The 57,671-nt window shown below is 43.7% G+C and carries 55 protein-coding genes and 1 pseudogene (1 of these 56 running past the window's edge); 28 read left to right on the top strand and 28 right to left on the bottom strand.

Annotated elements, in window-relative coordinates:
• The 3 genes from AB4513_RS07580 to AB4513_RS07570 all read left to right on the top strand — a co-directional run.
• Positions 1-129, top strand: partial view of a Cof-type HAD-IIB family hydrolase gene (locus tag AB4513_RS07580; protein WP_102258288.1) — the 3' end only. It extends 669 nt beyond the left edge of the window; the window shows 129 of its 798 coding nt (coding positions 670-798); its start codon lies off the left edge, out of view; the stop codon is at positions 127-129.
• A gap of 181 nt (positions 130-310) precedes the next feature.
• The gene (locus tag AB4513_RS07575; RefSeq protein WP_032555160.1) at positions 311-958 is read left to right on the top strand and encodes a DsbA family oxidoreductase; all 648 of its coding nucleotides are present in this window, start codon (positions 311-313) and stop codon (positions 956-958) included.
• Between the two features lie 34 nt (positions 959-992).
• The gene (locus AB4513_RS07570) at positions 993-2,201 is read left to right on the top strand and encodes a winged helix-turn-helix domain-containing protein (RefSeq protein WP_102258289.1); all 1,209 of its coding nucleotides are present in this window, start codon (positions 993-995) and stop codon (positions 2,199-2,201) included.
• 65 nt (positions 2,202-2,266) lie between these two features.
• Here the strand turns inward: AB4513_RS07570 and AB4513_RS07565 are convergent, their stop codons facing one another.
• Positions 2,267-3,205, bottom strand: coding sequence for a LysR substrate-binding domain-containing protein (locus AB4513_RS07565; RefSeq protein WP_009845910.1), 939 nt, complete (start codon positions 3,203-3,205; stop codon positions 2,267-2,269).
• Positions 3,206-3,311: 106 nt separating this feature from the next.
• Here AB4513_RS07565 and AB4513_RS07560 point away from each other — a divergent pair, with 106 nt between their 5' ends.
• The 5 genes from AB4513_RS07560 to AB4513_RS07540 all read left to right on the top strand — a co-directional run bounded on the left by AB4513_RS07560 (position 3,312) and on the right by AB4513_RS07540 (position 9,662).
• Positions 3,312-3,635, top strand: a complete 324-nt coding sequence (locus AB4513_RS07560) for a putative quinol monooxygenase (RefSeq protein WP_102258290.1) — start codon at positions 3,312-3,314, stop codon at positions 3,633-3,635.
• 3 nt (positions 3,636-3,638) lie between these two features.
• Positions 3,639-4,613 carry a Gfo/Idh/MocA family protein gene (locus AB4513_RS07555; protein WP_009845908.1) on the top strand — a complete coding sequence of 325 codons (975 nt, stop codon included), beginning with the start codon at positions 3,639-3,641 and terminating at the stop codon, positions 4,611-4,613.
• A gap of 199 nt (positions 4,614-4,812) precedes the next feature.
• On the top strand, positions 4,813-5,151 hold the full coding sequence (locus AB4513_RS07550) for a Fis family transcriptional regulator (RefSeq protein WP_102258291.1): 339 nt from the start codon (positions 4,813-4,815) through the stop codon (positions 5,149-5,151).
• 308 nt (positions 5,152-5,459) lie between these two features.
• Positions 5,460-7,028, top strand: coding sequence for a hypothetical protein (locus AB4513_RS07545; RefSeq protein ID WP_009845906.1), 1,569 nt, complete (start codon positions 5,460-5,462; stop codon positions 7,026-7,028).
• Between the two features lie 402 nt (positions 7,029-7,430).
• Positions 7,431-9,662 carry a hypothetical protein gene (locus AB4513_RS07540; RefSeq protein ID WP_009845905.1) on the top strand — a complete coding sequence of 744 codons (2,232 nt, stop codon included), beginning with the start codon at positions 7,431-7,433 and terminating at the stop codon, positions 9,660-9,662.
• A gap of 53 nt (positions 9,663-9,715) precedes the next feature.
• Here the strand turns inward: AB4513_RS07540 and AB4513_RS07535 are convergent, their stop codons facing one another.
• From AB4513_RS07535 to ulaR, 3 genes are all read right to left on the bottom strand, one after another.
• Positions 9,716-9,958: a hypothetical protein gene (locus AB4513_RS07535; RefSeq protein ID WP_009845904.1), complete on the bottom strand. Its 243-nt coding sequence runs from the start codon at positions 9,956-9,958 to the stop codon at positions 9,716-9,718.
• Between the two features lie 68 nt (positions 9,959-10,026).
• Positions 10,027-11,094 carry an L-ascorbate 6-phosphate lactonase gene (ulaG, locus tag AB4513_RS07530; protein WP_009845903.1) on the bottom strand — a complete coding sequence of 356 codons (1,068 nt, stop codon included), beginning with the start codon at positions 11,092-11,094 and terminating at the stop codon, positions 10,027-10,029.
• Positions 11,095-11,214: 120 nt separating this feature from the next.
• Positions 11,215-11,970 (bottom strand): HTH-type transcriptional regulator UlaR, encoded by a 756-nt coding sequence (ulaR, locus tag AB4513_RS07525; RefSeq protein WP_009845902.1) that lies wholly within the window; start codon positions 11,968-11,970, stop codon positions 11,215-11,217.
• Between the two features lie 339 nt (positions 11,971-12,309).
• Between ulaR and AB4513_RS07520 the strand changes: the two genes are divergently transcribed.
• The 6 genes from AB4513_RS07520 to AB4513_RS07495 all read left to right on the top strand — a co-directional run bounded on the left by AB4513_RS07520 (position 12,310) and on the right by AB4513_RS07495 (position 17,853).
• Positions 12,310-14,148, top strand: coding sequence for a PTS ascorbate-specific subunit IIBC (locus AB4513_RS07520; protein ID WP_009845901.1), 1,839 nt, complete (start codon positions 12,310-12,312; stop codon positions 14,146-14,148).
• Between the two features lie 66 nt (positions 14,149-14,214).
• A complete protein-coding gene (locus AB4513_RS07515; protein ID WP_009845900.1) occupies positions 14,215-14,682 on the top strand; it encodes a PTS sugar transporter subunit IIA in 468 nt (155 codons plus the stop codon).
• Positions 14,683-14,698: 16 nt separating this feature from the next.
• Entirely contained in the window at positions 14,699-15,391 is a 693-nt protein-coding gene (locus AB4513_RS07510; RefSeq protein WP_032555158.1) for an L-ribulose-5-phosphate 4-epimerase, read from the top strand.
• Positions 15,392-15,489: 98 nt separating this feature from the next.
• Positions 15,490-16,311, top strand: coding sequence for a pyridoxal phosphatase (locus AB4513_RS07505; RefSeq protein ID WP_009845898.1), 822 nt, complete (start codon positions 15,490-15,492; stop codon positions 16,309-16,311).
• A gap of 4 nt (positions 16,312-16,315) precedes the next feature.
• Entirely contained in the window at positions 16,316-16,963 is a 648-nt protein-coding gene (locus AB4513_RS07500) for a 3-keto-L-gulonate-6-phosphate decarboxylase UlaD (protein WP_009845897.1), read from the top strand.
• An 8-nt stretch (positions 16,964-16,971) separates the two neighbouring features.
• Positions 16,972-17,853: an L-ribulose-5-phosphate 3-epimerase gene (locus AB4513_RS07495; RefSeq protein WP_009845896.1), complete on the top strand. Its 882-nt coding sequence runs from the start codon at positions 16,972-16,974 to the stop codon at positions 17,851-17,853.
• A 162-nt stretch (positions 17,854-18,015) separates the two neighbouring features.
• Here the strand turns inward: AB4513_RS07495 and AB4513_RS07490 are convergent, their stop codons facing one another.
• Entirely contained in the window at positions 18,016-18,225 is a 210-nt protein-coding gene (locus AB4513_RS07490) for a hypothetical protein (protein ID WP_009845895.1), read from the bottom strand.
• Between the two features lie 246 nt (positions 18,226-18,471).
• Here AB4513_RS07490 and AB4513_RS07485 point away from each other — a divergent pair, with 246 nt between their 5' ends.
• The 3 genes and pseudogenes from AB4513_RS07485 (at position 18,472) to AB4513_RS07475 (ending at position 19,685) form a co-directional block, all read left to right on the top strand.
• Entirely contained in the window at positions 18,472-19,101 is a 630-nt protein-coding gene (locus AB4513_RS07485; RefSeq protein ID WP_009845894.1) for an HAD family phosphatase, read from the top strand.
• A gap of 4 nt (positions 19,102-19,105) precedes the next feature.
• A pseudogene (locus AB4513_RS07480) lies at positions 19,106-19,309 on the top strand (ribulose phosphate epimerase); the annotation flags it as partial.
• A 238-nt stretch (positions 19,310-19,547) separates the two neighbouring features.
• Positions 19,548-19,685 carry a hypothetical protein gene (locus AB4513_RS07475; RefSeq protein WP_009845892.1) on the top strand — a complete coding sequence of 46 codons (138 nt, stop codon included), beginning with the start codon at positions 19,548-19,550 and terminating at the stop codon, positions 19,683-19,685.
• Between the two features lie 217 nt (positions 19,686-19,902).
• On the opposite strand, the gene AB4513_RS07470 is transcribed toward AB4513_RS07475, so the two are convergent.
• The 13 genes from AB4513_RS07470 to yiaK all read right to left on the bottom strand — a co-directional run bounded on the left by AB4513_RS07470 (position 19,903) and on the right by yiaK (position 31,307).
• Positions 19,903-21,102: a sugar MFS transporter gene (locus AB4513_RS07470; RefSeq protein WP_009845891.1), complete on the bottom strand. Its 1,200-nt coding sequence runs from the start codon at positions 21,100-21,102 to the stop codon at positions 19,903-19,905.
• Between the two features lie 89 nt (positions 21,103-21,191).
• Entirely contained in the window at positions 21,192-21,515 is a 324-nt protein-coding gene (locus AB4513_RS07465; protein WP_009845890.1) for a hypothetical protein, read from the bottom strand.
• 10 nt (positions 21,516-21,525) lie between these two features.
• Positions 21,526-22,395: an L-ribulose-5-phosphate 3-epimerase gene (locus tag AB4513_RS07460; RefSeq protein ID WP_009845889.1), complete on the bottom strand. Its 870-nt coding sequence runs from the start codon at positions 22,393-22,395 to the stop codon at positions 21,526-21,528.
• A gap of 9 nt (positions 22,396-22,404) precedes the next feature.
• Positions 22,405-23,163 carry an IclR family transcriptional regulator gene (locus tag AB4513_RS07455; protein WP_009845888.1) on the bottom strand — a complete coding sequence of 253 codons (759 nt, stop codon included), beginning with the start codon at positions 23,161-23,163 and terminating at the stop codon, positions 22,405-22,407.
• A gap of 7 nt (positions 23,164-23,170) precedes the next feature.
• On the bottom strand, positions 23,171-23,815 hold the full coding sequence (locus AB4513_RS07450; protein ID WP_102249457.1) for a 3-keto-L-gulonate-6-phosphate decarboxylase UlaD: 645 nt from the start codon (positions 23,813-23,815) through the stop codon (positions 23,171-23,173).
• Entirely contained in the window at positions 23,808-25,301 is a 1,494-nt protein-coding gene (locus AB4513_RS07445; RefSeq protein WP_009845886.1) for an FGGY-family carbohydrate kinase, read from the bottom strand. The genes AB4513_RS07450 and AB4513_RS07445 overlap by 8 nt, the downstream gene beginning before the upstream one ends.
• On the bottom strand, positions 25,301-25,789 hold the full coding sequence (locus tag AB4513_RS07440; protein WP_009845885.1) for a YhcH/YjgK/YiaL family protein: 489 nt from the start codon (positions 25,787-25,789) through the stop codon (positions 25,301-25,303). The genes AB4513_RS07445 and AB4513_RS07440 overlap by 1 nt, the downstream gene beginning before the upstream one ends.
• A 48-nt stretch (positions 25,790-25,837) precedes the next feature.
• On the bottom strand, positions 25,838-26,701 hold the full coding sequence (locus AB4513_RS07435; RefSeq protein WP_009845884.1) for a Cof-type HAD-IIB family hydrolase: 864 nt from the start codon (positions 26,699-26,701) through the stop codon (positions 25,838-25,840).
• Positions 26,702-26,711: 10 nt separating this feature from the next.
• A complete protein-coding gene (locus AB4513_RS07430; protein ID WP_009845883.1) occupies positions 26,712-27,422 on the bottom strand; it encodes an L-ribulose-5-phosphate 4-epimerase in 711 nt (236 codons plus the stop codon).
• A gap of 94 nt (positions 27,423-27,516) precedes the next feature.
• Positions 27,517-28,491 (bottom strand): DctP family TRAP transporter solute-binding subunit, encoded by a 975-nt coding sequence (locus tag AB4513_RS07425; protein WP_009845882.1) that lies wholly within the window; start codon positions 28,489-28,491, stop codon positions 27,517-27,519.
• A gap of 21 nt (positions 28,492-28,512) precedes the next feature.
• Positions 28,513-29,793: a TRAP transporter large permease subunit gene (locus AB4513_RS07420; RefSeq protein ID WP_009845881.1), complete on the bottom strand. Its 1,281-nt coding sequence runs from the start codon at positions 29,791-29,793 to the stop codon at positions 28,513-28,515.
• On the bottom strand, positions 29,793-30,281 hold the full coding sequence (locus AB4513_RS07415; RefSeq protein ID WP_009845880.1) for a TRAP transporter small permease: 489 nt from the start codon (positions 30,279-30,281) through the stop codon (positions 29,793-29,795). Before AB4513_RS07415 ends, AB4513_RS07420 begins: the two co-directional genes overlap by 1 nt.
• Positions 30,282-30,305: 24 nt before the next feature.
• Positions 30,306-31,307 carry a 3-dehydro-L-gulonate 2-dehydrogenase gene (gene yiaK / locus AB4513_RS07410; RefSeq protein ID WP_009845879.1) on the bottom strand — a complete coding sequence of 334 codons (1,002 nt, stop codon included), beginning with the start codon at positions 31,305-31,307 and terminating at the stop codon, positions 30,306-30,308.
• Positions 31,308-31,729: 422 nt separating this feature from the next.
• On the opposite strand from yiaK, the gene AB4513_RS07405 reads away from it, so the two are divergent.
• The 3 genes from AB4513_RS07405 (at position 31,730) to AB4513_RS07395 (ending at position 35,655) form a co-directional block, all read left to right on the top strand.
• On the top strand, positions 31,730-32,899 hold the full coding sequence (locus AB4513_RS07405; protein ID WP_102258292.1) for a glycerate kinase: 1,170 nt from the start codon (positions 31,730-31,732) through the stop codon (positions 32,897-32,899).
• Between the two features lie 201 nt (positions 32,900-33,100).
• Positions 33,101-34,552: a catalase gene (locus AB4513_RS07400; RefSeq protein ID WP_017102305.1), complete on the top strand. Its 1,452-nt coding sequence runs from the start codon at positions 33,101-33,103 to the stop codon at positions 34,550-34,552.
• A gap of 230 nt (positions 34,553-34,782) precedes the next feature.
• Positions 34,783-35,655 (top strand): patatin family protein, encoded by an 873-nt coding sequence (locus AB4513_RS07395; protein WP_102258293.1) that lies wholly within the window; start codon positions 34,783-34,785, stop codon positions 35,653-35,655.
• 118 nt (positions 35,656-35,773) lie between these two features.
• Here the strand turns inward: AB4513_RS07395 and AB4513_RS07390 are convergent, their stop codons facing one another.
• The 3 genes from AB4513_RS07390 to AB4513_RS07380 all read right to left on the bottom strand — a co-directional run bounded on the left by AB4513_RS07390 (position 35,774) and on the right by AB4513_RS07380 (position 38,187).
• Positions 35,774-36,766: a 2-hydroxyacid dehydrogenase gene (locus AB4513_RS07390; protein WP_102258294.1), complete on the bottom strand. Its 993-nt coding sequence runs from the start codon at positions 36,764-36,766 to the stop codon at positions 35,774-35,776.
• 222 nt (positions 36,767-36,988) lie between these two features.
• Positions 36,989-37,321, bottom strand: coding sequence for a DUF1971 domain-containing protein (locus tag AB4513_RS07385; protein ID WP_102258295.1), 333 nt, complete (start codon positions 37,319-37,321; stop codon positions 36,989-36,991).
• Between the two features lie 62 nt (positions 37,322-37,383).
• On the bottom strand, positions 37,384-38,187 hold the full coding sequence (locus AB4513_RS07380) for a ferredoxin--NADP reductase (RefSeq protein WP_102258296.1): 804 nt from the start codon (positions 38,185-38,187) through the stop codon (positions 37,384-37,386).
• Positions 38,188-38,528: 341 nt separating this feature from the next.
• Between AB4513_RS07380 and AB4513_RS07375 the strand changes: the two genes are divergently transcribed.
• Entirely contained in the window at positions 38,529-39,473 is a 945-nt protein-coding gene (locus AB4513_RS07375; RefSeq protein ID WP_009845873.1) for an acyltransferase, read from the top strand.
• Between the two features lie 149 nt (positions 39,474-39,622).
• Here the strand turns inward: AB4513_RS07375 and AB4513_RS07370 are convergent, their stop codons facing one another.
• The 3 genes from AB4513_RS07370 to glgX form a co-directional block, all read right to left on the bottom strand.
• Positions 39,623-40,366, bottom strand: a complete 744-nt coding sequence (locus AB4513_RS07370) for a tRNA (adenine(22)-N(1))-methyltransferase TrmK (RefSeq protein ID WP_009845872.1) — start codon at positions 40,364-40,366, stop codon at positions 39,623-39,625.
• Between the two features lie 153 nt (positions 40,367-40,519).
• Complete coding sequence (locus AB4513_RS07365) at positions 40,520-42,262, bottom strand: diguanylate cyclase domain-containing protein (protein ID WP_009845871.1); 1,743 nt, start codon at positions 42,260-42,262, stop codon at positions 40,520-40,522.
• 264 nt (positions 42,263-42,526) lie between these two features.
• Positions 42,527-44,500: a glycogen debranching protein GlgX gene (gene glgX / locus AB4513_RS07360; RefSeq protein ID WP_009845870.1), complete on the bottom strand. Its 1,974-nt coding sequence runs from the start codon at positions 44,498-44,500 to the stop codon at positions 42,527-42,529.
• A gap of 432 nt (positions 44,501-44,932) precedes the next feature.
• Between glgX and AB4513_RS07355 the strand changes: the two genes are divergently transcribed.
• The 3 genes from AB4513_RS07355 to AB4513_RS07345 all read left to right on the top strand — a co-directional run bounded on the left by AB4513_RS07355 (position 44,933) and on the right by AB4513_RS07345 (position 48,297).
• Complete coding sequence (locus AB4513_RS07355) at positions 44,933-46,336, top strand: carbohydrate porin (RefSeq protein ID WP_009845869.1); 1,404 nt, start codon at positions 44,933-44,935, stop codon at positions 46,334-46,336.
• Positions 46,337-46,414: 78 nt separating this feature from the next.
• Entirely contained in the window at positions 46,415-47,296 is an 882-nt protein-coding gene (locus tag AB4513_RS07350; protein WP_009845868.1) for a MalM family protein, read from the top strand.
• A 173-nt stretch (positions 47,297-47,469) separates the two neighbouring features.
• A complete protein-coding gene (locus tag AB4513_RS07345) occupies positions 47,470-48,297 on the top strand; it encodes an alpha/beta hydrolase (RefSeq protein ID WP_009845867.1) in 828 nt (275 codons plus the stop codon).
• A 116-nt stretch (positions 48,298-48,413) separates the two neighbouring features.
• Here AB4513_RS07345 and AB4513_RS07340 read toward each other — a convergent pair whose 3' ends face one another.
• The 3 genes from AB4513_RS07340 to AB4513_RS07330 all read right to left on the bottom strand — a co-directional run bounded on the left by AB4513_RS07340 (position 48,414) and on the right by AB4513_RS07330 (position 54,504).
• The gene (locus AB4513_RS07340) at positions 48,414-51,296 is read right to left on the bottom strand and encodes an amylo-alpha-1,6-glucosidase (RefSeq protein ID WP_102258297.1); all 2,883 of its coding nucleotides are present in this window, start codon (positions 51,294-51,296) and stop codon (positions 48,414-48,416) included.
• A gap of 30 nt (positions 51,297-51,326) precedes the next feature.
• Complete coding sequence (gene malE / locus AB4513_RS07335; RefSeq protein ID WP_102258298.1) at positions 51,327-52,505, bottom strand: maltose/maltodextrin ABC transporter substrate-binding protein MalE; 1,179 nt, start codon at positions 52,503-52,505, stop codon at positions 51,327-51,329.
• A gap of 367 nt (positions 52,506-52,872) precedes the next feature.
• Positions 52,873-54,504, bottom strand: a complete 1,632-nt coding sequence (locus AB4513_RS07330; RefSeq protein ID WP_102258299.1) for an alpha-glucosidase — start codon at positions 54,502-54,504, stop codon at positions 52,873-52,875.
• Between the two features lie 194 nt (positions 54,505-54,698).
• Here AB4513_RS07330 and AB4513_RS07325 point away from each other — a divergent pair, with 194 nt between their 5' ends.
• The 3 genes from AB4513_RS07325 (at position 54,699) to AB4513_RS07315 (ending at position 56,388) form a co-directional block, all read left to right on the top strand.
• Complete coding sequence (locus AB4513_RS07325) at positions 54,699-55,616, top strand: LysR family transcriptional regulator (RefSeq protein ID WP_009845863.1); 918 nt, start codon at positions 54,699-54,701, stop codon at positions 55,614-55,616.
• Positions 55,617-55,789: 173 nt separating this feature from the next.
• A complete protein-coding gene (locus AB4513_RS07320; RefSeq protein ID WP_009845862.1) occupies positions 55,790-56,038 on the top strand; it encodes a prevent-host-death protein in 249 nt (82 codons plus the stop codon).
• A gap of 11 nt (positions 56,039-56,049) precedes the next feature.
• A complete protein-coding gene (locus tag AB4513_RS07315) occupies positions 56,050-56,388 on the top strand; it encodes a type II toxin-antitoxin system RelE/ParE family toxin (protein ID WP_009845861.1) in 339 nt (112 codons plus the stop codon).
• Between the two features lie 165 nt (positions 56,389-56,553).
• Here the strand turns inward: AB4513_RS07315 and AB4513_RS07310 are convergent, their stop codons facing one another.
• Positions 56,554-56,799: a hypothetical protein gene (locus AB4513_RS07310; RefSeq protein WP_009845860.1), complete on the bottom strand. Its 246-nt coding sequence runs from the start codon at positions 56,797-56,799 to the stop codon at positions 56,554-56,556.
• Between the two features lie 360 nt (positions 56,800-57,159).
• Between AB4513_RS07310 and AB4513_RS07305 the strand changes: the two genes are divergently transcribed.
• On the top strand, positions 57,160-57,528 hold the full coding sequence (locus AB4513_RS07305; RefSeq protein ID WP_102258300.1) for a phage protein: 369 nt from the start codon (positions 57,160-57,162) through the stop codon (positions 57,526-57,528).
• The last annotated feature ends 143 nt before the right edge of the window (positions 57,529-57,671 follow it).

Genomic DNA, 57,671 nt, shown 5'->3' with positions numbered 1-57,671 from the left:
CTAAAAGAGAGCTACCACTCTTACGCGATGGAAAACGCACATCCAAAGTTAAAAGAGATCGCACGTTTTGCTGCGCCAAGTAACGTTGACGCGGGTGTGTTCCAAGTACTTGAGAAGTTGCTAGCGTAACGCTCTTAAGCTCGACCCGATTTTTGTCAAAGCCAACTCGTGAACATAAGTTGGCTTTTTTGTTCGTTAATGTTGAATTTAGTTAAATTTGAACGATTGTTCAGGTTGTTGTAGTCTGAAGATAAATTGGATGCCTGCTTTTACTGCAGACATGCCTTATCAATGAGCATTTGGAATGACGATGAGCAAGAAACTTCAACTTGATATTATTTCTGACGTAATGTGCCCATGGTGCGTGGTCGGCTACAAAAACTTAGAGCAAGCAGTTTCAGAACTTGGCTTAGCAGAGCAAATTGAACTTGAATGGCAGCCGTTTGAGCTTAACCCTGATATGCCGCAAGAAGGCGAAAACCTGCGTGACCACATCATGAGAAAATACGGCTCTAGCGCAGAAGAGAGTCAAAGTTCACGCGAACAGCTTGCGGCGCGTGGCAAAGCGGTAGGGTTCGATTTCAATTTCTATGACAGCATGAGAATGGTGAATTCACGTCACCTGCATGTGCTGCTCGATTTCGCGTTGGCGCATGGCAAACAGACTGAGTTAAAGCTACGCTTCTTTACTGCTCATTTTTCAGAGCAGAAAAATCTTGCTGATCTTGAGGTTATCGCGCAAGAACTTGAAGCAGTTGGCTTAGACTCAACGAAGGCACTGAAGCGCCTAAAGAACATCGATAACTTGAAGCAAATTGAAGCGCAAGAGTTTGAATGGCAACACATGGGAATCTCAGCGGTTCCTACCGTGGTATTCAACCGCAAGAGTGCGGTCACTGGTGCGCAGACGGTCGAAACGTACAAGCAAATTCTTCAAGAACTTATTGCTGAATCATAAGCCGATTATTGGTATCAATTAGAGTCTGAATTACATGGAATCACTGTCACTCGCTCAAGCGCAAAAACTGGTATTGCTTTCGCAAAAGCTGCCGCCTAAGAAGTTACCACCTAAAAAGCAACGCAATGGGGGCACTTTGGCGAACACGCTGTCTGCGATTGAAAACCTTGGGTATGTTCAAATTGATACCATCTCTGTGATTCAGCGAGCTCACCACCATACGCTGTGGAATCGTAATCAAGACTACAAGCTTGATCATCTCGACAAGCTGCTAGAGCGTCGAGAAGTGTTTGAGTATTGGTCGCACGCTGCTGCTTATCTGCCTATGCGCGACTACCGCTTCAGCCTGCATCGAAAGAACGGGTTTGCGACCGGTAAGCTTAAGCATTGGTATAAAAAGGATGATGCACTGATGGCGCATGTTCTCAAACGCATTGAGAGCGAAGGGCCATTAATGGCGAAAGACTTTGAAGGGGATAGACCAAACCCCGGCGGATGGGGCGGTAAACCTGCCAAACAGGCACTAGAGACTTTGTTTATGCAAGGTGACTTAATGGTGCCGAGCCGAGTGAACTTCCATAAGGTGTATGACCTAACCGAACGAGTTTTGCCGAGTGCTATTGATACCTCAGAACCAACGGAACAAGAGTACATCGAGCATCTAATTACGCGTTATTTAGAAGCTAATGGTGTGGGAATAGCGTCGGAAATGAGCTATCTACTCAAGAACACAAAACCTCTGATTCAGACAACACTCCAGCAGATGCTTGAAGATAAACAAGTCGTGAAGGTGGATGTTCAAGGTGCTGATTATTATGTGTTGCCTAATGCGTTTGAACTGCTGAATCAGCCTCTATCTCGAACTAAGTTAAAGATACTGTCTCCGTTCGATAATCTGTTGATTCAACGTAAGCGAATGCAATCACTGTTCAATTTTGATTACCTTCTTGAGTGCTATGTTCCAGAAGCCAAGCGTCAGTTTGGTTATTTTAGCTTACCGATTCTCTGGCAAGGTGAGCTGGTGGCACGAATGGATTGCAAGGTCGACAGGAAGAGTGGTTTGCTCAATATCCGTAACTTGGTTGTGGAAGAGCGAATTAAAAACCATGAGTCTTTGGTTCATGCTTTATGCGATGAACTAAAACACTTCATGGTGTTCAACCAATGTGATGAGATGATCGTCCATAACACCACACCCTCTGATCTTGGTAAGCGCTTGATGAGCCATTGGCAAACAGTCTAGCGGTTTTGTTGTTAAAAAAACTCTTCGTTACTTAGAAGCCTCTTTGCTAATTCGTCAGCGCTTAGTTACTCAGAAAGAGTGGCTAACAAGAATTCGACAAAGGTTCGGTTCTTCAACGACAGTTGCTTGGTTTTGTAGAGCAAGTGAATCGGTTTAGGTAACGGTGCCATGCCGGGCAAGATCTCCAATAGCATTCCACGCTCAATTTCTTCTGCGACTAAGATAGTCGGCTGTAACAACACGCCTACGCCTTGAAGGGCAGCATATCGCAATACATCCCCATTGTTCGACATCAAACGTACTTGTCCTTTGTTCCCCGCAGTGTGAGTTGCTTGGTGACTCTGAGGATCTCGGGATTGAGGTTCACTATTTTGGATATGACGGATGTGAGTATCACGTCCAATAATATCACGACGACTGCTATAGCTGAATCCAAGCGATGGGTGTTGTGCAAGGTCTTCCAACACACGAATCTCAGCATGTTGGTTAAGGTACTCAGGAGCCGCGCAGTAACACATCTCATAATCCCCTAAGTATCTGGCGACTAAACTGGAGTCAGACAGGTCACCGATTCGCACAATCAAATCAATATCGGATGAATAAGGATCGACAAGGTCGTTGTTCAGCACCAGTTCGACATTAATCGTTGGGTGATGCGCGAGGAACTTAGCCACAATCGGGGCAAGCACCTTGTTTCCGTAGGTGACCGGGCAGTTTATCTTTACCGTGCCTTGAGGCTGGTTTTCCAAGGTTTGAATCAGGTTCTCTGCATTGCTGATGTCTTCGAGAATTCGCTTACATTCTCGATAATAAAGCTGACCTGAATCGGTTAACGATTGCTTACGCGTGGTGCGGTGGATCAGTTGAGAGTTGAGGCTCGATTCAAGGTGGTGGACATGTTTACTGATCATGGTCGCCGACAAGTTGAAGTGGTTGGCGGCGCTACGAAAGCTGCCTTGCTCGACCACGTAAACGAAGACCTTCATGCTAGTTAACTTATCCATTAAACACTCTCGGTTGATAAACAATAAACAAAACGTGAGTTTATCAATTATTAGGGGTTAATTATATTAATGGCAAACCGATAATTAACTAAAATAAGAGCGTGAAATGCCTCAGACGAATGAAACCATCTTTGTTACTGCAGAAATTAAGATTAAAACCAACATTGATCGTGAGGCTGCGATTGAAGCTATCGAGCAATTTTGCCGAGACATGCAAAGTGAGCCGGGCTGCCTACAAGCAATTGCAAGCTATGATCAAAACCAAAGCGATCGCGTTGTCTTGCTTGAGCAATACGCAAACCGCGAGGCGATCAATCAGCACTTTGTGATGCCTCATACGCAAGCGTTTATTGAGCGTGATATAACGGAATTAGTACAAGCATTTGAAACGCAACGTGGACCTATCAAAACACAAGAGCAGGAGATCTAAGCCATGAAATGGGGAATCCTAGGAACCAGCTTTATCTCAGGTGTAATGGCGGATGCGATTAAAGGCGATGCTCAAAGCGAGCTGTATGCCGTCGCTGGTCGTACTGAAAAAACACTTAACGAGTTTGCAGCCCAATATCAACCAACACTAACCTTCAACAGCTATGGAGCCCTGATTGAAGATGAGTCAGTCGACATTATCTACATCGCTCTACCAAATCACGTTCACCACGAATACGTGATTAAAGCGGCTCAAAAAGGCAAAGCGATCCTGTGTGAAAAATCGCTGTCGGTTGATATGGAAAAAACCGAGCAAGCTCTGCAAGCGGTGAAAGCATCTAGCGTGTTCTTCGCAGAAGGTTTGATGTACTTGAATCATCCATTGTTCGCCAAGCTTCATCAAGAATTAGCGACAGGTGAGATTGGCGAAGTGCGCTCAATTCAAGGTTCCTACGTTTCGGCGATTGATCAGTTCGTTAACCCTGCGAGCAAAGGCGCGCTATACAACCTTGGCTGCTACCCAATGTCGCTGATTCACTCTGTTGCGCAGCAGCAATTTGGCGAGAGTGTGTTCGATGATGTGCAGATCTCGGCAATCGGCCGACGTGGCCAAGATGGCAATATCTGTGAATCGTCGGCGATGATGCGTTTCAACGGCAGTTTTACCGCGCAAATCCATACTGCTGAAGATCACGGCTTAAAGCATGGTTTTACGATTCTAGGCAGCAAAGGCTGTATCACACTCGACACCAACCCATGGCTACCGACCGAAGAAAATACGTTTACGGTAGAGATCTATGAAACGTCGAAACGTGAAGTGAAAGTCGAAGCGCAAGGCGATGGCTTCCATTATCAAGTGCGTAATATCCGCCAAGCAGTTGAGCAAGGTGACACACAACTTGCTGCGCCGATGGCGACGCATCAAGACTCTCGCGTGATCATGAAGTTACTGACTGATTGGGAACAAGCGGCGAGCTAACATCTTCGTAAATCCTATATTCGCCTCATGCTTGATTGCTTCGTCAGTGATCAAGCATGAGGCGTTTCCTCTATATCTTCCAGTAGACTCTTCCCAATAAATACTTTGCATTTGAAACAGCCACAGTGTCCAATGTCGGTTAAGACAACATTGACCGAAAAACCTTATTTTTTAAGGTGTTAAATAGGATGCTTATTTCATGCGTAAATCAGATAAGAAGATCGAAAATCAAATCAGAGACGTGTTAACGGACGTGTGTGAAGACACGTTAAAAGGCTTCGATGGTTTTCTGTGGGTGACTCATACGGTCAATTTCTCTTCATTCCCGCAAAGTTTGAAAATCGTCTGCGTATTCGATACCAATCAGGATAGAACGAACTTCTTAGAGGTGGGAGGTCAGCAGGAGGTCTTTGTTGCTATCCAAAAGGCGTTTAGTCAGGTTGGGATTACATTGAAGAGCATCGATAAGCACGTCAGTTACGATACACAAGAAAATTGCGATCGCGACCATCAAGGGAAGTGGGACAAGAGGTTGTAAATAGGTTTGGGGGATCAGTGACCTGAGTGCTTAGGTAATGTAATGGCTGGGGGGCTATTTAGTTTATTTTAATCAATGGGGAAAGAACCGGGAATTATTAAATTTCGGTCAACCTAATATTAACAATACTTGTCTTTTTAAGCGCATGAGTTAACTCTATTTTTGAGTAAATATAATTGAGGTGAATGGGTGTCACGTATATAAGTATCGCTAATTGAAGTTGACGTATTTTTATGATTAATAGGTAATAAATACAGCTAGTTACTGATATATGAGTCTAGGTGCGCTTAAATTTCAATGGTGTTTAAATGAACAAAAATAAAATTACCCTAACAACACTCGCAATTTTACCTTTGCTTTCAGCATGTGGTAGCGATAGTAAGAGTACCGCCGCCACCACTCCTAAGCCTACCCCTCCTCCCGGATATACCTTGCCAAGCGAATCGAGTTTGATCACCAATTACAATGTCGACAGTGCTTTTAATACGGTATTCCCAAGTAACTACCAGATAGCGAAAGATGCAGGTTTTGATTACTTTATTAAAATACCGTTACGCTCAGATTCAAGTATTAGTATTACCATTCTTGCGACAAAAGGTAGTGATGAGGATCTGCGTCAAGCCATTGGTGTGTGGACTTCTCTTCTGTCCGAAAATGGAGCGAATACAGAACTGAGTAAGCTTGATGTCTTTAAATCGATAAGTCAGCGTCAGGGTACGCTTCTTATGGCATCGTCAGAAGGTGATATTGGTAATCTTCAGCAAGAGCTACTGAGGTTGTTGAAAGCGCGTGAGCCTAAACTTGCCTCAGCTACAGCTGATAACTACCTGCAGCTGATAGCTTCAGATAATGATCTATTCAAAAAATATGGTTGGTTTGTTCATAGCCAAGCGCTTGGTTATAACGAAACGACATACGTTGGTGAGACAGAGTATTTCACTGGTTATAATTCCGTTACCAATGTAGGTAAAAGAGATGCTTCAATAGAAGAAATTCTTCATATAACTCAAGCTCAAGGAATTGCCCCTTTGACCGGTGATGGTAGCAAAGGCGGATTGCAAAAAAGAATTACTGCCCATAGCTTGAGTATTTTCAAAGATTATCGGTATGACAGCACAACAGGCTTATATGTTTACGAGGATAAAGACACTAGCAAAGATTATGTGGCTAAAAGTTCCATTTGGAGTCCACAAGCAGCAGGCGCAACTCTTGATGAAAAACGTGAAGAACAATGGGATGGCGATTGGGGCGGTGACGATATAGGTAAAGACCTAGGAATGCCTGAGCAGTATAAGATGGGGCAAACCTTTTCTCACGAGTATTTTGCCGCACTAGCAGACACGTATTACGGAATGTATGGTGGGTTTAATTCAGAGTTTGGAGGAATGGATAACTACCGTTACGTTACCCGAGAAACTTTGCCTAGTGATAGTACTGGTTTTGCTATCGTCAAAGAATTCTTGCCTGAATATCATCAATATACGGCAAGGATTGATAGTGCAAAGGTCGATACGTATTTGAAAGCGAATCCGTCTTTAAATAATACATTTAAGATCCAAATTTCTTCTGATGATAAAGAAAAGTACACCTTTAAATCTCAATATATTAAAAATTTGAAAATCGTAGGTTCTGAGGCTTTAGATATACTTGGAAATCCTCAGGATAATTATTTTGAGGGGAATTCTGCTAACAACACTTTCGATGGATCTGATGGTACCGATGTATTGAAGATTAATGGTAACAAAAACGATTATTCGATTGAAAAGCTGGCTGGTGGTGTGACAAAAATTTCTGGTAAATCGATTGGAACGGACAAGATTTCCAATGTGGAATACATTAAATTTAACGATGAGGTTGTTAAGGTAGACAAAATCTAGTTAAAGCGACTCAAGCACCTAAATATATCCCTTCTATTTATTCCGGCAAAAACCACTTACATCCGTAGGTGGTTTTCATCGATTGATACTGACACAGCAAGCCTAATCCCCCTCTCATTTGGTTTTTATAACGACCAACATAATCATTTCATCCCGAACTCAAATGACCTTAGAGGTGAAGCTGTCATTTCCCTTTTAAGCTGGCGGTAGTTTCAGATTGTCTTCATTCGGGCATTCGATGGCACACTTAAATGCTCGTCGAACCGGGGGGCTTAACGCTTGAACTATGAACTTTTCTAGACGATACTTTTTTCTTACATTGCTCCCTAATTTGACGCGTAATATGTTGATTTTGAATGAGGTATTTTGATTGGCAATAGTATCGATTAGGAAGTTTGAATCATGAAAACTTACATTTCTGGGCTGCTCACACTCATTCTTTCATATTTAATTACCGGCTATTCTTTTGCTGTTGGTACAGCGATTGTACTGCCAGGGCAACATGAATCCGGCGCTGATCTTTCGGGCTCCCCAATGTCTGCGAATGCTGTCATTGATTGGGAAATTGCGAACAGTGACCTCGTATTTGGCTCTTATGCAGATAAAACCGACAATAAGCGAGCTACGACAATTGGGTATATGTATAACCAAAAAATGGAGCTCAATTCTGGTTGGTTGGAGAATGACCTTCGTAATAACGCAGAATTACATGGCGTTGATTTTGAAGACTTCTTTCTCCATTTTTCTGAAGATACAGTGCTTGCAGAAGTTGATAACACCCACGGTGAAAATACTCTCTTAAGTGGAAAGCCTATGACCTTGGGCTATACAGCCAGTGAAGATCATGCGGGCTTTTGGCTGTATCAAGAGCCTCCTTGGGATGCTGATGTGTTTGAGAATTTCGAACAGGGCGGGGCTTTGTATGTCTATCATGCTGAACAGTTCGAACGTCTGACCTTTAAGTTCTCACAGTTTGCTGTCAGCGGCGAATTCTGGATTGAATACCCAACAGCTATTGACTCTCACGGAAGGGTTTCACAGTGGGAAAGGCTCGATGTAAAGAAAGACAAAACGCTCAATATGACCAGAAACCAATCGGTGATTTGGAACCTTCCGGGTAACTGGGTAAGAGCCACAACTCATGATGGCAGTGGGGTGAGTTATGGTGGCGGCCAGTATTTTGGTTCAACCTTTTTGAGAGAGGGTGGCCGTTTATACGTTGTGAGAGTTCGTTGGCAAAGTGAGAACGCAGACGACAGGCCGCGGTTAAAAGAAGTAAAACTCAAAAATAGCTTTCCAACCGTTAAGTTAACCGACGCTCCGACCACAACTCCGGATGGCAATGCTATCAGCCAATGGCGAAAAATTCGTGGCTTTGACGTGTCTGCAGACCTGAATGGCGATAACTACTTGTCGCCAAGCGAGTATCGAAATCGAACCAATAAGAATGCGACAGCGCGTTTTCGTTGGGAATCAAGAGTGGTGCCATTTGGTCGAATGTGGAGCACGAATTCATCTTGGTCGTTAACGAACGTCGCAAACGCGGATTATTTATTGGCCATTCATCGCTACTACAAGCAAAGCTGGGCAAGCCAAGGTTTGAATGGTGCATACAACGACGACACAAATAAACTCATTGGCTCGAACCAGTTCTATGTCCATTCTGGCGGACATGTTCAAGAGTTAGGATCTGTTGCGGGTTCAAATCAAGCGGATGATCTCTACAAGCAACAATTTTCAGCGTTTCTCCAAAATCTATCTGTTTTAGAAAGTGATGCGTCTATTGGGTTGAACATTGGTATGGCGAACTTGCTGGGTCGAAATGGGCAGTCTCATCTTAGCGAAGCCGGGTCTTTGTATCTGAGAGAGCATTACATTTTTCCGTCTACTGGATTTAGTGGTTACTCGGGGATCTCTAAGTTCTGGGATAATTCTGCGCTCGCCTACAATGGACAAAGAGTTATTTTTCAGGCGACAACGCGTTACGGGCGAGTCCAATATCTAGGAAATAGTGAAGAGAATTGGAAGAAAGACCAATACTCGACCCTAGCGATTTACCACCTCAATCGACATGCTCAACACAGCTATTTTAATCAGTGGAACAATAGTTACGTCTATGGGAGTGATAACACGACTGCAGACACTTTCTGGCAAAGTGGTGTCCCTAAAAATATCGCTTATCAACCAAGTTCGTTATTAGCCGTTGATTTGGGAGAGGCGAGTCATCAGGCCCTACAGGGATTTGAGCCAATTCCTTTGATGTTGTCGACAACGACACCTCAACCCGCAGACTACACCATCGTTGGTGATTCATCGATGAGTGAAGTGGTGCATGCTGATCTGCCTAATGGTATGACTCACGTTCTACCTACGTTCACGTACTTTATGTATCAATCTAAAAATCAGGTGGCCGCGGGTGGCCCTGAAGATATGGTGTTAGCGAGAGAGTTCAGCAATGGTCGTGTGTTGTACCGCACGGATTTCCACGGTAAGAATTCGAGCTTTTATGAGGCAGAGAAGCTGATGATTGTATTGGACGTGCCGATGAAGCCTGTCGATGAAAACGGCAACATCGGAGAGTATGTGACTGAAATTCATATTGGCGGTTATGAAGGGCTGTTCTTGCTTTATTAGAATTATTTAGATAGACGAAGGGGAGCATTTGATAGAGCAGGAGGCAGAAGGCTCTAGAAATTTTGCATATCGACTGATTGATGACTGAAGCCAATTGATTTTGCCGCATTTAGTAGAGCTTGTTGGGTCTTGAATACCCTTGGTTTCAGCTTTCGGTCGGACTCTAAGAAACTATTTATTCCCCACTTGCTGCTTAGAACCATCAAGTAATAGCCATCATTGTTTGGAGAGTTTACGGCAATTGCTGATTCTAAATCGCCACGTTTGAAATGCTCCTTAAATTCGCGTAATACCATATCAATATCCTTATTCGATGATTAAAAAAGGGAGCGAATCGCTCCCTAGTTAATGTTGGTACTAATGATTACAAGAATGCGCGGTATGGCAGTTCTGGGTCATTTTTAAAGATATCTGCAAAACCACGGAAGTGTTGGTAGTGCATGCGACTTTTATCTGTAGGGTAAGTGTATCGGCCACCGACTTGCCAGAAGAAAGGTGCGAAGCCGTATTGCAGACGTTCTTTCTTCATGTTCCACAGCATTTCAATTTCACGTGGGTCATTTTGGAAGTTAGCCCAGATATCGTGGTGGAAAGGAACAACGACTTCACAATCCAAAGATTCAGCGGCACGTAAAATGTCTGAAGACGTCATTTTGTCAGTTACGCCACGTGGGTTTTCACCGTAAGAAAGCAGTGCAACGTCGATCTTGTGGTCATTACCGTGCTTAGCGTAGTAGTTTGAGTAGTGAGAATCACCAGAGTGGTAAACTGAACCGCCTGTCGTTTCTACTAGGTAGTTCACTGCACGATCGTCCATGCCACCTAAGATATCAGTGTCTAAAGAAGAAGTGCCTTCAGGAAGTGTCACTAGAGCAGTACGGTCGAATGCATCAAGAACCTTAATATTGACGTCTTTGATCTTAATCTCGTCGCCAACTTTCGCGATAACACAACGATCTTCTGGCACACCCCATTTCATCCATAAATCAACACACGCTTTAGGACCAATGAATTTAACGTGCTCGCCACAGTTTTGTAGAACGGCTGCAGCAACGTTGATGTCAATGTGGTCGCCGTGATCATGAGATGCCATAACCGCATCGATCTCTTTAATAGCGAAAGGGTCCAATGGGAAGATTGCAGTACGTAGGTTTGGCTGAAGTGCTTCAACACCGCCCATACGCATCATTTGGTGCTGGTTTTTCATTTTTTGAACAGCTTGTGTTTTTTTACCAGTACCACACCAGAAGTCCATTGATAGGTTTGCACCACCTTCTGATTTTAGCCAAATACCTGTACAGCCAAGCCACCACATAGAAAATGTATTCGGTTGCACGACGGTTTGCTCGATCTCTTCATTTAACCATGTGCCCCACTCAGGGAATGTATTTAGGATCCAAGACTCGCGAGTGATTTCGTTTACGTTGCTCATGATAATACCTTTTATTTCAATAATTTGATTAATTTTGGATGTAGGGAGCCGAGCGCCTTAATTTTGATTAAGGCACTGAGCTAAATTTATTATTATTGGTGGGCTAGTTAGCCCTTCGATTTAAACTAGGATGACTTGCGTCCCTTGAGCTTCAATCCGCTTGACGACTTCGGGGTTGGCATCTTTACCAGTGATGACGATGTCTATTTGCTTGGTGCTGCAAAAGAGCATTCCGGTACGTTGTCCAACCTTTGAACTGTCGACAACAACAACGAGTTTATCGACCTGTTCAAGCATTTGCTGCTCTGCTACAGCAGTTAACATGTCGGCTTTGTAGAGGCCAGCATCGGTTAAGCCTTTACCAGAGGTAAACATCCAGTTTCCAGCATAGCCTCCCAGTGAATTGGGCGCGGGATTTAAAAAGATGTTCTGCGCTTTGTTGTATTGACCGCCAATGATGATGACATCGTCATGATCTTCGTTGATCAAGTAGCTTGCGAGTGGGAAGTAGTTCGTTACGATCTGTACATCTTCCCCACATAACTGTTGTCCAAGTAGGAACGCAGTAGAACCACAGTTGATCACAACTGTATCTCCAGCCTCGCAAAGTCCTGCTGCTGCTTGCGCAATCTCTGCTTTCTCTTCATAGAACTCAGTGCTGTTGATATTGAGTGGTGACCACTTTCTCTTCTGATTCTCTACTCGCTCAGCGCCATTTCGAACTTTTCTAAGTCGGCCAACTTCATCTAATTTAGCGATGTCACGTCTTGCAGTAGCAGGTGAAACACTAAATTTATCAATAATATGTGAGACGTTTATTGTCTGCATATCTTCTAATAGCGACACGATGCCGTTATGTCTTTGTACTTCATTCATATTTATCACTCTTTATGTCGTTGTGACAATTTGATGATTACTTTTGATTTGTTTTGATTCTAATAATCACCATCATGATTGTCAAACTACATTGCTATAAAAACTAGATCTTAATCACAATGATTTATAAGTTATTGATTTTATTTGATTTGTTGTTTTTTGGTGTGATCCGAAGCTCAATTAGGCACATTCTGGGTGTGGTTAATTGATATAAATCAAAGTAATCACAAGTGAGCATTGAATGATTACTTTTGATTGGTAAAGTCTAATTCGTGAGCAAAAATAGACATCATCACATCCTACATACCATTAAAATTAAAATTAATCAGGGGTAAAGATATGGAATTCTTATACGATATTTTCTATATTTTTTACAGTCAGGTAATGACCAAAGCACCTTTGCTACTCGGTCTTGTTACTTGTCTGGGTTACATTCTACTCAAGCGTGACGCAACAACTATTATCTCCGGCTCTATCAAAACCATCGTTGGTTTCATGATAGTGCAGGTAGGTGCAGGAACATTGGTAGCGGGTTTCAAACCAGTGATTCTGAAAATGAGTGAGATTCATGGATTGACGGGGTCAGTGATAGATCCGTACACAACCATGATGTCTACCATGGAGACCATGGGAGACAATTATTCTTGGGTTGGATATGCCGTATTACTGGCACTTGGTCTCAATATTCTTCTTGTTGCCTTCCGCCGCATCACGGGCATCAGAACCATCATGCTTACGGGACATATCATGTTCCAACAAGCTGGCCTCATTGCTGTTTTCTACTTCGTGCTTGGTGCAGGTATGTGGGAAACCATCATCTATTCAGCAATATTGATGGCGTTGTACTGGGGTATCTCGTCTAACATCATGTTCAAGCCTACCCAAGAGGTTACTGGCGGGGCGGGTTTCTCTATTGGTCACCAACAACAGTTTGCGTCATGGGTAGCGACAAAGGTTGCTCCTAAGCTTGGCGACAAAAATGACAGCGTTGACCACATCAAACTGCCTAAATGGTTACACATTTTCCACGACAGTATCGCAGCGACAACGCTAGTCATGACTGCTTTCTTCGGCATTATTCTTCTTTCATTTGGTCTTGATAACCTTCAAGACATGGCAGGAAAAACACACTGGTTTATCTATATTTTCGAAACTGGGTTGAAATTCGCAGTGGCTATTCAAGTTATCGTCACCGGCGTCCGTATGTTCGTAGCGGAATTGTCTGAGGCATTTAATGGTATTTCTCAACGCCTTATTCCTAACGCTGTGTTAGCAATCGATTGTGCGGCTATCTACGCATACTCTCCAAATGCAATGGTGTTCGGTTTCATGTGGGGCGCTGTTGGTCAATTCACAGCCGTTCTTGCAATGTTAGCCTTTGATTCTCCTATCATGATCATTCCTGGCTTTATCCCAATGTTCTTCTCGAACGCGACGATTGGTGTGTTTGCGAACCACTTCGGTGGTTGGAAAGCGGTAATGAAGATCTGTTTCGTGATGGGCATCATCGAGGTGGTTGGTTCTGCTTGGGCAATTCATATCTTTGCTCAATCGGGAGCAGAGTTTAATGGCTGGATGGGTATGGCTGACTGGGCTCTCGTCTTCCCACCTATCATGCAAGGTATTTCGAGCTCTAACATGTTCTTCTTCGGGATTTTGGCTTTAGCTGGTGTCTACATGTACTTCGCTTCTAAACAACTACGAGCTGAAGAAGACGCAGAAGCTGCCGCTGAAACAATGACCGCAGTAACACCTGAGGGCATTGAGGTTGAAGTCGCAGTACCACAACAATCAACAGCAACTGCTCAAGCTCCTTCAGCTTCTGCAACGGCAGCTTCTACAACATCCGAAAATCGAGTCTCACCAGCAGCTGACCAGAAACCGGTTCGTGTCTTAGTGTGCTGTGGTTCAGGGCAAGGTTCTTCAATGATGTGCTCTAAGAAAATCAAAGAGTACTTGGACAAGAAAGGCATTCCTAGTTCGACCTTTAACAGCGCTATCACTGATTACAAATCGCACCTTGGTTCATTCGACATCATCGTTACTTCGGTTGCGCTTGCAGCGAAGATTACGGGTCTGCCGGAAGGTAAGCAACAGTTAGCGGTTAAGAACATGATTATGGTGAAAACTTTCGGCGACGAGCTTGTTTCCATCATCGAGAACAACTTCCACAAATAATGATAAACGGCTCAGTGGTATCGCACTGCTGAGCCAATAAAAACAATTATATAAGTGAGCAATAACATGAACTTAAAAGAATCTCTTATCAAGAATAACTCTATCCTACTGAACGCAAAAGCAACTGACTGGAAAGCGGCGATCAAGCTAGGTACTGACGCATTGGTTAAAGCCGGTGTTGCTGAAGAGCGTTACTACGACGCGATTACCAAAGCGATTGGTGAAGAAGGCCCTTATATCTGTATTCACGATGCGTTCGCTCTGCCTCATTGCCGGCCTGAAGATGGTGTGATTCGTACCGGGTTTGCGTTAACCGTGCTTGAAACGCCCATTACGTTTGAAGGTGTTGATGAGCCAGTTGATGTACTGATCACGCTAGCGGGTAAAGATTCAGAAGAACACATCGACGGTACCATGCAAGTGGCGAACTTGATTGAGTTCGATGAAGATTTCTCAAAACTTCGCGCATGCAAAAGCCCAGAAGAAGTGGCGCGTTTAATTGATGCTGCGTTACTGCAAGCGGAAGCAGCGTAAGGAGACAACTATGTCTATATATAGCCAACTGAAACAACGCGTCTTAGAAGCCAATTTGCAGCTTCCGAAGTATCGTTTGGTGACATTCACTTGGGGCAATGTCTCTGAGTTTGACCGTACTAATGGCGTGATAGCGATTAAGCCATCAGGTGTCGAATACTGCGATATGACAGCTGAAGATATGGTGGTCGTCGATCTAGAAGGCAACATTGTTGAAGGGAAACTTAATCCTTCAAGTGATACCGCAACTCATTTAGAGCTTTATAAAGCTTTCCCGGAAGTGAGTGGCATTGTTCACACGCATTCACGCAGTGCCACAATTTGGGCACAAGCTGGTATCGATATTCCGGCCTTGGGTACTACTCATGCTGACTATTTCTACGGTGACATCCCATGTACTCGTCGATTGTCTCACTCTGAAATTGCTAAAGAGTACGAGAAAAATACCGGCTTGGTGATCATTGAAGAGTTCAAGCAGCGTCGAATCGATCCAATGGCCGTTCCCAGCGTGATTGTTGCAGGACATGCACCTTTCTCTTGGGGCAAAGATGCCAACGATGCGGTTCACAACGCGGTGGTATTAGAAGAAGTTTCTGCAATGGCCTTGGCAACCCGCACCTTGAATAGCGGTATCAAAATTCAGCCAGAACTATCCGACAAACACTACTTACGTAAGCACGGTGAAAATGCTTATTACGGCCAACAGTAAATCGGTTGTTCGTTTAAGTAAGCCGTTTAACGAGCTTCGACTCTAAGTAGTTTCAATATTGATTAGGCCCGACTTCAGGGAATAAGTGAGAGGACTCTATGTATAAAGTGCTGGCGTTAGATCTCGATGGAACCGTGTTAAAGGATGATCACACGATTCATCCAGAACTGAAAAAGGCGATCCAAGAAGCCAAACAAAGTTGTCATGTCGTGATTGTGACTGGTCGACACCACACAGCAGCACGACCTTATTACTACGAATTGGGGTTAGATACGCCAATCATCTGCTGTAACGGCACTTATGTTTACGACTATCAAACTGAAACGGTACTGACTCAAAACGCGATAGATAAAGACAAAGCACTGACCTTCATCGATATGGCAGAAGAGTTTCAGCTCAAAATGGTCATGTACATCACGCATGCCATGACGTACTCACACTACAACCCATTTGCCTACATGTTGGCATTGGAAAGTTGGGCAGAAACGGCACCAGAGCAACATCGCCCTCAAATTTACCAAGTGGAATCATTCATTGAAACGGCTCAGCAAGCCGAACACGTTTGGAAGTTTGTGGTGGAAGGTAGCCAAGACTCAGTAGACCGTTTAATGCAACACCCATGGATAGAAGAGAACTTCAACGGTGAGCGCTCTTGGTCAAACCGAATCGACTTTGCTGCGAAAGGTAACAGTAAGGGCCTACGCCTTGCTGAATACATCGCAGAACTCGGTTATCAAGCCGATGACGTCATTGCCGTCGGTGATAACCACAATGACATTTCCATGCTCAAGTACGCCGGGTTAGGCGTAGCGATGCTCAATGCTGATGACATCGTCAAGTCACACGTTCAATGCGTGTGCTCAACAGATAACAACCATGATGGCTTAGCCCGTCTAATACGTGAACAAATTAAAGGATAACAACATGACTAAACCAATGATTCAGATCGCCCTAGACCAAACAAATCTTCCTGCAGCAATTGAAGTGGCAAACAACGTTGAAAGCTTCGTTGATGTGATTGAAGTGGGCACTATTTTGGCTTTCGCAGAAGGCATGACGGCGGTTTCTACGCTTCGTAAAAACCACCCAGACCATATCCTTGTATGCGATATGAAAACCACCGATGGCGGTGCTATTTTGGCTCGTATGGCATTCGAAGCGGGCGCTGATTGGATTACCGTTTCTGCTGCTGCACACATCGCAACCATTGGTGCATGTAAGAAAGTCGCTGATGAATTTAACGGTGAAATCCAAATCGAAATTTATGGTAACTGGACAATGGACGATGCTCAATCTTGGGTCGACCTAGGTATCTCTCAAGCTATCTATCACCGTTCTCGTGACGCTGAATTAGCTGGTGTGGGCTGGACTGAAGAAGATCTCGTGAAGATGCGTGCATTGTCTGAAATGGGTATCGAGCTTTCTATCACAGGTGGCATCGTGCCTGAAGACCTATACCTATTTGAAGGCATTAAGGCGAAAACCTTTATCGCGGGTCGCGCACTTGCGGGTGACAAAGGTAAAGAAACAGCAGAAGCACTAAAAGCTCAGATCGATCGCTACTGGAACTAGGAGGCGTTATGTATCAAAACTTGTTACGCCACCGTGTAGGGCTTTATGAAAAGGCCCTACCTAACGAACTCAGCTGGGAAGATAAACTTAAGCAAACCAAAGAACTCGGCTTTGATTTTCTTGAGATATCGGTAGACGAATCAGACGAGCGTCGCAGTCGACTAGATTGGAATGACGAAGAAGTGTATGCCTTGCGTCGTCTTTGTGAAAAGCACGGCGTACCGCTGCAATCCATGTGTTTAAGCGCGCATCGTAAGTTCCCATTCGGTTCAGCAGATCCGGCGGTTCGTGAACAAGCGGTTATCCATATGGAGAAAGCGATCTCGTTGGCTTATAAGTTGGGTATTCGTACCATCCAACTGGCTGGCTATGACGTTTACTACGAACCTGCTGATAAAGTGACTAACCATAGGTTCATTGAAGGCATGAAGCTTTCGGCGCAGTTGGCGGAAAGAGCGGGCGTAATGCTTGCTGTGGAAATAATGGACACCGATTACTTGAACTCTTTGAGTAAGTTCGAAGTGCTGAGTCGCGAAGTTAATTCACCGTATTTCACGGCGTATCCTGATGTGGGCAATATCTCTGGTTGGAATTACGACATAGTGACGGAGCTAAAACTGAGTAAGCCTCATATCACTCAGATCCACCTCAAAGACACTTATAAAGTGACTGACGAGTACAAAGGGCAGTTTCGAGACTTAGTGATTGGTGATGGCGAAGTTGACTTCAATGCTATTTTTGAAACGTTGAAAGAGACTGAGTGCGTTGTACCACTCGTGATCGAGATGTGGGCTCAAGATGAACGCTGGAAAGAGAATATACTGACGGCACAAAAACGTTTGAATGAAGTTTGTGTTCAAACGGGTGTTCCGAGATTGTTTGACCACTAACTCTACCTAGAATAATTAACCAGTTTCTCTTTGCGTTCTCGATGCTCATAACGAAAAGAGAAAATGCAGCATATTGCCCCCAATATGCTGCATTTTTATATCAACATGTCGCTCTAAACTGCTGAAGCTGAGGTTATGTCAATTTCGAAATAGTGGCGGTTCTTAAACAGCGATCGTCACATGATCACGGCCCACTTCAGCCATCTGAATCAGGTAGTCCGTGTGGTATTTCTTCTTGATGACGATTTGGCTACCGATTTCAGCAACAATCTTTACCACTTCCAACGCATCAGAAGGATGTAATGAAGAGTCTTTTGAAATTTCGATATTAACGCCTAAATTTGCCAATTTGATGATGTCGCTAGAATGCATGGTCGTGTCCAAGGTATTTGATTTTCGTGGACTATATCATCTTCAATTTATGCAACTCTACTTGGTTTAAGTAAAAATGGGTGAGATGTGTTCAAAATATGATTTCAATAGTAAAACAACGGCTTTTATTGCATCAATTCGTTTAATTGTCGGATTGTTGAATAAGATCATATTAAGACGATCATGAATAGGTTTTATGTATGGTGATTAGTAGTATGAGTCTCAAAACAATATGAGAGATTGACTATGCCAAAGTTAGATAAATATAAAGGAATTATTTTTGATCTCGATGGGACTCTGGTCAATTCTATGGTTGCACACGCTCATGCATGGGAACAAACTTGTCAGAAGTTTGGTATTCCCTACGACAAAGAGTGGCTCGATCAACTTGGTGGGATGCCATCGCGAAAAGTGACTCAAGAGATCCTTAAGCGTTACGATCTAACTCTTGATGCTCAACAAATTACTTCGGACAAAATTGCCAACTTTGAAGCCATTGAGCACAAAGGGGATGTTATTCCAGAAACCTATGCACTCTTACAGCAACAGTATCAGTTGAAAAAGATAGGCATCGGCACTGGTGCTCAAGCCAAGCATGCAAGGGCGATTTTAAAGACGACCGATATCCCATCAATGATACGTACGATTGTGACTTCAGATGACGTAGAAAATCACAAACCTAACCCGGATACTTTTCTGAAAGTCGCTAGCCAGTTAGAGCTTGAACCGAGCGATTGTGTGGTGTTTGAAGATACGATTATAGGCCAGCACGCAGCGACATCGGCAGGCATGGATTGCTACATGGTTGAAAACGGGCAGATAACTAAATTTGTTCCAGCGAATGGTTTGGAAGTGGGTAGCGGACCTGAGCTCTGAAACTAAGCTGCGTTCAATCAGATCGCGCATTAATGAATCAGGCCGAAATATTCGTTTAGAAGTCGACGGTGGTGTGAAAGTTAACAACATAAAAGAGATTGCTGAAGCGGGTGCCGATATGTTCGTTGCGGGCTCTGCTATTTTTGATAGTGAAGATTATCAACAAGCTATCGATTCAATGCGAGCGGAGTTAGCTCAATTGAATTAAGTCGAGTATCGACTGCTGTATAAAGGCTCGAAGTATTCTGTAGATCAGGCTTCGGGCTTTTTTGTATCTAATAGATGTTGATTTAATGGAAAACTACGTGGAGTCAGGGGAGGTTGCGTTGTTGGAGTTCTCTTCAGTTATAGATTTTTCATTGTGTAATAAAACTACAGTTATTATTGACTTTGGTCACATAACGGCGCAAAATTTACCTTAGATCACACAACGATGAGAACACAGTATGAACGCTACAGTAATCACAAATGAAAACAACGCATCACTAGCAAAACCTTCAGTAATGAATGAAGTTCTATTTTTTGCTAAGTCTACCGTTATCATGGGTGCAATTATCCTACTTGTTGCTTCTGCTTGGGTTTAATTTCTTAAATAACCCGCGTTAAGTGTGATCAGTGGTGGTGATTAGCCACTCACTGATTCAAACTAACGTCAGAAGCACTAAATTTATTTACCTTCCCCATTCCACCTTCCCTTTCTCCACCCTGACTTTTAGGCCAATCAGGCCGACTTTCTAGTCATCGACTTAGTTACTGAATCAAGTGATTGACTAAACCAAGTTACCTATCTAAACCAACAGTTTAAACACGATGCTTTAAACTAGACCAGTACAAAACCATCATTAATACATACGCTAATGCGGGCGCAATATAACTCGTACTCAGCGAAAGCTCATCAATCAAACTCGCCTGTACGAATGGTAAAACAACCCCTCCAATTGAACACATAATGAGAATTGCTGCCCCTTGTGAGTTTTGCTTACCTGATGCATGTAGCGCTTGTGCGTAAATGATAGGGTAGAGTGCTGAATTACATAACCCTACGACAAGCATCAAATAGCCAATCCAAACATAATTTTGATAGACCGCAACGGCACTAATCAAAGCTGCAATAACGCAAGACAGTGAGAAGAGATAGTGCTTGTTTACAGTGTTTCCAAACTTGGCGAATAACACTCTTCCAACAAACATTAATACCCAATAAAGAGCGATGATCTGTGTTGCGAAGACCAAACCAAGGTCGCCATATTGCTGGTCGGCAAGATACACAATAGTAAAAGTACCAAAACTGACCTCTACACCGATGTACAGCAACAGTACCAACGCTAATTTCATAAACTGCTGATTTTTAATTAGAAGCCTTAACCCTCGCCAAAAGCCAGTCATCTGTTTTGGTTTGATATCTGGAAGCGTCATTTTGCTAAAAAATACCAGTAAGCCGAAAAAGAACAGGGCGATGAATAAGAACAGATACGAAACTTGATGGGCGGTGTTGTCGACGTTAAAACTTGTAGCCACGAGAATGACAGCGGTAAGCACTAGCGGACCAAGCACAGTGCCAACGGAGTTAGATGCTGTTGCCACACTTTGACGTATAACACTCTTATCGGGTGTCGAGAGAAGTGATACGTAAGGTGAACTCACTACTTGAATTGCTGACACACCTGAGGCCATCAATAAGATCCCAATGAGTGTTGGAACAAGCTCTTCTCCTCGCACTAAATATGCCATGGCTAGACAGCCCAGAAGGCACCATATCAAGCAGAACTTCAGCGTAGTTCTATAGCCAATTTTTGCCATGACAAATGACGTTGGAAGCGACACCGTAATTCGGGTGATAAAGAAGGCCATGGGAAATAGCATCGCCATTTTATAGTCGAGAGAGAAAGCTTCTTTGTAATGTGGAATTAGCGAGTTACTTGAAACGGTAATTAAACCCCAGATAAAAAATATCAGAGACAGTAAGACCAGTGGGGCATCTTTTAACGGGAATACTCTCATAGTGATTCCTTATTGATAGCGATAAAAAAAGCAGAAGATGATCTTCTGCTTTTCGATTGAGACTTTACGGTGTATTGCCTATTAAGCTGTTAATCACGAACGAAATTGATGTGATGAACATGAATGTTGTATTTCTCAATAATCACTTTGGTCGCATGCATACTTTTGATTCGTTGCTCAGAATCTAAAGCAGCAGCCATTGCTGACTCGTTCTCGTAACTGTGCTGCATCATCAGCAGTAGGTTTTTATGGCTTTCAGCTTCAATCGCTTCAGGCTTATTCAGCGTTAACCCTTGGTTGTTCGGGAATGTGCGAATAATAGGCGCGACTTCGTTTTCCATGTATTGGTAGAAGTCTTGCTTTTGTTCTTCAGTTAAATCGGCTTCAAAAAAAGCGGTGCGAAAAATTGTCATGGTCGTTTCCTTACAGTTCAAAGCCAGATTGGTTAGCGATAGATTTCAACGTTGCTTTTGCTTGTTTGATATCTTCGAACCAGTTGTCATTTTGAGCCCACATTTCAATCACTAATGGCGCGCTGTAATCAATTTCAGCGAGTGTTTTGAAAATAGCTGGGAAGTCGACTTGGCCTTCACCAATCACCAGATCTCTGAACTGACCTTTACAGGTCTCTGAAACTCGTAGCGTGTCTTTAAGGTGGACTTGTACTAGGTGATCACGGCTTAGCTTTAGTTCGGTACACACGTCGTAGTTCCAACCAGAAATATTACCGACATCTGGGTAAGCCATGAAGTAAGGTGATGGGATCTCGCGCTTAAGCACTTCAAACTTACTTAATGAATTGAGGTACGGAGTATCCATGATCTCTACACCTAACATGATGCCTGCACGTTCTGCCATTTTGGTGGCTTGTTGCATGCCTTCAATGAAGCGAGCGTGAGTTTCAGCCGATTGCGGTTCGTAATACACATCGTAGCCCGCCATTTGAATACAGCGAATGCCAAGCTTGTAAGCCAATGAAATCGCTTTTTCCATGATGATCAGCGATTCAGTGCGGATACCGTCATCCATTGAGCCAAATGGGAACTTACGGTGCGCGCTCAAACACATCGATTGGAATGGCATTTGATGCTTTTCACATAGGCGGCGAAGTTCATAAATCTCTTCGTCTGACCAATCTAAACGAGCACGTCGCTCGTCGGTCTCATCGACTGAAATTTCTACAAAGTCGAAGCCAGCTTCTTTGGCGTGAACCAAACGCTCTACCCATGTAAGGGTGGTTGGCATCGCTTTTTCGTAAATACCTAATCTGAATTTGTTTTTAGAATCAAACATTCTTTTTCCTTAAAAGAGTTGTTGTTCTATACGCGTTGTTATGTCTTGAATTCTGCTAGCAATTTCTTCGTAGCCGAGAGCTTTCATTTTTGGCGTAAGCGAAGAGACGCTAACCGCGTATACAGGAGAATTGTTCTTGTCAAAAATAGGGACAGCAACACAAGAAATACCTGCTTCGTTCTCTTCATCATCGAGCGCATAACCACGGCTCTTAATTTTATCGAGAACACCAAAAAATTGAGACTTGTCGAGAATCGTGTTTTCAGTTAACGGCTTCATTGTGCTGACATTGCGTTTCCAATAGGTTTCTCGAACGCTGTCAGAGCTAAATGCTAAGTAACATTTTCCTGCCGCTGAGCAATACATTGGAGAATGCAGCCCTACGTAGGTTCGAGTTCTAAAGGAAGAATTAACGGGTTCAAACTTGTCTTTAAAAATGATGTTGTCAGCATCAAAAGAGAGGAAGTTAACCGTTTCATTCACATCGTCGAGTAGCTCAGATAGGTATGGCTTAACGGTGCCAGTGACATCAGAGTTGATAGCAGCGTGTCCAAGCTGAACCAACTTCATTGTTAAGCGATATTCTTTACCTGAACACATTTGAGCAACATAACCAGAGTCTTCAAATGTTGCTAAAATACGGTGGACTGATGACTTGTTGAAGCCAGTCCCTTCAGACACTTTTTGTAACGAAACGCCATTAGGATAATTCCCAAGGAATTCCAATACGGTCAGTGCTTTAGACAACGATTTAATTTGCTCACTCATATATGTGCTACCAGTGTTTACCTATTTCAGTATGGAAGTTTTCTGCGATGTCACGTCCATTGCTACCAGCTAACGCTCGGCCAGCAATAAACGATTTCGCAGACAGATTCTTAAACAAATGCAGATCGTCAGGAACAATACCACCAGTAATGGATAGTTCAATTCCAATATCCGATAATTTCTGCATTTTTATCAAATCTTCTTCGGTCCAGCTCACACCAGCAAGTTCCGCATCACGAGAACGGTGATAAATTGCTTGTTTAATGCCCATGTCGACCCAAGCTTGCGCATCTTCCATTGTCCAGTGTCCATACAGCTCAATTTGCACTTCGCCGTCGAATTCATCCGTTACTTTCTTCGCTGAACGAATAGTTTCGATGTGTGCTGCTGCACTTACTGTTACCCAGTTAGCGCCGGCACCCATCGCTAGACGCGTTAAAATGGCGCTGGCATCGGTGATTTTCATGTCACAGACAATGACGTGATTTGGGTATTTTTCTCGTAGGATTCTTACGCTATCTACGCCGTGGGCGAAGGCTAAAATCGTCCCGATTTCAATCACATCTAACTTATCTGCAACATGCTCTATTGAGGCTAATGCCGTGTCGATATCTGTGGCATCAAGAGCCATTTGTAACAAGGGCTTAGGCATCTATTTCATCCTCAAATTGTTTAAACAACTGCACCAGTCTTTGATAGTGCTTATATTTCTTTTGGTATATGTCGTAGTGTTCAGGGTTCGGCTCGACACGTGACGTAGAATTAGTGATGGCTTGAGTACATTCTTCTAATGAAGCGAACTCACCTGCGCCGACCATTGCCATCATTGCGGCACCTAATGAGCCGGTTTCATCCACGTCTGATATTTCAACGGTCATGCCGGTAAGGTCAGCCAGCATTTGCATCCATACAGGGCTAGATGCAGGGCCGCCTGTCACTTTTAGTCTGTTGGCTTTTGGAAAACGCTGACGCATACGTTCTAGGTGAATGTTGTGACAGAATAAAATGCCTTCCCAAATGGCTTGAATTAGGTGCCCTTTAGTATGGTGCGATTGCAGACCATAGAAGCCTGACTTTAGGCCAAGCCCTTGGTTTGAACCGTAAAGGAATGGCACAAAGTAGATACTGCTTGATGCCGGATCTAATGCTTCGACTAACGCTTGATTTTGCTGGTGGTTAATCTGGCCATTTTCACCAAGGTAGTCGGCGAACCATTCATAATTGCCAGCAGAAGTCGGGCTCGCTTCGTGAATGATGTATTCGTTATCGACGGCGTAATGGCCGTAAACAAAATTGTATGATTCTTGAGTCACTTGTTTTGAGATACCAGACGTGACCGCCCATGTGCCCATCACGTAATTCAGGGTATCTTCTGAAGAGTTGATTCCAGAACAGATCGCGGTAGACACAACATCAAACAAACCGCCGAACACCGGCGTACCTATTGCTAGTCCGGTTTCATTAGCAATGGCCGCAGTGATTTTCCCTGCTTGCTGTTGAGGTTTTACAACGGGTGGTAGCGCATCCCAAATTTCTTCGATGCCAAAGGTTTCCAAAAGTGCTTTGTCATACTCACCAGTGATGGAGTTGAAAAAATTACTTTCTGAAATATTGGTCAGTTCTGCTGCGACTTCGCCCGTTAAGCGATATCGAAGGTAGTCGTGAGACATCATCACTGCGCCAATGTTGTTGTATCGTTCGGCATCGTTTTCTTTGATCCAGCGAATAATCGATACAGGGTGACCTGTCCACAGTGTTTGCAGTGTGGTTGGATAGATCTCTTTTGCTTTACCCTGTTCTAGCCACTCTTTAACGATAGGCAGTGAACGCGAGTCAGAAGACATAATACCGTGGCCGAGGTTTTGTCCCTCTTTATCAAGAAGGTAAACGCCTTTGCCTTGGGCTGAAATGCTCAAGCCTTTGATAGAGGTCGGTTCTACTTTTGTGGTCTCTAAAAGCTGCTTAATGACATCGACAGCGTTACCCCATAGTGCGTTTAGGTCGCGTTCTACCCAACCTTGTTTTTCGTTGATGACGCTCGCCGATACGCGGGTAAGACCTTGTTGTTCACCTTTTGCGTTAAACAACGCGGCTTTCATAAAAGTGCCGCCAGAATCAATTCCAATGTAGTAATTCATTATTTGGCTTCCAGTAAATCGTTGTGAATCTTCACCACCAGTTTTCTTACCGGTTGGCTGTCATCATTTTCAATATTGGTGATATGCACGATATTTGGCGTGAATAAATAAAATTGATTGCGTTTTGCATGAATGAAGCTGAGTTCAATCCCTGGGTATTCGTAAAACTGAAGGTCACGTTCTTGGTTATAAGGTTGTGCGTTGCTGTGTTCGCCAGTGTCTATAGCCCATGCCATCACTTCAGAACCTTCGAGAATGATCTGCAAGTCAGAATGGTATTTATGGACTTCAGGTTGGAAGTTTCCTAGAGGCTCTTTGTCATATTCCAATACAACAAACCATGCTTGTTTTGAATCAAAACCAGGGAGTTCATGGCGACCTAATGCGAGTTTTTCTTGGTCGAGACTGTTCAAGTACTCAAGCACGTTTTGAATAACGACAGGGTACGACTTGCTGATCTGCGTAGGTTGAGTATTTCCGACTAACATAAAAATTCTCTTTAAATATAAACAGCTTAATTAAGCCAATGCTTTAAATTAATGGGCACTAAATAGGTCTTGTAAAAGCGTCGCTAACCCTGTCTTATCATCATTGTTTTTGGGCGTGATTAGGTTGGCTGAGCTTTTTACGGTGTCATCTGCGTTTTGCATTGCGATGCCAAGTCCTGCTGCTTTAAGCATCGAAATGTCATTGTGGTTATCACCAATCGCGACACACTGCTCTAGGCTGATACCGAGCGGCTCAATGTAGCGAGTCAATGCATTACCTTTGCTATTACCTGTTGCTGCGAAATCGACACGATCAATCCAAGATCGTTCGCCGTTGAAGTTCTCTTTCACAAAAGGAATCTCTGCGAATGTGTTTACTTCACCTTCAACGACAAACTTCCACACATACTCTGAAATTTGTGCTTCATGTTGGAAGTCGTCGACCTTTTGAATGTTTGGTCGCTGGCTTTCTGGAAAGGTTTGAGACCACGTCAGTAGCGCTTCCATGTATTCAATAGGGCGTGCTCTCGAGTAGAGCATTGCATCACGCACATACATCACCATTTTCAGATCATGAGCTTGAGATAGGGTGATAAACTCAGCCGCAATTTCTTTGTCGATTGCGTTTTCTTGAATGACCGTATCGTTCTGGTAATCAAAGATGTAAGTGCCATTGCAACAAATTATTGGAGTCGATAAACCAAGCTGATCGTAATAAGGTTTTGCAGCGACATGATGGCGACCCGTAACGATAACCACATGAGTGTGTTGAGCGACTTGCTTGATGGCTTCGACTAACTCTTGACTAATCGTGTGCTGCGAACTGAGAACGGTACCATCGAGATCTAACGCCAATAGCTTGTGCTTATCCAATTTATGTTTATAGGACTTATGCGGTGATGACTTATGCATGTGCGAGGCCTTACTTCTGTCCGTAGTATGAATTCTTACCGTGTTTGCGGTTGTAATGCTTGTCGAGTAGCTCTGGTTGAATTGCTGCTTCTGGACTGATGGCACGAGTAGCTGTTGCCATGGCTGCAATCTCTTCCATTACGACTGCATTGTGCACTGCGTCTGAACCATCCTTGCCCCATGTAAATGGTGCGTGGCCTGCGATGATGACACCTGGCATTGCCTGTGGATCGATATCGCGTTGGTTGAATTCTTCGATAATCACTAAGCCAGTATTTTTCTCGTAATCAGATTCGATTTCAGATTTCGTTAGTAGGCGAGTACAAGGCACATCACCGTAGAAGTAATCGGCGTGTGTGGTTCCAAGCGCTGGAATGTCTCGGCCGGCTTGCGCCCAGATTGTTGCATTGCGAGAGTGTGTGTGAACAATACCGCCAATGGTTGGGAAGGCTTTATAAAGCTCAACGTGCGTTGCTGTGTCGCTTGAAGGGTTTAGGTTACCTTCAACGTGGTTGCCTTCTAAATCGAGAACAACGATGTCATCTGCCGTCATTACATCGTATTCAACACCTGACGGTTTGATTGCAATCACGCCACGTTCACGATCGATTTCAGATACATTGCCCCAAGTGAAAGTCACTAAGCCATATTTAGGAAGTTGCAAGTTTGCTGCGAACACGCGTTCTTTTAATTCTTGGTATTTTTTTTGTTCTTGAGACATTGTGTTTGCCCATGTTGTATTGAGTGAATGACGAGCGGATTGCCTAGCTAAATTCCCTAATTAAAAGAAGACTAGGCAATCGCACTCAATCGCGTTACTTCGCTGCTAGCTTGATCTTGTTGATCATCACATCGCCATTTTTCTCGATGTATGCGCTCCATACTGGCTGAATAGCTTGTTGGAAAGCTGCACCATCAACATCACGGTTTACTTGCATTCCGTTCGCTTCTAGTTGAGCAATCATCTTGTCTTCTTTTTCAATGCTTAGCTTACGTTGCATTGCAACCGCTTCAGCAGAGACTTCTTCAATGATTTTTTGCTCGTCTTCCGTTAGCTTGTCGAACTTACGTAGGTTCATTGTTAAAACTAGTGGTGAGTAAGCGTGTTGTGTAAGGCTTAGGTATTTTTGTACTTCGTCAAACTTGAAAGATAGCGTTACAGAAATTGGGTGGTCTTGAGAGTCAACAACGCCTGTTTCAAGTGCAGTATAAAGTTCAGATACTGGAAGCTGCTGCGGGTTAGCACCGAGCTCATTGAACATGTCGTTTAGCGCTTTCGAGCCATTCACACGCATTTGTAGGCCTTCAACATCTGAAGGAACACGAATAGGTTTTTCGTTGTTGGTCATGTTGCGGTAACCATTTTCAGGGAAACCAAGACCTTTAAGACCGAATTTTTCAAAGTTCGCTAACACTTCTTTACCCGGCTCGCCGTCCAGTACTTTGTATGCTGTTTGACGATCTGGGAACATGAACGGCAGAGTGAAGGCCGCTGATTCAGGCATTAGGCCGTTGTAGTTGTTCAAGCCAACCATCGCTAAATCGACGATGCCAGCACGTGAACCATCGATCATTTGCTTATCACTGCCCAATTGACCTTGTGGGTAGATGTTTACTTTGATTTCGCCGTTTGAACGAGCTTCTACTTCTTTCTTAAAGAACAAAGATAGGTCTTGTTGCAAATCCGACTCTGGTGCAGCGTGCGCCAGTTTTAGAGTCGTAGCGGCAAAAGCGCTAGAGCTCATTGCGATAGTCGAAGCGAGTAGAGTAAGTTTTAGTAGGGTTTTCATTATTATTTTCTCCGTCGAGGATTAACCAATGACAAACGACATTGGCACAGTGATAATGCTTGGGAAGATGACAAACAGTGTGAGCAGAGCCATGTAAGCCGCGATGAAGGGCAATACACCTTTCACTGCAGTCGACATTGGTACTCTCGCTACACCACACACTACGTTTAGTACGGTGCCTACAGGAGGCGTAATCAAGCCAATTGAACAGTTGATAACGAACAGTAGGCCGAAGTACGTTGGGTCAATCCCAGCCATCTTGATGACAGGCATTAAAAGGGGTACAAGGATTAGAATCGTTGGGCTCAAGTCCATAACCATGCCGACACAAAGTACGAGCAACATAATTACTGCCATTAATAGGCGTGGGCTATCCACCAGTGGACCTAACATTTCTGCGAGTTGTTGAGGAAGCTGAGCAACAGTAATTAACCACGCAGCGACCATTGCACAACCCACCAAGAACATAACCATTGCGGTCGAGCGACCAGCGTTGAGTACGATGTGGTAGAACTTCTTAATAGTGAGTTCTTTATAAACAAACGTTGAGATGAAAATAGCGTAAGTGGCGGCGACTACAGCGGCTTCTGTCGGTGTAAAAATACCAAAGCGAATACCGACAATGATGATGACTGGTAACATCAATGCCCATACGCCATCTTTAAGTGCAGCGCGTTTTTCAGCCTTTGTTGCACGTTCAGACGTTTCTAAGTTTTCTTTACGAACCGTCCAGCGCCACACAAACATCAATGTCATACCCATTAACAGGCCAGGAACGATGCCGCCTAGGAATAGGTTTTTGATCGAGATACCGCCAGCAACACCTACAAGGATCAGAGGGATTGAAGGTGGAATAACGGGTGCGATGATACCGCCTGAAGCAAGTAAGCCCATTGAAGGTGCTTCTGGGTATTTCGCTGCTTTCATCATTGGGTAAAGAATACTGACCAAGGCTGCAGCATCTGCTACAGCTGAACCAGAAAGGCCAGCAAGCAGTACCGAAGTCATGATTGCAACGTAACCTAAGCCACCTTGACGGTGTCCCACGTAAGTGGTTGCTAGGCGAACAATACGCTGCGACAAACCACCCGATGCCATTACTTCACCCGCAATGAGGAAGAATGGAATGGCAAGCAGAGTGAAGCTGTCGACACCATTAATTAAAGACTGCGCAAGAATGTCTGCACTAAAGAAGTCCATGTGAAGCATCAGCGCCATTGAAGACAATAACAGTGCAAACGCAACAGGAAGACCAAGTAAGATTGAGACAATCAATACCGATAAGAAAATGGCTAACGTCATTATTCTTTCTCCTCATCTAAGCTATCTAGCTGCCAGTCGGGCTTGAAGATTCGCATAAAGGCAATCACGCCCATTAACAAACCTGACACCACACCGGCTAAGTAAAATAATGCTGAAGGAAGCCCTGTAAGCTGAGAAATATCTGACCAGTTAGACATCATTTGACGGTATGAACCGACGTAAAGCATGCCGACAGAAATCAGTACTATTACCCAGCAGATACGTCTTAGTACGGGTACTGCTTTTGGGAAGAGTCGTTCAGAAAACTCTGCAACAGCGAGGTGTTCACCTCGGCGCAGCACAACGGCGGCACCGAGCATGACAACCCATACAAGACCAAGGCGAGATAGTTCTACAGAGGGACGAAGACCAGAAGAAAAGCCATAACGTAAAACTACGTTAGTAAATACGAGCGTAACCATACAGGTCAGAATGACCGCCATGATGACATCGATACTTTTCCAAATACTCTTTAATACACTTTGCATAACGCTTTCCCTACCTTTGGCTAATTACAGAGACGTAATTTGTTCCCAAATTCCATCGTTAATTTCAATGCCGCCAGCTGCTTCATGTTTCTTAATGAAGTTTTCAATTTCAGAACCAGCAATCATCACTGAACCCGTTTCTGCAGGCTCTGACTCAAGTACATAATCACGGATGCGCTTCATCTCTTGTGCATAAGTGCTTTGATCCATTGTCTTGCTTAAGTCGATAGCGATAAGGAACTGAGATACACCAAACTCGCCACCCATATCTTCAGTCAGTGCAGGTACTGAGTGGCCGCCAGTGATTGCCGTTAGCATCATGTCTAGTACGATTGCCATTGATGAACCTTTCCAGAAACCCATTGGAAGTAGGCGTTTGTTTTCCCACAGTACATGCGGGTCTTTAGTGAGTTCACCTTCGTTGTCAAAGCCACCAACAACAGGGAGTTCTTTGTCAGCAAGCACGAAGTTTTGTAGTTGGCCGTAAGAAAATTGGCTCATTGAACAGTCAACAACCACCGGTGGATCGCCCGCAACCGCCATGATGAGAGGGTTTGAACCAACACGGTGATCTTTACCACCCCATGCTGGCATCACTGCGATTGAGTTGGTTGATGCAATTCCTGCAAAACCTTCGCGAGCCATTTTCAATACGTAAGCACCGCCACGCATCCAGTGGTTAGAATTACGCATACCGACCATGCCAATGCCGTAGTCACGAGCCAATTCCATGGCACGTTCTGCACAGATAAGACCGTTAAGAACGCCTGGGCCGTAGTTACAATCCCATTGCTCGAGTGCACCCATGCTGTTAACGCATTCTGGTTCCGCATTGAGTTTGATTTGACCTTTATCTACTTGGTCAATGAATACTGGAAAACGGTTGATGCCATGTGAGTAAGTGCCTTCGTTTGCCATCTCAACAAAACCAGCCGCAAGCTTGGTTGCCATCTCTGGCTTCATGTCGCGAGCTAAAAGGATTCGTTCGTATTCTTGTTGTAGTTTTTCTGTTGATACTAAAGGCATCTGTGTTCTCCGATAAGTTGAATTCCATAATACGGAATCAATTATTGTTTTTATTCCGAAAATATTCTGTGAGCAAAGTTACGAAATATTTCCTTATTAAGTTTTTCTCTAATAACTGTTAACTGGTTAAAAAGTGAAACAAAAAGACTTACCAATTCCGCAATGTGGAACAAATGATGTGATCTATATTGGATTTCAATCAAATATCTGTGGTCAATTGATTGTTGTTTCGTCCTAACTTTGCAAAATGTGGGGATATTAAGGAACAGTAACTTTACGGATCTTGCTTTTACCGTCGTCAAAACTAAAAGGGGCGTCACAACAAATGGCAACTTTGGGGCGCTCTAATTAGGGAACTTTTATACTATTTGATGTGATTTCTCTTTTTTAGGCTCATTGGTAACACTTACGGATCAACCTCTATGAAAATTGTTATTGCACCAGACTCGTTTAAAGAATCTTTATCGGCGGTATCGGTGGCGGCGTGTATTGAAAAGGGCTTTCGTGAAATCTTTCCTGACGCTGAATTCGTGACCTTACCTTTAGCTGACGGAGGTGAAGGAACGGTAGATGTTTTGCTGCAAGGCTTGGCAGGGCAAAAGCGAACACATCAAGTTGAAGGGCCATTGGGAAAATTGGTTAATGCTGAATGGGCGATGCTTGAACCATCGGAGCATAACCAGAACAAAACGGCATTGATTGAAATAGCTGCAGCATCTGGCTTGGATTTATTGAAACCAGAACAGCGTGATCCTTTGATTGCTTCGTCTTTTGGAACAGGGCAGCTGATTTTGGAAGCGATAGAGCAGGGCGCTCAAACGATTATTCTTGGCTTGGGTGGCAGTGCGACCAATGATGGTGGTGCAGGCATTGTACAAGCGTTAGGTGGTAAATTGCTTGATCGTGCAGGGCAAGAGCTCAGCCGAGGTGGCGCTGCGCTAGCGGATTTGGCTTCAATTGATCTTACTGGCGTAGATTTGCGCTGCGCTGATGTCGATTTGATTTTGGCGTGTGATGTTGATAACCCATTGTGTGGCGATAACGGTGCCAGCTATATATTTGGTCCGCAAAAAGGAGCGACACCTGAACAAGTCTTAATGCTTGATAAGGCGCTTGAGAATTTTTCTCAAGTTGCAGAAACGCAAGGTTATGTCGGTGGCGATGAGCCTGCTTACAAGCGCGTGGGTTATGGCGCAGCTGGTGGCACGCCGATGGGGCTTGGTTTGTTATTCAATATCCAAATTAAACCCGGCATTGAGATGGTGCTCGATGTTTTGCAAGCTGATGATCTATTGAAAGGTGCCGACTTGGTGATTACTGGCGAAGGGCAAATGGACAACCAAACTCTGCAAGGCAAAACGCCTTATGGCATTGCTAAACGAGCGAGCTTACAAGGCATTCCGATCATAGGCATTGCTGGCTCACTGGGAACAGAAGTAGAAGCACTTTATGGTGAAATGAACAGCTTGTTTGGTACGGTTCGTTCTCCTCAGTCACTTGACCAAGTTCTGCTAGAAGCCGAACTAAACCTTACTAGAACGGCGAGAAATATCGCTGCGACTCTGAAAGTAGGCCATGCGATCTTGAAATAAAGTGAGGTTTGACAATTGGTTACTTAACATCATGGTTCGATAGGTTTTATAGATAGCAACGATAAATAGAAACGATTATATTTTATACCATTAGAGGTCTATTCTATATCCATAATATTTTAGGGGCTTTTGAAAGGAAGCCAGTATAAATATCAAGGTGCACTCACTATTGCTGCACCTTTGGACCTTAAGGAATAGATCATGAGTAAAAAACTAACTACAGCTGCGGGTTGTCCTGTTGCTCATAACCAGAATGTTCAAACTGCGGGTAAGCGCGGTCCTCAACTTCTTCAAGATGTTTGGTTTTTAGAAAAGATGGCGCATTTTGACCGCGAAGTCATTCCAGAGCGTCGTATGCACGCGAAAGGTTCAGGCGCTTACGGTACATTTACTGTTACGCATGACATTACCAAATACACCAAGGCAAAACTGTTTTCTGAAATAGGCAAAAAGACCGACCTGTTTGCACGTTTTACAACGGTGGCGGGTGAGCGTGGCGCTGCCGATGCTGAGCGTGATATCCGTGGCTTTGCATTGAAGTTTTATACTGAAGAAGGTAACTGGGACATGGTGGGTAACAACACGCCAGTATTCTTCCTTCGTGATCCTCTCAAGTTCCCAGATCTAAACCATGCGGTTAAGCGTGACCCTCGCACCAACATGCGCAGTGCGAAAAACAACTGGGATTTCTGGACCTCTCTACCTGAAGCGCTTCACCAAATCACCATCGTAATGAGTGACCGTGGTATTCCTGCGACTTACCGTCATATGCATGGTTTTGGTAGCCATACATTCAGCTTTATTAATGCAGACAACGAACGTTTCTGGGTTAAGTTCCACTTCAAATCTCAGCAAGGTATTAAGAACTTGTCTGATGCAGAAGCGGCACAAGTGATCGGCGATGACCGCGAAAGTCATCAACGTGATCTGCTAGACAGCATTGATAATCAAGACTTCCCTAAATGGACACTGAAAGTTCAAGTGATGCCAGAAGCGGACGCAGCGAAAGTGCCATACAACCCGTTCGATCTGACTAAGATCTGGCCACACGCAGATTACCCATTAATTGAGGTGGGTGAGTTTGAATTGAACCGTAACCCACAAAACTTCTTCGCTGAAGTTGAGCAGTCTGCATTCAACCCGGCAAACGTGGTTCCGGGTATCAGCTTCTCACCAGACAAGATGTTACAAGGCCGTCTGTTTGCTTACGGTGATGCACAGCGCTACCGTTTGGGTGTTAACCATCAGCATATCCCAGTAAACGCACCTCGTTGCCCTGTCCACAGCTACCACCGTGATGGTGCGATGCGTGTTGATGGTAACTTTGGTAGCACACTTGGCTATGAGCCAAACAACGAAGGCCAATGGGCAGAGCAGCCAGACTTTGCAGAACCGGCATTGAGCCTAGATGGTGCTGCAGCGCATTGGGATCACCGCGAAGATGAAGATTACTTCTCGCAACCGGGTGATCTGTTCCGTCTAATGACACCAGAAAAACAAGCGATTCTGTTTGATAACACAGCGCGTAACCTAGGCGGCGTGCCTAAAGAGATTCAACTGCGTCACCTAAGACACTGTTACAAAGCCGATCCAGCTTACGGTGAAGGCATTGGTAAGCTACTTGAAATCGATGTAAGCGAATTTAAGTCGTAATCAATAAGTTTGATTAGTTAAATGAAAGGCCGTTGAGTGAATCACTCAACGGCCTTTTTTGATCATGCTGTGTATTAGGTGAGTCATGTAAGTCGTACCAATTACTTGAAAATTAGCACCATTTCTATTGATAGTTTTTGCCTATCAAATTAATAAACTCATCCCATTATATTTAGTTAGGGTAACGGATTATCCTACGGCTATCAGTTTATAAAGTAGAAGAGTTTGAGATGAGTAAGAGCGCATTAATCGTTGAAGGTGGGGCAATGAGAGGCATCTTCGCAGCAGGAGTATTGGACGCTTTTATGCAAGACGATTTCCGTCCTTATGATTTTGCTATTGGCGTATCTGCGGGTGTGTCGAATTTGGTTGGTTACTTATCTCAAGCTCCGAAGCGTAGCTACAACGTGATTACTACCATGGCGACGGATAAAACGTTCTTCAACCCTGCTCGCTTTGCTAAAGGTGGCAATTTGGTCGACGTTAAGTGGTTGTGGGATGAATCTAACCATCGTTATCCACTGGATTGTGGTGAGCTGTTCTCAAGTGTTCCTTTAATTGCTGCTGTAACTAACGTCGATACTGGCAGTGCAGACTACTATCACATCAAGCCAGAAAACCTTTCTAACGTGGTTGAAGCAACAACAGCTCTACCTATCGCTTACCGTGAAACACCGTGCTTCTCTGGTGGTTGCTATACCGATGGTGGTGTAGCCGACTCTATTCCGGTTCGCGAAGCCTATCGTCGTGGTGCACGAGACATTACCGTGATTCTTTCTCACCCATTAAGCTACCGAATGAAGCCGCAGAAGTATCAGTGGATGCTGAAAAAGCTGTTAAAGAAATTCCCTAATATTGCAGAGTCGATGGCGGTGCGTGCCGAAAACTATAATCAGTCTTTGGAGTTTATTCGTAATCCACCAAAAGATGCGACCATCAAGGTGATTGCGCCACCAGAAGCGTTCGCAGTGAAGCGTTTGACTATGGATCAAACGGTCTTGAATGCAGGTTACGAGATGGGTGTGAAAGCAGGGGAAGAGCACCTTGCCATTAGAAACGGTGTCTATGGCTTAGATACCGAAGATTGTCATTTCTGCGTTTAGAACTGTTTTTGAATGCGGGATAAACGAGAAGCCACGCTGTTCACTTAGGACTAGCGTGGCTTTCTATTTCTAGATTGAGTCTATTACTAACTCAGTCTGCTATTAACTCAAGTTGTTGTTAAACCAGCTCGTTGCCGCTGGTGTTGCCTGTAAAGAAGGCATCAACACTGGTGAGCGTTGTATTGGCAATGTTGAACAGCGCATCTTTAGTTAAGAAAGCTTGGTGACCAGTGAACAATACGTTGTGACAAGCAGATAGGCGACGGAATACGTCATCGACAATCACATCATTAGATTTGTCTTGGAAGAACAACTCTTTCTCATTGTCGTAAACATCAAGACCAAGCGCGCCGATTTTGCTTTGTTTGAGTGCTTCAATTGCAGCAGTTGAATCCAGCAGTTCACCACGACTGGTGTTGACGATCATCACGCCATCTTTCATTTTGCCAAATGCCGTTGCATCCAACAGGTGGTAGTTCTCTTTACTCATTGGGCAATGCAAAGAAATCACGTCAGATTCTTGGTAAAGCTCGTCGAGTTCTACGTATTTAGCACCCAGTTCTTTTGCCAAAGGATTTGGGTACGGGTCGTAGCACAAGATATTCATGCCTAAACCTTTCAGAATACGCATCGTCGCTAAGCCAATCTTTCCTGAACCAATCACACCAACGGTTTTACCGTGGAAGTTAAAGCCTACCAAGCCTTCAAGAGAGAAGTTCGCATCACGAGTACGTTGGTATGCCTTGTGTAGTTTACGATTCAAACACATCATCATGCCGACTGTGTGCTCTGCTACTGATTCTGGAGAATAAGCCGGAACGCGAACCACTTGCAGACCAAACTCTTTGGCTGCATCTAAATCGACTTTATCAAAACCGGCACAGCGCATCGCAATCAGCTTAGTGCCGCCTTTTGCTAGAATCTCTAGCACATCTCGCGATAGGTCGTCGTTTACAAACGCACAAACGACTTCGTTGTCGTGCGCCATTTTTGCTGTTGTTGTAGTGAGGCGAAAATCGTGAAAATGGAACTCGGCGTCGAGTTCGCCTTTTGCAAGTTCAAATGATTTTTCGTCGTATGATTTTGAGCTAAAAAAAGCAATGTTGAGCATGGCTTCCTCTCTTACCTAAAAAATGAATACCCCAATCATTTTTGATTTCATATGGGGTTAAAGCTAACAACTCGTCCAGTGTGCTAGAGTTTTTTTCTCTTGTCTATCACCATTAGTCATTGTAATTACTATGGTTATTTGGTCTGTTGTCTTCACTTATTGAACATTAAAAATCACAGTACGAGGCAGCTTGCTTATAAGTTCATCAATATTGAATGGATCTTACTTTCGGGTGTTGAACATCTTCTTAGTCTCTTTCTCAGACCAGAAGTTAATGTTGAATTGTGCGTCGTCGCTAAGCTCTACTCGATGCCAATATTGAGGTGGACTTGTGGCAAATTGCCCAGCCAGGATCGTAATAACACTTTCCGGTTCTGTCGCGTCGGCATCGGCAAAACCATAGAAGGTGACGGTGCCTTCCATTACGCAGATCTGCCCGAATACACCTTCTGCGGTGTTGTGGTGATTAAGCAATGCAGCCGGTATGTTGTCTTTGGTGAAAAATGGCGTTGAACGTTGAATTTTCCAGTGTGACGGAATACGTAAATGACTCATATAAAACCTCTTGTCTGTATTTTGAATACAAGCTTTAGCTTTGATTGAATTGGTGACCGTGATTACCAGTAGTTTTCACTGCTGAATTGGCCGGGCTTTCGGCGTAAGTGCTTCTTGAAACCTAAGTTGGTTAGTGCTTCACTTGTGTCGCGAACCATTTGCGGATTGCCACAAAGGTAGAAAAAACTGCGGGTTTGATTGAAAGTGACAGACGTGGTTTGCTCAAGGTCGCCTCCAAGTAACAAGCTTGGGATTCGTCCGCGCAAAGTTCCGGTGACTGATTCTCTAGAAATAATTGGCACATATTGTAGTTTCCCTTGGAAGTGATTAACGAGTTGATTGATTCGATCTTGATACGTGAGGTCTTGCTCTGTTCTTACGGCATGAACCAGTACAAGGTTTTTGAACGAGGTGACTTTTTCAGATTCAGAGCCGTTATGCTGCTGTATCTGCATGCTTTCGAGCATTGAGATAAAAGGCCCAACGGCGGTTCCGGTTGAAAGCATCCATAGATCGTCGGCGATCTCTGGGATCTCCTCTAATGTCATGAACCCACTTGGGTCTTTGCCGACAAATATGTCATCGCCTACCTTCAACTCATGAAGTTGAGGTGAAAGCTGCCCGTTCTGATCCTTAATAATCAAAAATTCCAGATGTTGATGACCTTGTTCGTGCTCTGGCGCATTCACCATGGAATAAGCACGTCTGACAAACTCGCCTTCACTGTTACGTAGCCCCAGCTTAGTGAACTGCCCCGCTTGGTAGGGCGAGACTGGCGCACTGACTTGCAGCGAGAACAGTTGCTCTGTCCATTCGGTCTTGTGTACGACTTTTCCGGTTACTAAGCCATGAGGAATATCTGTCATATCATCACCTTTATTTAGAGAAGTTATCTCATTAAGGATACTCAACTATTTACACTTTGGAGTTGCATGTACCATGCCATTAGTGAGAATGCTTATCAATACTAGTTGTTCGGTAAAAATTAACTTGAATGATGTCAAATAGACTTCGTACTGCTGTGTCTAAATGACATCTTTGTTGTTTTTTGATGTGATTCCTTGTGATTAAGAACGATGAGTTGCTCTATGGGCACAGACCAAAATTAGTTCCGTGGTTTGACCCTTAATGTATTCACCAATAACTAAAGAGAATATTTTATAGATGAGTATAATGGCGGCTTTCGATCTCAATATAGCCGTGTTTTATGCTTGATAATCTTCGTATGGCCTTGAACGTGTTGTTCGTGACCATCAATACCGCAATGACTGCGTTTACCGTGAGCTTTTTTGGCCTCATCAAACTGATTCTTCCAATCTCTATTGTTCAAAAGTCATGTACTCGCTTAGCGAATTTCACATTTTGGTGTTGGGCTTCGCTTAACCTTTGGATGTTGAATGTGAATAACGATATCGAGTGGCAAGTTGAGGGCGGGGAAGACATCTCGACTAAGCAATGGTACTTGATGATGTCGAATCACCTCAGTTGGGCGGATATCGTGATCTTGTCTTCGATCTTGAAAGACAAGATGCCAATGACTAAGTTCTTCCTTAAGCATGAATTGCTGTACGTTCCTTTTGTTGGTTTGGCTTGTTGGGGCTTGGATATGCCTTTCATGAGACGTCACTCACGTGAGTTTTTGATTCGTAACCCTGAGCGTCGCAATGATGATTTCGAGGCAATTAATAAGGCATGTACTAAGTTCAAATGGGCACCGACAACCTTGGTGAATTTTGTGGAAGGGACTCGTGCAAACCACGAGAAACTGGCGACAGCGAAAACACCTTATCGACATCTACTCAAGCCAAAAACCGGCGGTGTGGCGTTCGCTCTATCGGCAATGGGCCCAATCTTGGATGGTATTGTGGATGTCACTCTGGCTTATCCAGAAAATCAGGCTTCTCCATTTGAAGACATGCTGAAGGGTAAAATGACCAAGGTGGTGGTGCGTATTAAACTGCACCCAATGGATGAGAACGTGAACGGTAATTATTTTGAAGATAAAGCGTTTAAACGTCGTTTCCACAGTTGGTTGAATAATACGTGGAAAGAGAAAGACGACTATCTTGATACGGTTTATGGGGTTGATACGCCCTGTGAGGTTGAAACGACTGATGAATCTGATGTGGCTTATAAGAAACAAGAACAGTAAGCTCATACCAAATCGATAGCATCAAAAAAGCCGATAGTTCATTGAACTGTCGGCTTTTTTATTGATTGGACTTTGTCTACTCAAACAGTGCAGTCAGCGCTCACTATGTTTTAAAGCGCTAAAACAAGGATGGTCAAAGAGTGAGGAAGTTAAATCGCTTGGTAAGCCTCAATGATGTGCTTAACCTCACTGGTTTTGCCTTGCTTCTCTTGTCCTTGATGGATGCGCAAGTAGTGCTGCAATGTTTTGGCTTTGTATTGCTGTGATACTTGCTTCTGTTGTTCACAGTTCGGAGTCCAGATCTTGTCGCCGACGCTTGATATCTCAGTTACCGTTCGGTTATTGCCACTTTCATCTAGATTTTTGTCGCTTTCACCTTGGTTATTGCTGACCAATAAAATCTCGTAGTAACGACGGTTCTCTTCAATTAACACTTCATCAATTAGGCCGAAATTGAGCGCCTTTAAATGATTTCTTAGCTCGAACTGCTGATGAACCGGGCAAAGTAAAAAATCGATCGCTTTGTCTGGATGCTTGCAATGAATATCGTCGACGAGCTTTTGTGTTAGATCGCCTCCCACACCCGCAATAATGACCAGATGTCTGCCTGTGTGCTTTTCCAATGGAATCGCTGCGACATCCAAGCAGTAGACTTGCCATTGGCTGGTCATCGCTTGTTGGTCTGAATTATCTTGGGGAAAGTAACGCGTTAGCTTGCCCTCCAGTTCATTCATCAGAGAAGGGACAATATCGACAAAATGAATCTGCGGTGCTTTGTGGTCAGATAATAGCTGAACACCCAAGAAGCCGTGATCACAACAACAGTCCCAAATATGTTGGTAGTCATTACTGACAAGGGAGTGGAGAGTTTGCAGTCGGTTACTTAGCTTCATAAGGCTCGTATCGTTAAAAAAGGGTATTGTTGTATCGAACGCGCATTGTAAAGACTTTCCATAAAAACAAAAGCACCTAGGGGATTAATCCTAGGTGCTTTTTTGTTATCGGTATCGTACCAATCGGTGTGATACGAGCGTGTTAGCTAATGTCTACGACGCTTTGGCTACGCCTCTAATGTGACCTTCTACTCGATTCTTTCCAAGTTGTAGTGCGATAAGCTTTGCTTGTTCCGCAAGGGCTAAAGCAGAGTCTGTTTCGCCGTCTATTTGCGAAAACCCGACGCTGATACTGAGTGACAATGTGATATCCGGAGTGACTATGGTTTTCTCGGCGATGCTGACTCGACATTGTTCCAATTGGTGCTTGGCATCCTTCGCATCATTCGCTTTGAATAAAACGGCGAACTCCTTGTCCCCGACTCGAGCAAGGCAAAGCCCTTTTGGCTTAGGAAAGTAAGAACGCATCGCTTCTCCGGCAAGCTTTATCATCTTGTCGCCAATCGCTTCACCGTAAGCTCGATTTACGTGGTCAAAGTTATCGATATCGAGCAGAGCTACATAGGTATCGGGTTCGCATGCGTAGTTGTCGATCGCGATGTTAAAACTACTTTTGTTGTCTAACTGAGTCATGAGATCTTTACTGCTCAATTGATGGTGGAGCAGTAAGTTAGACAACGAGACTTCCGTGTAATCTTTGATCATGCGTAAAATACTTTGACTGATCGGCAAGGGCGCATTGACGTAAATCACCGCGATTAGCTGGTTACGAGAGTGCAAAGGGATACAGTAGTGGCGTTGGAGTATTTTGAGTTTACGTGCCAATGGATCTGCGTATTTGCTGCTTCGATAAGCCATGGTCTCGGGAGCAAATCGCTCAGCAAGGGCTTTGTCAGTATGTAGCGTTGATTTGTTTCCATGATAATCGATGGTACTGAATGAATGGCTCTCTGCTTGATAAAGGCAGAATTGAATGCCTTTTTGATAGGTAAAGCTATTGAATATGGCTTTTAACTCTCGTTTAAAGCTGGCGAGATCATCAACTTTATTCAGTTGAGATAACGACATGTTCAAGCGGTGAGCTAGGTAGTGTGCGCCAATCCATAATAGAAGCAGTGACCCGAGTACCACGCCAGTTAGCGTAAATTGGTGTGAGCTGGTGAGTATGTCGTGACGATCAGTGCCCGAGACGAATACCCAGTTTAAGCTGTTGTCAGCATCAAATACCGTTATTTTGAAATTATCTTGATAGTAGTATTCGTGTTGGCCGACGGTCTCACCTTGAGAGAGTTGGTGGCTGATGCCGGCATGATAGCTGATGGATTTGGAGCCAATGCGTTTCGGGTCAGGATGGAAAACCAGTCGTTCGGTTGCTCTATCAACCACAAATACATAGCCACGGTCTAATGTCTTTAAGTCTCTCAGGCCTTGTGTGGTATGCAAAAGGTCAAACTCAATCCATATTTCTTTGTTCAACTTTTCCGTCGTGTGTTTGATCGCGAAAACCCAACGACCATCGGGTTTTTGATAGATAGAAGAGATGTAAAAACCTTCTACAACACTATCAATTGGATTCCACTGGATGGCATTGATCTGCTCATTAGAAAGAGGCAGGCCACGAGTTGAAATATATTGTTGGGATTGAGGCTGGTATTGAACAATATCGGAGAAGTTAGGTGTTCTCTTAAGAATATTGTCACTGATGTCCCTGAATTTTTGTTCACCGACGGGGCCTGATGTAGATAAGCTTAAACTGGTTTCCAAAAAATAGAGTTTGCCGAATGTGGCTTCGATGTTGGAATTGATGATGGAACTTGCGATACGAATATTTGATAGTGATTGTTCTTTTGCTGTCGTTTCTACTTTTTCAAGTTGAGCTGCAGCAAGATAGAGCATCCCTCCAGTTAATAAAATAATGTATGGTTTAAAAAGCCGAATTAATGTTTTAGGTAAAGCCATGATATCCAAAGACGTTATAGATTCATTTTTATAGTACGGCCATACTAAACAGTTTTCGTAATCACATCAATGCAAAATGTTCCATATAAAAAATTGAGTTTGTGACGTTCAGCTAATAAAAAAGCCAGTCATAAATATAACTGGCTTCTATGGCTTCGCGCGTTCTATTAAGCTGGTCTGGCTTTTAACCTAAACCTAAACCTAAACCGAATCAGTCTTGTTTGGCGAATAGTGCAAAATTGCCATTGAAACGGGAGATAACAGCATTTCACCTTCGGCATGACCCGGTTTCACGTTTCGCAAGTTGGTATCACAGATGGTGACCCAGTCTTGCTGACGGTCACTCGGTAAAGAAAATCGAGCAGGAGCGTTGGTTTGGTTGATCAGATAAATCAACTCGTCGCCATCTTTGCCGATGCCTAAATGCAAGGCTACGGAGCTTAAACGGTTCCAATCATCATGTTCCATGATTGTGCCATCAACACGGCTCCAGAATATACGGTTAGAGTTACGTTTATCGCCACTGAACGCTTTGATAAACGGCACCATGTATTGCTGACGTGCGGAGATCATCTCAGATAACCAAGCCTTGAAGTAAGTCTTACGCTCGGAATCTTCCCAGTTGAGCCAGCTGGTGACCCCGTCTTGGCAGTACGCGTTGTTGTTACCCTTTTGAGTATGAGATAACACATCGGCCGTCAAAATATGCGGAATACCGAATGCAAATAACAGGCTTGCCATGAAGTTACGTTTTTGCTTTTCACGTGTTGCGATAACTAAAAGGTTTTCTGTGTTGCCTTCAACACCATAGTTTTCAGAGCGATTATCACCGTGTCCATCGCGGTTGCTCTCACCATTTTCTTCATTGTGCTTATGTTTATAAGAAACAAGATCTTGCATGGTGAAACCATCATGATAAGTGATGTAGTTGACGGTTAATTTGTACGGCCAGTGTGCGGCACTGTAGATGTCACGAGAGCCCATTAAGCGAGTCGCAAACTCTTTCAAGTAGCCTTGGTCGCCACGCCAGAAGCTACGAGTGATATCTCGCAGCTTATCGTTACACTCATTCCACCCCAACGGAAAATTGCCAACTTGGTAGCCATTTGGCCCGATGTCCCATGGTTCTGCTATTAACTTGGTTTCTTTCAATACCGGATCTTGGGCAACGGCTTTGAAGAAAGCAGCCTCAGGATTGTAGTTATCGCCTTCGCGCCCCAGTGTTGCTGCCAAATCAAAACGGAAGCCGTCGACTTGGAACTCACTAACCCAGTAGCGCAGTGTATCCATGACTAAGTTCAGTGCTGGTTGGTGGGTGAGGTCGACCGTATTGCCACAACCGGTGAAGTTCGCGTAATGACAGCCATGCTTAATGTAGTAGCGGCTATCCAGTGCTTTTAGGTTGAAGGTTGTACCACCTTCACCGCCTTCTGCAGTGTGGTTGTAGACGACATCAAGAATGACTTCGATACCGTTGCGGTGCAGTTCTCGAATCGCGGTTTTGAGTTCACTTACGGCGTCTTTCTCTGCGTAGCGTGGGTCTGGCACCATAAACAAATATGGATTGTAACCCCAGTAATTCACTTTCCCCATATCCAATAGGTGGGGTTCATGCATACATGCAGCAATGGGTAAAAGTTGTAGAGAATTGATGTTTTGCTGTTTATAGAATGCAAGCATTTCGGGACTAACTAACCCCAAATAACGGCCTTTTGTATTGGTCGCGACTTCTGGGTGAAGTTGAGATAGGCCTTTAACATGGGTTTCGAAAAGAACGGTCTCTTCGCGGCTAATACGCGGCTTTTCGACATCTTGCCAATCGAACGTGTCATCAACTACGAGACACTTCGCCATCGAAAAGCTTTTTTCATTGGTATATGGCGTTGCGTAATCGAGCGGTTCGCTTATTGCTTTAGCGTAAGGGTCGGAAAGTAAGATCGGGCCATTATCAGTTTCAGCAATGAAACCGTATTTTTGTCCCGCTTTAATACCATCAACAAATACATATCTGATATCAGCGTATTCATTTTCCAATTTATAAGTGGTGAACTCATCGTTCTCGTCAAAAAGAGCGAGAGAAAGGGATTTACAGTCAGGGGAATAAATTGAGAAGTTACAGCCAGTGTTACCTAGCGTTGCGCCTAGTGGATAAGGGCGAGCGAGCGTTCTAGTCATTGCTTGATTTCTTGTTCGTTTATCAACATCAGTGAACTATTAGTAAAAGGCTTTGTCCCATTAAGGTCAAGCAACTTCATAGAATAAATTTTGTTGAAAAATAATTCATCGATGAAGTTCAAATTATATATTTGAAGTAGATCTCACTTATGCTGAATAATTAGATCTGTGTGCTGTCTACTCCTCCTAGATTAAGTGATCCAACCCTTTAAAATACCATTCTGTATAAACTCTACTCCCTTCTCATCCCCCTTAATTTAGTTCGGGGTGGAGGAAGTCAAACTTGTCATCCCCTCTTAATATTGGCTCCGTTGAAACGAATCAGGGGAAACCCTAAACCTCTCTATCTTACGCCCGCCATTACTGCCTTTGGTTGTCGCAAGAGAGCAAAAATATAAAACCTAAAATAAATCGTCCTTAATGGAGTTAAGAATGAAAAAAGTAAGTTTGATTGCTGCTGCAGTGGCTTCTGCACTTGTCGCTGGTTCAGCGTTCGCAGAAAATGACGTTGCACTTGATGTAACAAGTGGTGACTCTTCAATGGAAGTAGAGGTGAAAAACCCTACTGACGTTATCACTGACGGCTGGGAAGTTCACGGTTACATGTCTTCTAACGTTCGTGTTGTAGATGGTAAAACAGTAGACACTGAATTCGGTAAGCCAGATTACAAAACAGCGGGTACTCACGGTAAGAGTACTAACCAAGTTGAATTTGTAATTAAGAAGCACTCTGAGTACCAAAATGGTGTGTGGGCCGACTACGTTCTTCGTACTGAATATGGTAACGGTAACTCATACGCTTATTCTTCTGAAGGCGGACAAAAGAAGAATGATGATTCTCAGTTCGAAGTAAAAGAAGCTTTTGTTGAGCTCGGCGGCATTTTAGGTGAAGACACTTCTATTTGGGGTGGTCAACGTTACCTAAACCGTGCAGCTGGCCTTTTATCTGGTGAGTTTTGGAAACAATCATCTGGTATTGGTGCAGGTATTCAAACTAAGCTTGCAGGACATACTGCTGGTATCGCTTATGTGATGGCTGATCCTGATGCAGGTTCTGCAGATTCTTACGCGATAGACTGTAAGCAAAAAGATGGTACTACATCGACAAACCCGAATGAATGTAAAGTGAAGAAAGATGGTGCAAAAGAAAGACAGACACTCTCTTCTATTGACTTGTACTACTACGGCGTGGATGCGGGTATCGGCAGCCTAGACTTTGACTTTAAATATGGTCAGCAAAACATTAATGGCGGTGAGAACGAAGACGGTATCGGTGCAGCTGTAACGCTTAATACAAGTTACTATGGCCTAGACGGTTGGACTCAAAACGTAATTGCTTACGGCTCTGGCGTAATGAAAAACCGTGGTGTTAACTTCGGTGGTTGGTCTGGTGGCGGTGATAAAGAAGAATCACTATTCTTGACTTCTTACGGTGTGCTTAACATCTCTGAAAAATGGCAGTTAGGTACGGAAGCAGTGTACTTTACAGCTCTTGACCAATTGTTTGGTGCTGACGGTTTGACTCGTTACATGGTTGCTGCTCGTCCTTCTTACAAACTGAACGACAACATTCGCTTAGAAGCTACGGCTTCTTATGCACATGAAGAAGGTGATGAAGGTTACTGGAATCGTACTGGTGATGCTGTAGAGAGCGATATTCTTAACCTAGAAATTGCAACTGCATTTACAGCGAACTCTGACTACTTCGGTCGTCCACAAGTTAAGCCTTACATTAGCTACATTAAAGCTGATGATGAAGCAAGTGCTAAACAAATTGGTATCGATAACGGTAAAGACGAATTTGTATTCGGTGTACACACTGAAATTTGGTTCTAAACCGTTTAAAGTATAAGGCAGCCATTGGCTGCCTTTTTCCGTTTCCCCCAACAACAACCAATAGTGAGAGAGATTACAATGACAAATAAAAGCTCTATGTTAGCCGTGGTACTAGGTGCCTTGCTAAGCGGTTGTGCTTCCGATGCTCAGGTTCAAACTAAACTCGATGCACCCACTAATGCAGAAGTATGCTGCAGCGATTTTTCGCAGTACCCATACGCACAATTGAATGATAATGAAGATTTAAAGTTTGATATCGACTTGGGATCACCTGTCGGTACATTTACAACAGGTAATAGCCACTTTGCAGCGTTCAAGTTCAGCGAGCGCTCAGGGGAGATGGTCGTTAAGCTATCGAGCTTAATGATCGATGATTCAGTTTTTGCTCCAGAAGCCATGCTTCTAGATGAAAACTTTAAGCCAGTGCAAACATTGAAGTTTGAAGACTTTAAGGTTCAGGCATCCGACGCTTTTACTCGCACGAGTTACATTGAGCGCTTGCGTATTGATGCGAGTAAGACACCTTATATTGTTATCTACACGCCTGCTGATGAGCTTGGCAATAAGGTGAAAGTTGATCACCCAGCAAAGGTGCGAGCAAAAGAATTTGGTGAGGTGATGCCTATGGTCACCGATCCGGTATACACCAATCAATTAGGTGGTCGTTTAGAGTTAGAAATTAAAACTTTAAAACTTCGCCCTTACCGTGCTAAACCTGCCGTAGCGCCAGTCGTTGCTGCCCCTGCCGCTATGGCAGCGACTGCAACAGCTGTTGTACCGAAGAAAGCAGACACGCAGATACGTGTGCAGCAAGAGACAAAAGACTTCTATTTGTCTGCTATACAAAATGCGGTGAAGTCAGGTGATGTACCGAAAGCTTTAGGTTTGTTAGATGAAGCGAAGGCGCTTAATGTTGAAGGTGCACAAGAAGCTTTTGTGCGAGCCGTCAACGCAAAATAGCTTATTAGCTTATTAGTTAGCTTAATAACTTAATAACTTAATAGATTAGTAGGCTTAATGGCTTAGCAGCCCAGTATCTTAGTCGCTTAGAGATAGAAATAGAGATAGAACGCTCCTTTAAAGGGGCGTTTTTTATATCTGAATTTATAGACACTTCAAGTTTAGAGGTCGTTATGCAATCTGAATTGATTATTATCGATGAGTTCTTTATTCCACAGTTGAATCGAACTCGAACGCTCCGCATTTACCTTCCTGCGGGGTATCACCAAGCAGAGCACGCTTATCCTGTCTTATACATGCATGATGGGCAGAATGTCTTTGAGAAGTCTACAGCGACGTATGGGATGTGTTGGGATGCACAAACGACACTCGATGAGATGCAAAGGCTCGGTAAGTTATCCGGGTTAATTGTTGTCGCTATCGACAGCAGTCATGAGCTTGATGGCATGGAGCGTTACAATGAGTATTCGCCTTGGCGCGCTAACCAAGAGATAAAAGAGTTGGGAGTTGGTGATGAGCTACTTAAATTTGGTGGTGAAGGGGACGAGTATATAGCGTTTATCTGTCATACATTGAAGCCTTATATCGACCAAACATACAGAACAAAGCCGAACCGAGAGTTTACGTACCTTGCTGGCAGTTCAATGGGCGGGCTAATTAGCTTATATGGTGGCTCACTGTACCAGAATACTTTTGGCGTGCTTGGGGTCTTCTCTCCGGCGTTTTGGTTCAATAAATCCTCATACTTCGAGTATATGAAAGAGTTTAACTTTCTGTCTCCAATGAAAATATATATGGATATGGGAACGAATGAAGCTCGTGAAGAGGCAAGCGTAGATTTTGCTGACGTTTATCTGAGTGGTTCAAGGGCAATGAACACGTTACTCACTCAAAAGCCGAACGTGACGCTGTTTTATCAAGAAGGACAAGGTCATCAACACAATGAACTGGCTTGGTCGTTGCGATTCCCGAATTTTATCGACTTTATTTTTAGACAATAAAAGAAGGCCTAACTCCGTTTTGTCTTCGTAAACGGTGTATTAGGCCTGCTTTTTTATCGCTTTATAACCGTATCACTTTATACGTCTATAAAGCGATAGGCTTAGTATCAGCAAAGCTAGTCCTTGGCTGCTGACAATTTTTGCTTATTGCGCTTGTTCAACAAGTAGTCCTTGCTCATCAAACTGTTGTGTTGCCTTGCAAAGTCGGGCTTGGCAATTTGTAAGTCGCATAAGATGGCGTTATTTGGCTTTGGTTGAATCTCAAACTGCGCTTGTTTGTCGTTGACCGTGACCTGTTGTTGGTGACTGTCGATCATGATCTCCAACGATTGTGTTAATGGTGTCGAGATTACGGCAACAGACTCATGGTTTATGTCTAGCGTAAGCACCAATGTGATTTCGGGACTTACCGTATCTTCTAGATTTGACTGAATCTTGTAATGAGAAATCCCATTTTTAGATTCAAATGACAGTCGTAGCTGGTTTCCTTGACCAAAAGGCAACGAAGCCACTAATTCGCTCCAACAACTTGGGAAATTTGGTGTTAGGTGTATCTGATTGTCCAATAAGCGTGGGCAATATCCCAAATAGTCCTGTTGCGCGTTACGAGCGTATTCTGAAACAGACCAGGCTTGAGCAAACGTTCCTGATTCTACAAGGTCGCGGTCACTTTCTTGGAAAGCATCCAAATTTTCACTCATTGTCCCTCTACAGCCTTGTGTAAGGATCTGTTTTGCCAAGTTTTTGGATAGCTGGTAACTGAGATCTTGCTGCTTAAACTTGTTGAGCGCCGTAATAGTAAAGCCCGCATTCCACCCCCAGATCGTCCCGTTGTGATAAGCCGCGTCCTTGTGGTACATAGCTTGATTGTCGTGATAAGGATGAAAATCGACATGCTCTTGTTGTAAGGAGCAGATCCCCCATGGGAACAATAGCGTTTCTACCGCGTTCTTGACGATGTATTGCTCTCTTTCATTCTGATTCAGCGGACTTTTCTGAGGAATTGAAATCGTCATCAACTGATTCGGACGCACGCTATAATCAGGCACATCACCTTGCGATAAATGGTCGGCTAGGCGATGGTTTTTATCATCCCAAAATTTAGTGGCGAAACTCTCTTTCACTTTTCCTGCTTGGATTGTCCAGCTCTTTTCTGATTCAGAGTCGCCCACCAGAATAGCGAGTTGAATAGCGCAGTTTAAGCTTTCAAACCACAAAGCTTGGATGTCATTGGCTTTAGGCCCGCGAGGAGACCAAGGTGTCATCCCATCAATTTTTGCATCCATCCACGTATCAGGGTGGCGATGTGCCATCAGACTGTCTTTATTCGAATAATCTTCATTCAAGCCATCTTTACTCAAGCTATCTTTATTCAAGTAATGTTTTTCGACACCCGTGATGAAACGCTTGAGAGTGGGATAAATGGCCTTAGCGAACGCCACATCGCCAGAGTAGTTGATGTACTCAAGGGCTTCACGAATCATCCAAGGAGTACCATCGGTGGTGTTATAAATGATGTTCGTTTTACTCGTCACTCGATTCGGGATTCGGCCGTAATTTGTGGAATTTTCGTCGAGCATCTGCATGGACGCAAAGTTTTCAATGATCTCTTTTGCTTCACTAAACAGCCCATTAACCAAGCTTGTGCCCGACAAAGCGATAAAGGTGTCACGGCCCCAACAGTCCTTGAACCAAGGTAATCCAGCCCAAATGCCCGTGCCAAATTCATGGCTAACAAAGGTTCGGCTTGCAAGGCGCGACCACATAACCGCTTGGTTGTATTCAAGGTCGTTGGTCCACAAATAATTATTGGTTAAGAACTCATAAATCCGCTGTTGGTGAAGAACGTGTTCGTTATTTTTGACCGCTTGATTCACCAATGAACTAGCGGCTTTAAGGGTTTCAGCAAAGCCGAGGTAGACGATGAGTTCAGTTTGGTTATCTGACGTCGTGAGCATGAGTTTTGCGTTGCTCTCTGAGAGCTGAACTAGGTCGCGAAGTTCAGGGTGAGCGTCTAGCGAGATCTCTCGTGCATGTACAGCATGATTGCTTGCGATGGCGACAAACCTTGGGCAGCCGTCTGGGCAAACTTGAGGGCTGAGTTCTATGACGATATTTGAGTCTGAAGTATGAACTTTAGAGTGAGTGGTCGGTATGTTGAGTTCTGGAATTAGGCTTAAAGCACTCGGTTTGTTTGACGACACAGTGAGTGATACAAGTCTGGAACCTTGAACCAGGCTCAACGACTCTCGGCTATGATCATAATGATGTTCAATACCATAAGGCGTCAGGCTGGCACGTTCAGCTTCTAACTTATTATTGAACTTGCCGTCGATATAGCTAGCGAAGGTTCCCAGTATCCAACCTTGGTGGTGACGATATTTGCCACCGTTTACATAGCTATAGGTTGCTCCATGATAGTAACCATCGACATTATCCCCGAACACAAACGGAAATGACTGTGTCTCTGAGATGGTGAGCTGCTGGAATAGTTGGTCATGTGGAATCGCAAAATCAGGGTGTTGCCAGTGAGGCTGCGACTCCTCAACCTCAATATCAGCCTCAATCAGGTGAGTATCAATAGGCTCACGTTGAGGTGTTGATAGATCATTGTATTCCCCCTTGGTTACGGTGATCGTTGGCGTCGAAGATCCAAATTGCACCTTCAAGGAGTATTGACCAGCGACAGCGGGAGAGAGCAGCAGATCATTGCCAATACCTTGTGTGTTGATAAGAGGCATCGCTTGTTCTAATTCGCAGAGTGTGGCTTCACTTTCATGCCCTGAAAGCGTCCATTGCTTGGTGCCATCTGAATCCGAAATTTTGAAGCGATAAAGGTCGGTAGATAAGCATAAGTTTGCTCTGTAAGAGCCGTCTTGCTCTTTGAACAATGGGGTGTCTAACCCCCAGCCATTGAACGTACCTTTTAGGTAAAGAGTAGGGATTTGCATAGCGAGTTGATTTCCAAAACAAAAAAGGCACAGCATGCGCTGTGCCAAAGGACAATAGGATATTAATAAAAAGAAAGGTTATTTGGTGATTTGTTTCGCTGCTGTGTCTAGTGCTTCTCTAACGGTTTGCTTGCCCTGCATTGCGTTATCGATAGCCGCACCTTCAGCGAACCAGTAAGCCGTCATTTGCGGGATGTTTGGCATAATTTCGCCGTTTTCAGCATTCGTCATGGTTGATTTGATGCGATCATCGCTCTCAAGAATTTTTTGGAATGATTTTAGTGTCACCGCGCCAAGAGGCTTGTCATCATTCATGGTTTTCAGAGCGTAGTCTTGGAATAGGTAGTTCTCTAAGAACTCGACAGCAAGATCAGTATTTGGACTCGCAGCATTGATACCCGCACTTAGGATTCCAACAAATGGGTTACCTTTACCGCCATTTAATGTCGGCAGCTCCGCAACGCCATAATTAACACCAAGCTTGTCTAAGTTACCCCAAGACCAAGGGCCATTAATGGTCATTGCCACATTGCCGTTGGTGAACTCTGCTTCTGCGACTGAGTAATCCATATTCGGGTTAACTACCCCTTGGTTTACCATGTCAACTAAGAATTGAAGGCCGCGAACACCCGCTGCATTGTTAACACCTGTGCTTTTAGCGTCATAGCCTGTTGCTGTTTTTTCAAACGCAAAGGCACCACCAGCAGAGATCATCGGCCACGTGAAGTACGCATTTTTCACATCCCACATGATGGCTTTTTTGTTTTGCTTAGCCATCTCTTTCTGAATGTCAGCAAGCTCTTCCCATGTTTTTGGTGGGTTTGGAAGTAGGTCTTTGTTGTAGATTAGAGAAGGTGCTTCGATTGCTAGAGGGTAGCCCACAACTTTACCGTTGACTGTCACCGCATCCCAACTGAAGTCGACAAGCTTTTCTTTGAATTCTTTACTTGGATTAAGTTCGTGAAGTAGCCCTGATTCTGCGTAGCCACCAAAACGGTCGTGTGCCCAGAAAATGATGTCAGGGCCGCCGCCTGTTGCTGCGTGTTGTTGGAATTTAGCTTCCAGTGAGTCTGGGTACTGAACGTTAATTTTTACACCAGTATCTTCTTCGAATTGTTTACCAATTTCAGCAAGACCGGCATAACTTTTATCGCCATTGATCCAGATTGTGATTTCACCTTCTTCCATAGCAAAAGCCGGTGCATTGAAAAGAGCAGCAAGGGTACAAATAGACAGTGTTTTCAATAGAGGTTTCATAGTTTCATTCCATATTCAGAAGGTTATCCATAACGATAATCACTTCTATCAGTTCTTATTATCTGCTGAAAATAATATCGACTAATTTAGCCTTTGAGAAATAGGTAAACGCACCTTTGATATAGTAAAAAGCTATAGCAATGCCGATACAGTGCTGTTTTACAGGCGATCGCCATAGTTTTGTGAAGTGGCGCGTATGGAGAAATGTGAAGGCGGGCTCAAACTATTTTTGGGTGATGAAAGCCATCCAAAACTAAGCGCTAGGTTGCTTAGGTTAAGATGTGAAATGTTGGAGAGAATCGATGGCTTTGGGCAATAAAAAAGGCAAGGAGAACCTTGCCTTTGGTGTGTTGCATTTAACGTATGATTACAGTTTTACAGCAAATGATTCATACGGTGCCAGTTCAAGCTTGGCTGACAACTCAGTGACCGTTTGATAGTTATTGATCAGACAATCAAGCGTCTGAGTTTGGTATTGTTCAGGCATATCCAGTGTCAGGTTGTCGTTTGAGAAGTTACAAACTACAAACAGCATTTCACCATCCAACTCACGTACGTAGGCGAAAACCTTGTCGTGTTCTTCAAAAACAGGGATGAATGAACCGTAGACAATCGCTGGGTGAGCTTTTCGTAACTCTATCAATGTCTTGTAGTGATAAAATATGGAACTTGGATCAGCCAACGCACTTTCGACGTTGATCTCTGGGTAGTTTGGATTCAGCTCAATCCAAGGTGTTCCGTCAGAGAAGCCTGCATTTGGTTGGTTGTTCCAATGCATGGGTGTTCTAGCGTTGTCACGGCTGTTCTCGTGAATGGCGTCCATCATGTGTTCATGAGTGACACCCGATTCCGTTTTTACTTTATAGAAATTGTGCGTTTCAATATCTTTATATTGGTCTAGATTGTCAAAAGCGACATTGGTCATGCCAATCTCTTCACCTTGATAGATGTAAGGTGTGCCTTTCAAGAAGTGCAAACACGTCGCCAGCATTTTTGCTGACTCAACTCGGAAATGTTTGTCATCACCGTATTTTGAAACCAAACGTGGCAAATCGTGGTTGTTCCAAAAAAGGGAATTCCAACCACCATCGGCCAGCTCTAGCTGCCACTTGGTCAGCACATTTTTGAACTCTCGAAGATCAAGCGGAATAGGGTTCCATTTGTCACCGTTCTCCCATGTCAGGGTAATGTGCTCAAATTGGAACACCATAGAAAGTTCATTTCTATCTTGTCCGCTGTATAGCTTGGCTATTTCTGGAGTCGCGCCCCAAGTTTCTCCAACGGTTAACAAATCCTTGTTACCAAAGGTCGCCTGATTCATTTGTTGTAATAGCTTGTGCAGCCTTGGTCCGTTACCAGTGATTCCTTTATCGATCTCTTTACCAATAAGATCAATCACATCTAAGCGGAAGCCGCCGATGCCAAGGTCAATCCACCAGTTCATCATAGTATGAACTTCTTCTTGAACCTTCGGGTTTTCCCAGTTCAAATCTGGCTGACGTTTCGAGAATAGATGGAAGTAATATTGTTGTGTGAGTTCATCCCACTGCCAAGCACTTCCGCCAAAGATCGAACCTTGGTCATCCGGTGCGCTGCCATCCTGTTTTGCATCGCGCCAAATGTAATAGTCTCGATACGGATTGTCTTTTGAAGAGCGTGCTTGCTCGAACCAACGGTGCTCATCTGACGTATGGTTTACCACTAAATCCATAACAATCTTAATGTCACGTTCCTTCGCTTCATCCATCAGTCGTTTCATCTCTTCCATTGTGCCAAACTCTTCAGCAATCGCTTGGTAGTCGGAGATGTCGTAGCCGTTATCGTCCATTGGAGATTGATAAACAGGGGAGAGCCAAATGACATTAATGCCTAGTTCTTTGAGGTAATCGAGTTTGCTGATGATTCCATTTAGGTCACCGATACCGTCATTATTCGAGTCTAAAAAGCTACGCGGGTAAATTTGGTAGACCACTGCGTCATGCCACCATTTCTGTTCCATCTCAATGTCCACTTAATAAGTTAATTGACCTTACTATAGTGATTTCATCTTACACTGGGAAATAGCATTACTAATGCTCTCTATAGAAAAATCCTATATCATGAGCTTTATCCGCTGCGCACTGTGTTCAGTGGTTTAATTTGTTGAATTTCTAACCTCGCATTTTGTGATCGAATGCAAACTAAGAGAATCCTATGAACAAGCTATACCGATACTTTCTGATGGTTGCGCATACTGGCAGTATTAAAGGTGCCGCAGAAAAGCTGAATATTAGCCAACCCTCCTTGACCGCTGCGATCAAGAAATTAGAGAGTGATGTTGGTGTGGCTATTTTTACTCGTAAGTCAAAAGGCGTTGAGCTTACTGAGTACGGGGTGTTGTTTCGGGAGTTTGCACAAGAACAGCAAGAAAAGCATCTGTCTTTGATGCACCGCTTTACCGACATGCAGCAGCGCCAATCCGGTAAATTGAAACTCGGCACCGGGGAAGCTTGGTGGGAACAATTTGTTTGCAAGGCGGTTGAGGAATACAAGCAACAAGAAAAAATGGGCTCGCTACATTTAGAGTTCGGTAACAACTTGTCTTTGATGCACCACTTGGTTCAAGGCGATATCGACTTGTTTGTTGGCCATGAAATCTATGGGCTGCATGAGCGATGCAAAGTAACGTTTTACCCACTCTTTCAAGACAAAGAAGCGGTGTTTGTTCGAGCCAACCATCCGTTGCTAACGAAGAAACACTTAGATCCGAGTTTGTTAAGGCGTGAGACATTAGCGTTTCCAATACTCCAAGTGACCCCCGATCATTCTCGACATAACTCTGTACTGTCTGACCACGTAAATTCACAGCCTGGTGGGCGTGATACCGAGGTGGTTGGGCGAGATGTCTATGACGTTGACTCTCTTTTTGCGAGCTTAGATATGTTAAGAATGTCTGATGCTGTCATGCCATACAGTCATAAAATGTGCGATTGGATGAAAGACAAAGGCTTCGAAACCTTACTGATTGATGACTCTAAGCTAGGAAACGTTGGCCTCTACGCGAAACAGGGAGCGGAAGACCTCAAGATCAAGACGTTCATTGAGATCTTACAAAAAGCCAACTTTGATTAAGCATTGCATGAAATACGAAACTCGTTTGGGTAAGCGTCCAATCTTGGTTGTGCAGAGCAGTTTAAATAAAGTCTAAATTTGAACTAGTAGTGATCGGGTAGTACAATATAGCTATTGAATGAGTGATGACATTCAACTAACTAAAGCAACAAATACAAACAGGGTGAGTGATTATGGACACAGCAAATGTAGAAACCGTCAGTTTCTTAAAAAAAAATGCGGCTAACTTGCCTTTAAGTGAACCACTAACGATCACGCAAAATGGAAAACCTACGTATGTAGTTGAGTCGTATGAAGACCATAAAAAACGTCAAGATGCCATTGCGCTAATGAAACTGGTTAGCTTTGCAAAAAATGATGTTGTTCAAGATCGTGTAACTTCGTCTAGAGATTTAAGAAGTCGATTAGCTGCCCGTAAGTAACAAAGGTAAATATGACTCATAAAGTAGAAATTCAATACACGGAAACATTTGAAAATTCGCTAAATGATTCGATTGATCACCTAACTCAATGGAATGATGAAAAATCAGTCATTGAAGGGATTGAGAGTCTTTTAGATGCCTTTGAAGAAAATGTGAGCCATAACCCTAACATGTACTCTAGATGTTCTGAGCTTGTAGGGTTGGGGGTCACTAGTATCAGAGAGTTCAAAAAATCGGGTTTTAGGCTGTTTTATGAGGTGAATAATGGCACGGTTACAGGCCTAGTCTTATTAAGGCAAAAACAAGACATATCAATGGCTCTCGTTGATTATTGCATCATACATAAATAAAGTTATAGCAGAGATTTAGCTCATGTACTTATAACCCCGTTTAGTGACTTACGGGGTGTGTTTTAATTCGAGTTAAGCGGCTGTTGTTAAAAAGCTTTATGATGTGTTCGCTTTAAAATCCAAAGGTTATCAGCCGTAATAGAAAGCCCCTCTACACCCATTCGCTTACTCTTTGGTCTGGTGACCTGTTTTCTTCGCAAACTTTTGCATCGCTTCAGCAAAGGTTGTTGCCCCACCTTTGGCTTGTACCTGTACTACCTTATACCCCAATTTTTCTAGCGCTTGGCGCTCTGCTAAAACAGCGTCATCGTCTTGCTGGCTGCCCTGTGCTGGTTGATGAAGGTAACACCCTTCTAGTTGACCATCTTCGACCAGTTGGTGGTGTTTCAGTGCATTGATATCAAAATTCATAATCAGTCTTTTCGTGTAAATGAGGAATACCTGCGGCAAAGCCCGCAAGTATCTATAATTCGATTGTTTGTACCATAAGGCATTTTAACCATAAAAAGCGAATGGAAAAATAGTAAACCAGTGGAATGTAATCGGGAGCGGTTTATCTTAGAAATGGATGAGGTAACTGAGATCGTGCTGGAACGGTTTTGGACATAAATGAGTTTCAGGAATTCTAATATTAGTGATTCATGAATAACTTTTTATAAGGCAAATTTGCCAATTAATACGCCTTTGTACAGTGCGCACTTTGTCTGCTTATGTTCAATCGTGCATATCTCCTTGAATCAGTGCAACCTCTTGTATTTAGAGGTTTTATCATTGAAGTATCGCGAAATGAGTAAGAATTACATTTTTCGAGAGTTAGAGTGCCAAATGACCAAGGAAGAGGTCGCGGAACTGTGTTTTAAAACTGTGAGAACGGTCACGGGATGGGACGAAGGAAAACCAATACCGCCTGAGTGCAAAAGACTAATGAGAATGGCAAAAGGTCGAGAACTAAGCATTAGCGAAGACTGGGTACAGTTCAAAATGTTATACGACAGTATGGAGCTGCCAACAGGCCAAATCGTAAGGCCACAACAAATATTAGCAGGGATTGCGCTTTTAGGAATTCAGTCAGAGTTGGAGATTAAGACTTCGACACATTTACTTGGTCTTGCTAGAGCGATAGCGAACATCAGAAAATAGGATGAGAAAAGTATGGTTTTCTCAATGGGAGTTCAAAGCTAAAGAAAGAGCGTCTAACAAGGTGAAATACTTATTGATAAGATAGCTTCGATTGGAACAAATCCCTTATTTGTTAGTTTAACCGTAAGCGCGTCATGAACCCC

The sequence above is a fragment of the Vibrio sp. 10N.222.54.E6 genome, from assembly GCF_041473955.1.
Taxonomy (GTDB): Bacteria; Pseudomonadota; Gammaproteobacteria; order Enterobacterales; family Vibrionaceae; genus Vibrio; species Vibrio tasmaniensis_A.
Note: the sequence above shows the minus strand (reverse complement) of the source record. Positions and strands in the feature narration are given on the sequence as shown.

What these genes read in the sequence shown, in the direction of transcription:
- AB4513_RS07575 (WP_032555160.1), top strand. Translation starts at nt 311, where the DNA reads ATGAGCAAGAAACTTCAACTTGATATTATTTCTGACGTAATGTGCCCA.
- AB4513_RS07570 (WP_102258289.1), top strand. Translation starts at nt 993, where the DNA reads ATGGAATCACTGTCACTCGCTCAAGCGCAAAAACTGGTATTGCTTTCG.
- AB4513_RS07565 (WP_009845910.1), bottom strand. Translation starts at nt 3,205, where the DNA reads ATGGATAAGTTAACTAGCATGAAGGTCTTCGTTTACGTGGTCGAGCAA.
- AB4513_RS07560 (WP_102258290.1), top strand. Translation starts at nt 3,312, where the DNA reads ATGCCTCAGACGAATGAAACCATCTTTGTTACTGCAGAAATTAAGATT.
- AB4513_RS07555 (WP_009845908.1), top strand. Translation starts at nt 3,639, where the DNA reads ATGAAATGGGGAATCCTAGGAACCAGCTTTATCTCAGGTGTAATGGCG.
- AB4513_RS07550 (WP_102258291.1), top strand. Translation starts at nt 4,813, where the DNA reads ATGCGTAAATCAGATAAGAAGATCGAAAATCAAATCAGAGACGTGTTA.
- AB4513_RS07545 (WP_009845906.1), top strand. Translation starts at nt 5,460, where the DNA reads ATGAACAAAAATAAAATTACCCTAACAACACTCGCAATTTTACCTTTG.
- AB4513_RS07540 (WP_009845905.1), top strand. Translation starts at nt 7,431, where the DNA reads ATGAAAACTTACATTTCTGGGCTGCTCACACTCATTCTTTCATATTTA.
- AB4513_RS07535 (WP_009845904.1), bottom strand. Translation starts at nt 9,958, where the DNA reads ATGGTATTACGCGAATTTAAGGAGCATTTCAAACGTGGCGATTTAGAA.
- ulaG (WP_009845903.1), bottom strand. Translation starts at nt 11,094, where the DNA reads ATGAGCAACGTAAACGAAATCACTCGCGAGTCTTGGATCCTAAATACA.
- ulaR (WP_009845902.1), bottom strand. Translation starts at nt 11,970, where the DNA reads ATGAATGAAGTACAAAGACATAACGGCATCGTGTCGCTATTAGAAGAT.
- AB4513_RS07520 (WP_009845901.1), top strand. Translation starts at nt 12,310, where the DNA reads ATGGAATTCTTATACGATATTTTCTATATTTTTTACAGTCAGGTAATG.
- AB4513_RS07515 (WP_009845900.1), top strand. Translation starts at nt 14,215, where the DNA reads ATGAACTTAAAAGAATCTCTTATCAAGAATAACTCTATCCTACTGAAC.
- AB4513_RS07505 (WP_009845898.1), top strand. Translation starts at nt 15,490, where the DNA reads ATGTATAAAGTGCTGGCGTTAGATCTCGATGGAACCGTGTTAAAGGAT.
- AB4513_RS07500 (WP_009845897.1), top strand. Translation starts at nt 16,316, where the DNA reads ATGACTAAACCAATGATTCAGATCGCCCTAGACCAAACAAATCTTCCT.
- AB4513_RS07495 (WP_009845896.1), top strand. Translation starts at nt 16,972, where the DNA reads ATGTATCAAAACTTGTTACGCCACCGTGTAGGGCTTTATGAAAAGGCC.
- AB4513_RS07490 (WP_009845895.1), bottom strand. Translation starts at nt 18,225, where the DNA reads ATGCATTCTAGCGACATCATCAAATTGGCAAATTTAGGCGTTAATATC.
- AB4513_RS07485 (WP_009845894.1), top strand. Translation starts at nt 18,472, where the DNA reads ATGCCAAAGTTAGATAAATATAAAGGAATTATTTTTGATCTCGATGGG.
- AB4513_RS07475 (WP_009845892.1), top strand. Translation starts at nt 19,548, where the DNA reads ATGAACGCTACAGTAATCACAAATGAAAACAACGCATCACTAGCAAAA.
- AB4513_RS07470 (WP_009845891.1), bottom strand. Translation starts at nt 21,102, where the DNA reads ATGAGAGTATTCCCGTTAAAAGATGCCCCACTGGTCTTACTGTCTCTG.
- AB4513_RS07465 (WP_009845890.1), bottom strand. Translation starts at nt 21,515, where the DNA reads ATGACAATTTTTCGCACCGCTTTTTTTGAAGCCGATTTAACTGAAGAA.
- AB4513_RS07460 (WP_009845889.1), bottom strand. Translation starts at nt 22,395, where the DNA reads ATGTTTGATTCTAAAAACAAATTCAGATTAGGTATTTACGAAAAAGCG.
- AB4513_RS07455 (WP_009845888.1), bottom strand. Translation starts at nt 23,163, where the DNA reads ATGAGTGAGCAAATTAAATCGTTGTCTAAAGCACTGACCGTATTGGAA.
- AB4513_RS07450 (WP_102249457.1), bottom strand. Translation starts at nt 23,815, where the DNA reads ATGCCTAAGCCCTTGTTACAAATGGCTCTTGATGCCACAGATATCGAC.
- AB4513_RS07445 (WP_009845886.1), bottom strand. Translation starts at nt 25,301, where the DNA reads ATGAATTACTACATTGGAATTGATTCTGGCGGCACTTTTATGAAAGCC.
- AB4513_RS07440 (WP_009845885.1), bottom strand. Translation starts at nt 25,789, where the DNA reads ATGTTAGTCGGAAATACTCAACCTACGCAGATCAGCAAGTCGTACCCT.
- AB4513_RS07435 (WP_009845884.1), bottom strand. Translation starts at nt 26,701, where the DNA reads ATGCATAAGTCATCACCGCATAAGTCCTATAAACATAAATTGGATAAG.
- AB4513_RS07430 (WP_009845883.1), bottom strand. Translation starts at nt 27,422, where the DNA reads ATGTCTCAAGAACAAAAAAAATACCAAGAATTAAAAGAACGCGTGTTC.
- AB4513_RS07425 (WP_009845882.1), bottom strand. Translation starts at nt 28,491, where the DNA reads ATGAAAACCCTACTAAAACTTACTCTACTCGCTTCGACTATCGCAATG.
- AB4513_RS07420 (WP_009845881.1), bottom strand. Translation starts at nt 29,793, where the DNA reads ATGACGTTAGCCATTTTCTTATCGGTATTGATTGTCTCAATCTTACTT.
- AB4513_RS07415 (WP_009845880.1), bottom strand. Translation starts at nt 30,281, where the DNA reads ATGCAAAGTGTATTAAAGAGTATTTGGAAAAGTATCGATGTCATCATG.
- yiaK (WP_009845879.1), bottom strand. Translation starts at nt 31,307, where the DNA reads ATGCCTTTAGTATCAACAGAAAAACTACAACAAGAATACGAACGAATC.
- AB4513_RS07405 (WP_102258292.1), top strand. Translation starts at nt 31,730, where the DNA reads ATGAAAATTGTTATTGCACCAGACTCGTTTAAAGAATCTTTATCGGCG.
- AB4513_RS07400 (WP_017102305.1), top strand. Translation starts at nt 33,101, where the DNA reads ATGAGTAAAAAACTAACTACAGCTGCGGGTTGTCCTGTTGCTCATAAC.
- AB4513_RS07395 (WP_102258293.1), top strand. Translation starts at nt 34,783, where the DNA reads ATGAGTAAGAGCGCATTAATCGTTGAAGGTGGGGCAATGAGAGGCATC.
- AB4513_RS07390 (WP_102258294.1), bottom strand. Translation starts at nt 36,766, where the DNA reads ATGCTCAACATTGCTTTTTTTAGCTCAAAATCATACGACGAAAAATCA.
- AB4513_RS07385 (WP_102258295.1), bottom strand. Translation starts at nt 37,321, where the DNA reads ATGAGTCATTTACGTATTCCGTCACACTGGAAAATTCAACGTTCAACG.
- AB4513_RS07380 (WP_102258296.1), bottom strand. Translation starts at nt 38,187, where the DNA reads ATGACAGATATTCCTCATGGCTTAGTAACCGGAAAAGTCGTACACAAG.
- AB4513_RS07375 (WP_009845873.1), top strand. Translation starts at nt 38,529, where the DNA reads ATGCTTGATAATCTTCGTATGGCCTTGAACGTGTTGTTCGTGACCATC.
- AB4513_RS07370 (WP_009845872.1), bottom strand. Translation starts at nt 40,366, where the DNA reads ATGAAGCTAAGTAACCGACTGCAAACTCTCCACTCCCTTGTCAGTAAT.
- AB4513_RS07365 (WP_009845871.1), bottom strand. Translation starts at nt 42,262, where the DNA reads ATGCTCTATCTTGCTGCAGCTCAACTTGAAAAAGTAGAAACGACAGCA.
- glgX (WP_009845870.1), bottom strand. Translation starts at nt 44,500, where the DNA reads ATGACTAGAACGCTCGCTCGCCCTTATCCACTAGGCGCAACGCTAGGT.
- AB4513_RS07355 (WP_009845869.1), top strand. Translation starts at nt 44,933, where the DNA reads ATGAAAAAAGTAAGTTTGATTGCTGCTGCAGTGGCTTCTGCACTTGTC.
- AB4513_RS07350 (WP_009845868.1), top strand. Translation starts at nt 46,415, where the DNA reads ATGACAAATAAAAGCTCTATGTTAGCCGTGGTACTAGGTGCCTTGCTA.
- AB4513_RS07345 (WP_009845867.1), top strand. Translation starts at nt 47,470, where the DNA reads ATGCAATCTGAATTGATTATTATCGATGAGTTCTTTATTCCACAGTTG.
- malE (WP_102258298.1), bottom strand. Translation starts at nt 52,505, where the DNA reads ATGAAACCTCTATTGAAAACACTGTCTATTTGTACCCTTGCTGCTCTT.
- AB4513_RS07330 (WP_102258299.1), bottom strand. Translation starts at nt 54,504, where the DNA reads ATGGAACAGAAATGGTGGCATGACGCAGTGGTCTACCAAATTTACCCG.
- AB4513_RS07325 (WP_009845863.1), top strand. Translation starts at nt 54,699, where the DNA reads ATGAACAAGCTATACCGATACTTTCTGATGGTTGCGCATACTGGCAGT.
- AB4513_RS07320 (WP_009845862.1), top strand. Translation starts at nt 55,790, where the DNA reads ATGGACACAGCAAATGTAGAAACCGTCAGTTTCTTAAAAAAAAATGCG.
- AB4513_RS07315 (WP_009845861.1), top strand. Translation starts at nt 56,050, where the DNA reads ATGACTCATAAAGTAGAAATTCAATACACGGAAACATTTGAAAATTCG.
- AB4513_RS07310 (WP_009845860.1), bottom strand. Translation starts at nt 56,799, where the DNA reads ATGAATTTTGATATCAATGCACTGAAACACCACCAACTGGTCGAAGAT.